Origin of the sequence: Helicobacter enhydrae, from assembly GCF_001693335.1 — a bacterium.
Taxonomy (GTDB): Bacteria; Campylobacterota; Campylobacteria; order Campylobacterales; family Helicobacteraceae; genus Helicobacter_G; species Helicobacter_G enhydrae.
This window is the reverse complement of the sequence record NZ_CP016503.1, coordinates 1,496,105-1,553,775: the sequence shown is the minus strand read 5'-3', so window position 1 is coordinate 1,553,775 and position 57,671 is coordinate 1,496,105. Positions and strand designations below refer to the sequence as shown.

At 41.9% G+C, this 57,671-nt stretch carries 51 protein-coding genes and 1 pseudogene (2 of these 52 running past the window's edge); 31 read left to right on the top strand and 21 right to left on the bottom strand.

The genetic code is table 11. The features are described from left to right. Positions 1 to 96: the final stretch of an RDD family protein gene (locus tag BBW65_RS07525; RefSeq protein ID WP_083986155.1), read on the top strand. It extends 399 nt beyond the left edge of the window; only the last 96 of its 495 coding nucleotides appear in the window; its start codon lies off the left edge, out of view; it ends in the stop codon at positions 94 to 96. Between the two features lie 60 nt (positions 97 to 156). Then, positions 157 to 837 (top strand): F0F1 ATP synthase subunit A, encoded by a 681-nt coding sequence (locus tag BBW65_RS07520; RefSeq protein ID WP_066341624.1) that lies wholly within the window; start codon positions 157 to 159, stop codon positions 835 to 837. Here the strand turns inward: BBW65_RS07520 and BBW65_RS07515 are convergent. From BBW65_RS07515 to recA, 5 genes are read right to left on the bottom strand one after another with little or no spacing between them, the layout of a single operon-like run. After that, positions 812 to 1,315: a shikimate kinase gene (locus tag BBW65_RS07515; protein WP_066341622.1), complete on the bottom strand. Its 504-nt coding sequence runs from the start codon at positions 1,313 to 1,315 to the stop codon at positions 812 to 814. The two genes, BBW65_RS07520 and BBW65_RS07515, sit on opposite strands and share 26 nt — an antisense overlap. Further along, on the bottom strand, positions 1,316 to 1,936 hold the full coding sequence (locus BBW65_RS07510) for an AMIN domain-containing protein (protein WP_066341620.1): 621 nt from the start codon (positions 1,934 to 1,936) through the stop codon (positions 1,316 to 1,318). After that, positions 1,933 to 2,229 carry a hypothetical protein gene (locus BBW65_RS07505; RefSeq protein ID WP_083986153.1) on the bottom strand — a complete coding sequence of 99 codons (297 nt, stop codon included), beginning with the start codon at positions 2,227 to 2,229 and terminating at the stop codon, positions 1,933 to 1,935. The genes BBW65_RS07510 and BBW65_RS07505 overlap by 4 nt, the downstream gene beginning before the upstream one ends. After that, complete coding sequence (eno, locus tag BBW65_RS07500) at positions 2,226 to 3,500, bottom strand: phosphopyruvate hydratase (RefSeq protein WP_066341618.1); 1,275 nt, start codon at positions 3,498 to 3,500, stop codon at positions 2,226 to 2,228. Before eno ends, BBW65_RS07505 begins: the two co-directional genes overlap by 4 nt. 2 nt (positions 3,501 to 3,502) lie before the next feature. After that, complete coding sequence (gene recA, locus BBW65_RS07495) at positions 3,503 to 4,540, bottom strand: recombinase RecA (protein ID WP_066341616.1); 1,038 nt, start codon at positions 4,538 to 4,540, stop codon at positions 3,503 to 3,505. 122 nt (positions 4,541 to 4,662) lie between these two features. Between recA and BBW65_RS07490 the strand changes: the two genes are divergently transcribed. From BBW65_RS07490 to BBW65_RS07475, 4 genes are all read left to right on the top strand, one after another. After that, positions 4,663 to 5,523, top strand: a complete 861-nt coding sequence (locus BBW65_RS07490) for a menaquinone biosynthesis family protein (protein ID WP_066341614.1) — start codon at positions 4,663 to 4,665, stop codon at positions 5,521 to 5,523. A gap of 178 nt (positions 5,524 to 5,701) precedes the next feature. Next, positions 5,702 to 6,493, top strand: coding sequence for a phosphatidate cytidylyltransferase (locus BBW65_RS07485; protein ID WP_066341612.1), 792 nt, complete (start codon positions 5,702 to 5,704; stop codon positions 6,491 to 6,493). Continuing rightward, positions 6,493 to 7,593, top strand: coding sequence for a 1-deoxy-D-xylulose-5-phosphate reductoisomerase (gene dxr / locus BBW65_RS07480; RefSeq protein WP_066341611.1), 1,101 nt, complete (start codon positions 6,493 to 6,495; stop codon positions 7,591 to 7,593). Before BBW65_RS07485 ends, dxr begins: the two co-directional genes overlap by 1 nt. Before the next feature lie 53 nt (positions 7,594 to 7,646). Continuing rightward, complete coding sequence (locus tag BBW65_RS07475) at positions 7,647 to 11,156, top strand: acyl-[ACP]--phospholipid O-acyltransferase (RefSeq protein ID WP_407645236.1); 3,510 nt, start codon at positions 7,647 to 7,649, stop codon at positions 11,154 to 11,156. A 1,209-nt stretch (positions 11,157 to 12,365) separates the two neighbouring features. On the opposite strand, the gene BBW65_RS07460 is transcribed toward BBW65_RS07475, so the two are convergent. The 8 genes from BBW65_RS07460 to BBW65_RS07425 all read right to left on the bottom strand — a co-directional run bounded on the left by BBW65_RS07460 (position 12,366) and on the right by BBW65_RS07425 (position 26,550). After that, the gene (locus BBW65_RS07460) at positions 12,366 to 17,318 is read right to left on the bottom strand and encodes an autotransporter outer membrane beta-barrel domain-containing protein (RefSeq protein ID WP_066341604.1); all 4,953 of its coding nucleotides are present in this window, start codon (positions 17,316 to 17,318) and stop codon (positions 12,366 to 12,368) included. Positions 17,319 to 17,475: 157 nt separating this feature from the next. Further along, positions 17,476 to 20,523, bottom strand: coding sequence for an efflux RND transporter permease subunit (locus BBW65_RS07455; RefSeq protein WP_066341602.1), 3,048 nt, complete (start codon positions 20,521 to 20,523; stop codon positions 17,476 to 17,478). Continuing rightward, the gene (locus tag BBW65_RS07450) at positions 20,523 to 21,281 is read right to left on the bottom strand and encodes an efflux RND transporter periplasmic adaptor subunit (protein ID WP_233702032.1); all 759 of its coding nucleotides are present in this window, start codon (positions 21,279 to 21,281) and stop codon (positions 20,523 to 20,525) included. Before BBW65_RS07450 ends, BBW65_RS07455 begins: the two co-directional genes overlap by 1 nt. 7 nt (positions 21,282 to 21,288) lie before the next feature. Continuing rightward, positions 21,289 to 22,617: a TolC family protein gene (locus tag BBW65_RS07445; protein WP_066341595.1), complete on the bottom strand. Its 1,329-nt coding sequence runs from the start codon at positions 22,615 to 22,617 to the stop codon at positions 21,289 to 21,291. Between the two features lie 115 nt (positions 22,618 to 22,732). Continuing rightward, positions 22,733 to 23,251 carry an inorganic diphosphatase gene (ppa, locus tag BBW65_RS07440; protein ID WP_066341593.1) on the bottom strand — a complete coding sequence of 173 codons (519 nt, stop codon included), beginning with the start codon at positions 23,249 to 23,251 and terminating at the stop codon, positions 22,733 to 22,735. Positions 23,252 to 23,261: 10 nt separating this feature from the next. Further along, a complete protein-coding gene (locus BBW65_RS07435; protein ID WP_066341592.1) occupies positions 23,262 to 23,834 on the bottom strand; it encodes an adenylate kinase in 573 nt (190 codons plus the stop codon). Then, positions 23,835 to 25,580, bottom strand: coding sequence for an aspartate--tRNA ligase (gene aspS, locus BBW65_RS07430; RefSeq protein ID WP_066341590.1), 1,746 nt, complete (start codon positions 25,578 to 25,580; stop codon positions 23,835 to 23,837). A gap of 28 nt (positions 25,581 to 25,608) precedes the next feature. Then, a complete protein-coding gene (locus tag BBW65_RS07425; protein ID WP_066341589.1) occupies positions 25,609 to 26,550 on the bottom strand; it encodes a chemotaxis protein in 942 nt (313 codons plus the stop codon). A 159-nt stretch (positions 26,551 to 26,709) separates the two neighbouring features. Here BBW65_RS07425 and ligA point away from each other — a divergent pair, with 159 nt between their 5' ends. The 3 genes and pseudogenes from ligA to BBW65_RS07410 form a co-directional block, all read left to right on the top strand. Beyond that, the gene (gene ligA / locus BBW65_RS07420; protein ID WP_066341588.1) at positions 26,710 to 28,662 is read left to right on the top strand and encodes an NAD-dependent DNA ligase LigA; all 1,953 of its coding nucleotides are present in this window, start codon (positions 26,710 to 26,712) and stop codon (positions 28,660 to 28,662) included. A gap of 128 nt (positions 28,663 to 28,790) precedes the next feature. Next, positions 28,791 to 29,828 carry a c-type cytochrome gene (locus BBW65_RS07415; protein ID WP_066341587.1) on the top strand — a complete coding sequence of 346 codons (1,038 nt, stop codon included), beginning with the start codon at positions 28,791 to 28,793 and terminating at the stop codon, positions 29,826 to 29,828. A gap of 454 nt (positions 29,829 to 30,282) precedes the next feature. Then, positions 30,283 to 31,263: pseudogene (locus BBW65_RS07410) on the top strand (c-type cytochrome); the annotation flags it as partial. A 6-nt stretch (positions 31,264 to 31,269) separates the two neighbouring features. Here the strand turns inward: BBW65_RS07410 and BBW65_RS07405 are convergent. The 3 genes from BBW65_RS07405 to BBW65_RS07395 are packed head-to-tail and all read right to left on the bottom strand — an operon-like array spanning position 31,270 to position 33,303. Continuing rightward, entirely contained in the window at positions 31,270 to 32,157 is an 888-nt protein-coding gene (locus BBW65_RS07405; RefSeq protein ID WP_083986151.1) for a bifunctional riboflavin kinase/FAD synthetase, read from the bottom strand. Beyond that, positions 32,117 to 32,824: a 23S rRNA (cytidine-2'-O)-methyltransferase TlyA gene (gene tlyA / locus BBW65_RS07400; protein WP_066341578.1), complete on the bottom strand. Its 708-nt coding sequence runs from the start codon at positions 32,822 to 32,824 to the stop codon at positions 32,117 to 32,119. Before tlyA ends, BBW65_RS07405 begins: the two co-directional genes overlap by 41 nt. Next, on the bottom strand, positions 32,821 to 33,303 hold the full coding sequence (locus tag BBW65_RS07395; RefSeq protein ID WP_066341576.1) for a hypothetical protein: 483 nt from the start codon (positions 33,301 to 33,303) through the stop codon (positions 32,821 to 32,823). Before BBW65_RS07395 ends, tlyA begins: the two co-directional genes overlap by 4 nt. Before the next feature lie 97 nt (positions 33,304 to 33,400). On the opposite strand from BBW65_RS07395, the gene BBW65_RS07390 reads away from it, so the two are divergent. Next, complete coding sequence (locus BBW65_RS07390; protein WP_066341574.1) at positions 33,401 to 34,279, top strand: aspartate carbamoyltransferase catalytic subunit; 879 nt, start codon at positions 33,401 to 33,403, stop codon at positions 34,277 to 34,279. Here the strand turns inward: BBW65_RS07390 and traF are convergent. Together traF and BBW65_RS07380 are read right to left on the bottom strand one after the other, a co-directional pair. Further along, entirely contained in the window at positions 34,269 to 35,405 is a 1,137-nt protein-coding gene (traF, locus tag BBW65_RS07385) for a conjugal transfer protein TraF (RefSeq protein WP_066341573.1), read from the bottom strand. The two genes, BBW65_RS07390 and traF, sit on opposite strands and share 11 nt — an antisense overlap. Further along, positions 35,398 to 36,720 (bottom strand): aminotransferase class V-fold PLP-dependent enzyme, encoded by a 1,323-nt coding sequence (locus BBW65_RS07380; RefSeq protein ID WP_233702030.1) that lies wholly within the window; start codon positions 36,718 to 36,720, stop codon positions 35,398 to 35,400. Before BBW65_RS07380 ends, traF begins: the two co-directional genes overlap by 8 nt. 233 nt (positions 36,721 to 36,953) lie before the next feature. On the opposite strand from BBW65_RS07380, the gene BBW65_RS07375 reads away from it, so the two are divergent. The 3 genes from BBW65_RS07375 to BBW65_RS07365 are packed head-to-tail and all read left to right on the top strand — an operon-like array spanning position 36,954 to position 39,111. Beyond that, positions 36,954 to 37,490 carry a 50S ribosomal protein L25/general stress protein Ctc gene (locus tag BBW65_RS07375; protein ID WP_066341566.1) on the top strand — a complete coding sequence of 179 codons (537 nt, stop codon included), beginning with the start codon at positions 36,954 to 36,956 and terminating at the stop codon, positions 37,488 to 37,490. After that, on the top strand, positions 37,490 to 38,047 hold the full coding sequence (gene pth, locus BBW65_RS07370) for an aminoacyl-tRNA hydrolase (RefSeq protein ID WP_066341563.1): 558 nt from the start codon (positions 37,490 to 37,492) through the stop codon (positions 38,045 to 38,047). The genes BBW65_RS07375 and pth overlap by 1 nt, the downstream gene beginning before the upstream one ends. Continuing rightward, the gene (locus BBW65_RS07365) at positions 38,044 to 39,111 is read left to right on the top strand and encodes an LptF/LptG family permease (protein WP_066341561.1); all 1,068 of its coding nucleotides are present in this window, start codon (positions 38,044 to 38,046) and stop codon (positions 39,109 to 39,111) included. Before pth ends, BBW65_RS07365 begins: the two co-directional genes overlap by 4 nt. Positions 39,112 to 39,126: 15 nt before the next feature. Here BBW65_RS07365 and BBW65_RS07360 read toward each other — a convergent pair whose 3' ends face one another. After that, positions 39,127 to 40,227 (bottom strand): Mrp/NBP35 family ATP-binding protein, encoded by a 1,101-nt coding sequence (locus BBW65_RS07360; RefSeq protein WP_066341559.1) that lies wholly within the window; start codon positions 40,225 to 40,227, stop codon positions 39,127 to 39,129. Positions 40,228 to 40,419: 192 nt separating this feature from the next. Between BBW65_RS07360 and BBW65_RS07355 the strand changes: the two genes are divergently transcribed. From BBW65_RS07355 to BBW65_RS07320, 9 genes are read left to right on the top strand one after another with little or no spacing between them, the layout of a single operon-like run. After that, a complete protein-coding gene (locus BBW65_RS07355; protein WP_199919426.1) occupies positions 40,420 to 41,565 on the top strand; it encodes a bifunctional 2-C-methyl-D-erythritol 4-phosphate cytidylyltransferase/2-C-methyl-D-erythritol 2,4-cyclodiphosphate synthase in 1,146 nt (381 codons plus the stop codon). Beyond that, positions 41,562 to 42,449 carry a response regulator gene (locus tag BBW65_RS07350; RefSeq protein ID WP_066341557.1) on the top strand — a complete coding sequence of 296 codons (888 nt, stop codon included), beginning with the start codon at positions 41,562 to 41,564 and terminating at the stop codon, positions 42,447 to 42,449. The genes BBW65_RS07355 and BBW65_RS07350 overlap by 4 nt, the downstream gene beginning before the upstream one ends. Continuing rightward, positions 42,427 to 43,608, top strand: coding sequence for a hypothetical protein (locus tag BBW65_RS07345; protein ID WP_066341555.1), 1,182 nt, complete (start codon positions 42,427 to 42,429; stop codon positions 43,606 to 43,608). Before BBW65_RS07350 ends, BBW65_RS07345 begins: the two co-directional genes overlap by 23 nt. Continuing rightward, complete coding sequence (locus BBW65_RS07340) at positions 43,598 to 44,071, top strand: phosphatidylglycerophosphatase A family protein (RefSeq protein WP_233702028.1); 474 nt, start codon at positions 43,598 to 43,600, stop codon at positions 44,069 to 44,071. The genes BBW65_RS07345 and BBW65_RS07340 overlap by 11 nt, the downstream gene beginning before the upstream one ends. Beyond that, positions 44,020 to 44,301, top strand: coding sequence for a hypothetical protein (locus BBW65_RS07940; protein ID WP_199919425.1), 282 nt, complete (start codon positions 44,020 to 44,022; stop codon positions 44,299 to 44,301). Before BBW65_RS07340 ends, BBW65_RS07940 begins: the two co-directional genes overlap by 52 nt. Positions 44,302 to 44,357: 56 nt before the next feature. After that, the gene (locus BBW65_RS07335; RefSeq protein ID WP_066341551.1) at positions 44,358 to 44,657 is read left to right on the top strand and encodes a DUF5666 domain-containing protein; all 300 of its coding nucleotides are present in this window, start codon (positions 44,358 to 44,360) and stop codon (positions 44,655 to 44,657) included. A 9-nt stretch (positions 44,658 to 44,666) separates the two neighbouring features. Then, positions 44,667 to 44,978 (top strand): DUF5666 domain-containing protein, encoded by a 312-nt coding sequence (locus BBW65_RS07330; protein WP_066341545.1) that lies wholly within the window; start codon positions 44,667 to 44,669, stop codon positions 44,976 to 44,978. An 8-nt stretch (positions 44,979 to 44,986) separates the two neighbouring features. Beyond that, positions 44,987 to 45,289, top strand: coding sequence for a DUF5666 domain-containing protein (locus BBW65_RS07325; protein ID WP_066341538.1), 303 nt, complete (start codon positions 44,987 to 44,989; stop codon positions 45,287 to 45,289). A 27-nt stretch (positions 45,290 to 45,316) separates the two neighbouring features. After that, the gene (locus tag BBW65_RS07320; RefSeq protein ID WP_066341535.1) at positions 45,317 to 45,778 is read left to right on the top strand and encodes a DUF5666 domain-containing protein; all 462 of its coding nucleotides are present in this window, start codon (positions 45,317 to 45,319) and stop codon (positions 45,776 to 45,778) included. A 79-nt stretch (positions 45,779 to 45,857) separates the two neighbouring features. On the opposite strand, the gene BBW65_RS07315 is transcribed toward BBW65_RS07320, so the two are convergent. After that, positions 45,858 to 46,583 (bottom strand): hypothetical protein, encoded by a 726-nt coding sequence (locus tag BBW65_RS07315; protein WP_066341534.1) that lies wholly within the window; start codon positions 46,581 to 46,583, stop codon positions 45,858 to 45,860. A gap of 62 nt (positions 46,584 to 46,645) precedes the next feature. After that, a complete protein-coding gene (gene lnt, locus BBW65_RS07310) occupies positions 46,646 to 47,905 on the bottom strand; it encodes an apolipoprotein N-acyltransferase (RefSeq protein WP_066341533.1) in 1,260 nt (419 codons plus the stop codon). 89 nt (positions 47,906 to 47,994) lie between these two features. On the opposite strand from lnt, the gene BBW65_RS07305 reads away from it, so the two are divergent. The 9 genes from BBW65_RS07305 to BBW65_RS07260 all read left to right on the top strand — a co-directional run. After that, positions 47,995 to 48,663 carry a CvpA family protein gene (locus BBW65_RS07305; protein ID WP_066341529.1) on the top strand — a complete coding sequence of 223 codons (669 nt, stop codon included), beginning with the start codon at positions 47,995 to 47,997 and terminating at the stop codon, positions 48,661 to 48,663. Next, positions 48,653 to 50,167 (top strand): lysine--tRNA ligase, encoded by a 1,515-nt coding sequence (gene lysS / locus BBW65_RS07300; protein WP_066341527.1) that lies wholly within the window; start codon positions 48,653 to 48,655, stop codon positions 50,165 to 50,167. The genes BBW65_RS07305 and lysS overlap by 11 nt, the downstream gene beginning before the upstream one ends. After that, on the top strand, positions 50,157 to 51,407 hold the full coding sequence (locus BBW65_RS07295; protein ID WP_066341525.1) for a serine hydroxymethyltransferase: 1,251 nt from the start codon (positions 50,157 to 50,159) through the stop codon (positions 51,405 to 51,407). Before lysS ends, BBW65_RS07295 begins: the two co-directional genes overlap by 11 nt. 10 nt (positions 51,408 to 51,417) lie before the next feature. After that, positions 51,418 to 52,179: an SPOR domain-containing protein gene (locus BBW65_RS07290; RefSeq protein ID WP_066341523.1), complete on the top strand. Its 762-nt coding sequence runs from the start codon at positions 51,418 to 51,420 to the stop codon at positions 52,177 to 52,179. A gap of 24 nt (positions 52,180 to 52,203) precedes the next feature. Beyond that, positions 52,204 to 53,340 (top strand): peptidoglycan DD-metalloendopeptidase family protein, encoded by a 1,137-nt coding sequence (locus BBW65_RS07285; RefSeq protein ID WP_066341521.1) that lies wholly within the window; start codon positions 52,204 to 52,206, stop codon positions 53,338 to 53,340. 1,053 nt (positions 53,341 to 54,393) lie between these two features. Beyond that, the gene (locus tag BBW65_RS07275) at positions 54,394 to 55,095 is read left to right on the top strand and encodes a plasminogen-binding N-terminal domain-containing protein (protein WP_066341518.1); all 702 of its coding nucleotides are present in this window, start codon (positions 54,394 to 54,396) and stop codon (positions 55,093 to 55,095) included. Further along, positions 55,092 to 56,462: an FAD-binding oxidoreductase gene (locus BBW65_RS07270; RefSeq protein ID WP_066341516.1), complete on the top strand. Its 1,371-nt coding sequence runs from the start codon at positions 55,092 to 55,094 to the stop codon at positions 56,460 to 56,462. Before BBW65_RS07275 ends, BBW65_RS07270 begins: the two co-directional genes overlap by 4 nt. 174 nt (positions 56,463 to 56,636) lie before the next feature. Further along, a complete protein-coding gene (locus tag BBW65_RS07265; protein ID WP_066341514.1) occupies positions 56,637 to 56,927 on the top strand; it encodes a c-type cytochrome in 291 nt (96 codons plus the stop codon). 36 nt (positions 56,928 to 56,963) lie between these two features. Next, on the top strand, positions 56,964 to 57,671 hold the 5' portion of the coding sequence (locus BBW65_RS07260) for an alanine racemase (RefSeq protein WP_066341512.1). Its footprint extends 312 nt past the window's final position; 708 of the gene's 1,020 nt are visible here — the first part of the coding sequence; the start codon lies at positions 56,964 to 56,966; its stop codon lies off the right edge, out of view.

Sequence of the window (57,671 nt, the reverse complement as noted above, 5' to 3'; positions counted from 1 at the left end):
TTTCCTTTTCTTAGAAATGATAGACAAACTTTTCACGACTGGCTCTGTCGCACACAAATCACCGACAAACCCCCTAATTTTCCCTCAAACCCATAGCACTTCGGCTAGATTTGAGATAAAATACATTATATTTATTTCAGTAACAAAAGGATATGTATGGAAGGACGCCTTTTCACTTTTGCAAGTTTGATTAGCACAAATCACAATTTTATCATTGCATTTCACACAATCTTGGTCGCAATCATTGTGTTGGTTTTTGCCAAACTTGCAACAAATCGATTGAATCTTGTCCCAACAGGACTACAAAATCTCTTTGAATTCGTGATTGAAGGGATCATCAGCATTGCAAGCGATGTGGTAAGCAGAGAAGTCGCAATCAAATACCTGCCACTCACAGGAACAATTGCTCTTTTTGTGTTTTTCTCCAATGTCATAGGGATTATTCCCGGTTTTGAATCACCCACTTCAAGCCTCAATTTCACTCTTGTTTTGGCTTTGGTGGTTTTTGTGTATTATCACTATGAGGGGATCAAAGCCAAAGGATTTGTGCATTATTTCGCACATTTTTTGGGACCCGTTCCACTCTTGGCTCCATTAATGCTCCCTGTTGAGATCATCTCTCATTTCTCACGCATTGTCTCGCTCTCTTTCCGTCTATTTGGGAACATCAAGGGTGATGATATGTTTTTGCTTGTGATGTTGATGTTGGCACCTTGGATTGCCCCACTTCCTGCATTTGCGATTTTGACATTGATGGCTTTTTTACAGGCGTTTGTTTTTATGATTCTCACTTATGTGTATATCGGAAGTGCTATTCGAGCAGAAGAGGATCTCTAATCCTCTCCTCTTTGAGTATCCAATCTTTTAATTTTTCAAATTTATTTCCCCCACTCAACACATAATCCGCACTTTCAAGATAGATCATCTCCCTTTGACTAAAAAGCTGATGTGCCTTTTGCACATCCCTAAACAACGGACGCGTATCATCGCCTTGTAATCTTTGGGCAATCACCTCAAAGCTCTCCTGCACGAAACACACCTTGCCATAAGTCCGCACGCTATGGAAAATGGGAGTCCCGCCTCCGCAATCTATCAGATGTGGCTTTTGCAATGTTTCAATCCCTCTAAGCACTTCAGCCTCTTGGGTGCGAAAAAACTCCTCTCCATAGCACTCAAAGATCTTGGCAATCGACATTCCTATCTTGTTTTGTATCTCATCATCAAGGCAATATATCGGGATCTGCAATGCCTCGCTCACCCTATTGCACAATGTGCTTTTGCCACTCCCCATAAATCCAATCAACAGATAATGCATTTACTGCAAAGTCACAATATAGCAATGCTTAGCGTCTTTGTCCTGCTGAATATCATAATCATATTGCCCATCCAAAGTCAGAATGACGCGGTAAAAAGTTTGGTGCGTATTAATCGTGATAGAAGAGAAAAAATGACTTTGTGTTTGAAACTCTTGTGTTAGCGTGTCTTTGCTTCGCGTAAAATCCAAGATGATTCTAAAAGGTTTGGGGAGAATGAAATTTTGTGTCAATTGATAAGGCGTGTGAATATGTATCTCTTTGTTTTTGATAACAAAACTGAAGTTTTTGTAATCATATTTTTGCTCTTTTTGCAAAATCTTGTCTTTGGCTGATCCATATAGTTGCGAGATACTGATAGGATAATGCCAATCAATCGTAGAATTTACAGGAATCTTTTGAATATCAATGCTCCCATCTAGTTTCTGATAGACAAACTGCACCTCTTTGAGGATCCTTGCGGTGCTTGGGAGCTGGACTTTAATGTCTTCCAAAAAATTTTTATTCTCGCCCTCTACACTTTGGGGAGTTGTTTTGGGAGTAATTTTCAACTCAAAAGGATCTTCGCGACCAAACAACCCACACACAATCATCAAAAACAAACACATTCTTATCATAGTCATTTCTTTTCCTCAAGATTTGGTTCCAATCCCTTAAGCTCAAAAATCACTTTTTGCAATTTCACATTTTGTGCCTGAAGCTGATTGACCTTTTGCTTCAAATACTGCTCTTGTTCCCGAAGTTCTTGCAAAATCTGACGCGAATAATTGCCATACAAAAGCTCCGTCGCATACCAACCAATCCAAAAAACCCCACACACAATAATCACAATACGCCAGCGTATGCGTATAAACCTAGATCTCCCACTTTGTTTTTGAAACGAAGCTTCTAGGGCTTCTTTTTCTTGTGATGTCATACAAAAATCTTCCCACCCAAATATTCACCACCGATTAGCTCACGCTCAATCTCTAGCAAACGATTGTATTTGGCGATACGCTCACTGCGTGCAGTGGCTCCTGTTTTGATTTGTGCAGTATTCAAACCCACTGCAAAATCTGCGATAAACACATCTTCACTCTCGCCACTTCTATGACTCATAATACATCGATAGTTATTTCTTTGTGCAAGTCTAATAGTCTGCATTGTTTGGCTGATCGTGCCGATTTGATTGGGCTTGATCAGAACCGCATTTGCCACCCCTTGATCGATCCCATCTTGCACAATTGTGTGATTGGTGACAAACAAATCATCTCCGACAAGTTGGATTTTGTCCCCAAGTCTATCTGTCATCTCTTTCCACCCTTTCCAATCATCCTCGCTCAAACCATCCTCTATCGAAACAATAGGATATTTTTGGCAAAGCATTTGATAATACTCGATCAGCTCACAAGAATCTAGCACCCGATTTTCCCCTCTAAGATGATACTTGCCCTCATCATCAATCAGCTCACTACTTGCAATATCAAGGGCGATGGCAATTTGCTCTTGTGGCTTATATCCTGCCAACTCAATAGATTTCAAAATAGCTTCAATCGGCTCTTGATTGTCTTTGAAATTTGGAGCAAACCCTCCTTCATCACCAATGGCTGTGCTTTGCCCCATATCTATCAATAGCTTCTTGAGGTGCTGGTAGATTTCAGCACTCGCACGCAAAGCTTCTGCAAAAGTTTCAAAGCCCAATGGCATAATCATATATTCTTGAAAATCCACATTGTTATCAGCGTGACTTCCGCCATTGATGATATTGAGCATTGGAGTGGGCAACACACTTGCGTTTGCACCACCCAAATAACGATATAGTGGCATTCCCAAACTCACAGCACTTGCCCTCGCGACAGCCATACTCACACCCAAAGTCGCATTAGCACCCAAAAACGCATAGTTGCTACTTCCATCAAGTGCTTTTAAAATCGCATCAATTTTGTTCTGCTCATAAGGGTTTTTGCCGATCAAAGCGTCTTTGATTGCGTGATTGACACTTCCACAAGCCTGTAATACACCTTTGCCCAAAAAGCGTCCCAAATCTTTATCCCTAAGCTCTAGAGCCTCTCTTTTGCCTGTGCTTGCTCCACTTGGGACAATCGCACTCCCCCTTGCCCCATCGCTAAGCACAACTTCTGCTTTTAGAGTTGGATTGCCACGACTATCTAAAACCTCAAAAGCCTCAACATTGATAATTGATGTCATTTTCACTCCTCGTTTGGTTCAGCAGGTAAAGGAAGTATTTCTTCCACCACTCCAATTTGCTCCTTGATTTTTGAAATGATTTCTTCGCTTATGTTTTCGTTTTCTTTCAAAAACACTTTTGCATTTTCTCTTCCTTGCCCAAGCTTGGTCGCACCATAGCTTAGCCAAGCTCCACTTTTGTCAATGATATCAAGCTTGATTCCATAATCGATGATCTCACCCTCTTTGCTAATCCCCTCGCCAAACATAATATCAAACTCCGCCTCTCTAAAAGGAGGGGCGACTTTGTTTTTGACAACTTTGGCTTTGGCACGATTACCGATTTGCTGTTCGTTCTGCTTGAGTGTGGCAATACGCCTAATATCAATCCTCACACTAGCATAAAACTTGAGAGCATTCCCACCTGTTGTGGTTTCAGGGCTTCCATACCCCATCATTCCGATTTTCATTCGAATCTGATTGATAAAAATAAGCGTAGCATTCATTTTGTGCAACACGCCTGTGATCTTTCTCAACGCGTGGCTCATTAACCTTGCTTGCAAACCGACATGCTGATCTCCCATATCTCCATCGATTTCAGCTTTGGGCGTGAGAGCTGCCACAGAGTCAATCACGACAAGATCCACCGCTCCACTGCGTGTCAATGTTTCCAAAATCTCCAACGCCTGTTCCCCGTGATCAGGTTGAGAAACCAAAAGGTTTTCAGTATCCACGCCCAAGCGTTTTGCATAATACACATCAAGTGCGTGTTCTGCGTCGATAAAAGCACAAATCCCGCCATTTCTTTGGCATTCTGCGATAATCTGCAAACTCAATGTTGTTTTACCACTTGACTCTGGACCATAGATCTCTATGATTCTGCCTTTGGGGATCCCGCCAATCCCCAAAGCCATATCAAGCCCCAAAGAACCTGTAGAAATACACTCGATTTTTTCCACTTGTTTATCACCCAAACGCACCAAAGCCCCTTTCCCAAAAGCTTTATCTACTTGCTTGAGTGCCAACTCGATTGCTTTTTTGCGTTGTTCATCTATTGCCATATCCATTCCTTAGATTAAATCTCGTTTTATATTTTAAGTTCAAATATTTTATCTTAAGTCCTCTGTTTTTATAAGTTTTTTGGTATAAAATCCTAGAAAAACAAACTTTTCTAAGGTTTTTTATGAATCGATACATTGTTGCACATAGCCCTGATGCTGATGATTTGTTTATGTATTATGCTATTGTCTTTGGGTGGGTCAATACGCCTTTTGATTTTCAAAACATCGCCCTTGATATTCAAACCCTCAACGAATACGCACTACAGAAGCGATACCCCATCACAGCGATTTCTTTTGGTGTCTATCCTTTCATCGCCCAAGATTATGCACTCCTCTCAACAGGCGTGAGTTTCGGTGAGGGCTATGGTCCAAAGCTCATCAAAAAAAAGGGCAAGATTCTCAAAAAACATTTCAAAGTCGCCCTAAGTGGTCAGCACACAAGCAATGCGTTGCTGTTTAGGCTGAAATACCCAAATGCAAAAATCATCTACAAAAACTTCTTGGATATTCAAAAAAGTGTTTTAGAGGGCGAGGTAGATGCTGGGGTATTAATCCATGAGGAAATTCTAAACTTCGATCCTTCTTTGGAAGTAGAAACACATTTGTGGGATATTTGGCTAGAACTTGCTCAAGCTGATTTGCCACTGCCACTTGGAGGAATGGCGATCTCACGCAATCTCCCACTCATCAAAGCACTCAAATGCGAGGAGATCCTCACAAAAGCTGTGCAAATTGCCACAAAATACAAAAAACTTCTCTCCTCAATGCTTCTAGAGAGATCTCTTGTGCGTGTTGATTCTCAAGACTTAGAAACCTATCTCAACCTATACGCCAACCAATCCTCTATCAAACTAAGCCCCATTCAATATCAAGCGATTGATAAACTCTTTGAGCTAGGATACAATGCCAACATCTACCCCCAAATCATTCAAGCACAAGATTGCATATTGCCACAAGAATATCTAGAGTTTCGTTACAACTAGAGGAGGTGTCAGATCCAAACGCCCATTTGGCACCCTCTCTCAATGAGTATTCTAGAATCTTTTTGCCAACAAGTCGGCACATCCGAAACCCCCAAACACAATGCACCCCTACAAATTTGGAAGCCTTGATATTTTTGTGATATGATTAGAGATTTTCACTACAAGCTTTGGAGTCACGATGAATTTTCAAAAAATTTTCAACCCACAAGAAATCAAGCGTTATTACACTGGTGTCGGATTGATACTGCTACTTGCAGTCATTCTTTATTATCACAACCCTATTTTGATATGGGCGACTTTGGGCGTGTTTTATCTCGTCGCATTCCACGAATCCCTACGCCTATTTTCTCTCAAACCTAGCCCTTTTGCTTATTTGAGTGCAGTGCTGATTTGGATTGTTGCATTTTTCTCTTCCAATCCCGTTCAATCCGGTCTTATGGGTGCAGCGTTTGTTGCAGGGATACTCGCTTACAAAACATCTTTTTCTCCCAAATATCTTTTTCCACTCCTCTACCCCACACTTCCTTTTTTGGTTTTGTTCTCTCTTTATACCCAAATGGGAACAATGGGGATTTTTTGTCTGCTTTGGCTTATTATCACCGTAGCTATCACAGATACAACTGCCTACTTCGGAGGGAAATTGATCGGACACACTCCGCTTAGCCCAACTTCACCCAACAAAACGCTAGAGGGCGTGGGTTCAGGATTGTTCTGTGGCATTTGTTTTGGGCTTTGGCTAGGTATCGGACCTAGCGGTGGATTTATCTCCTCTCTTGTGATCACTGCGTTTGTCGCGATCACCTCAATTATGGGAGATTTGTTTGAGAGCTATCTCAAGCGGATGGCAGGAGTCAAAGATAGTGGCAATCTTTTGCCCGGACACGGCGGGGTTTTGGACAGATTTGATGGAATCTTGTTTGGAGGAATTGCAATGTATTGCCTACTCTCCCTCCTTTTCCCATTCAGTTAATGATTCTCTTAGGAAGCACGGGTTCTATTGGTTGTAGTGCTATAGAAGTCGCACAACAGCTAAACATTCCCATACAAACCCTTGTAGCAGGGAAAAACATCGATCTCCTCAATCAGCAAATCAAGCAGTTACAACCACGCTTTGTCGCCATCGCAGACCAAAAAGACATCGACAAGCTCAATCCTTGTGGAGCCAAAGTGTTTTGGGGGCAAGAGGGGATGATTGAAGCAATCAGTGCATCAGATAGCTCCCTTGTGCTCAATGCACTTGTGGGGTTTGCGGGATTGGAGCCGACTTTACATGCGATCTCATTGGGGAAACGCGTTGCCCTTGCCAACAAAGAAAGTCTAGTGAGTGGGGGGTGGCTCATCGACACCCAAGCGATCATCCCTGTCGATAGTGAGCATTTTAGCCTGTGGCATTTGTGCCAAAACCACCCCTTCAAACAACTCTACATCACCGCAAGTGGCGGGGCGTTTCGCGACACGCCTATCCAACACATCCCCACCCAAAACGCCCAAAACGCCCTCAAGCACCCAAATTGGAAAATGGGGCAAAAAATCACTATCGATTCTGCAAGTATGGCAAACAAGCTTTTTGAACTGCTTGAGGGGGCGTATCTGTTTCACACTCCACACATCGACGCCCTGATCGAACGCCAATCCCTCATCCACGCAATGGTTGCATTTTGCGATGGCTCAATCAGTTTGCACCTTGCCAAACCTGATATGAAACTTGCACTCTCCTATGCTTTGGATCCCCTCCAAGCCGCGCAACGCTCTTTCATCCCCACGCTAGATTTGCAAGACTGCCCAAGCTTCCGATTTGAGACCATCGATCCGCAACGCTATCCACTCTGGCAACTCAAAACACATCTTCTAGCACAACCCAAACTCGGCATCATCCTCAATGCAAGCAATGAAGTCGCGGTAGATGGGTTTTTGCAAGGCAAATACAACTTTGGAAAAATGCTTGATTTGGTTTTGCTTGCTTTCAATCGCTTCGACACCCTCCCCTCTCTTGCCTCCATCCAAGAGATCAAAGAGTTTGATCAAGAGATTCGTCTCTATACGCGATCAGCGATTGCCACGCACACCTAACATCATCCATCGCGCATCTTTTCTGTTACAATGCAAAAACTCATCAACAAAGGATAGGAATGCAGGACTTACTCAAGATCAAAGGGTTTTTTTCTTTTTTGCTCATTGGATTTTTGAACACTTTGATCCATTATGGGCACATCGTTATTTTGGCAAACACCATCTACCAGCTCTTTGTGGGCGATAGCTATCTTCCTATCGCTCTTGGGATTCTTGCCATCCTTCCTTTTTTGCTCTTCTCTAGTCTATCAAGCTTTGTGACCGACACGCGCGCCAAAGCAAAAGTCATCATATATTCTTCTTTGGCTCTTTTGTGCCTAAGCATTCTCACCACGCTATGCTATTACAATGGCAGTTTTTGGTTGGCTTTTTGTTTGACTTTTCTTTTTGCGATTCAATCTGCATTTTTTCTACCTGCCAAATTGGGTTACATCAAAGAACTAGTGGGCAACACAAATCTCGGACAAGCCAATAGTTGCATCAATGCCGCAAACATTTTTGGGGTTTTTCTAGCGTTTTTGTTGTTTTCTGTGCTTTTTCATCTTTTGTTTGACAACACAGACAATCAGGCTCAAGCATTGCAATCCATTTCTGCAGTGGGGTTTTTGCTGATTGCATTGGCAAGTTTGGAAGTGCTTCTCACCTACGCTTTGCCCATTTTTCAAGCGATTGAGCAAACAAGCCATTTTGATCTTGGAGCCTATATGCAAGGCACGATGTTTAAAACGCGTCTAGCCAATATGATGAGCCAAAAAACGATTTGGGCTCCACTGATCAGCCTAGCGGTGTATTGCTTTGCCCTGCAGATTTATATTGTTTTTTCTACCAATTCTTTATCGTTTAGCCTTGAGGCAGTGAGCTCATTGCCTCTAAGCTTGATTGGCACGGGAATCTGTATCGGCTATTATGTTGTTTATAGTTTTTCAAGGCATTATCTTGAGTTGGGGTTGGTGCCATTTGGATTGCTTCTCACCGCACTCAGTAGTCTATTGTTCCTCATCTTTGATACCCAATCCCCGCTATGGCTCTATCTTTTGCTAGGCGTGGGCTTTGGGTTATTTGTTATACCCTTAACCGCATTGATCCAATTCCAAACCCACGCCAAACATCTTGGGAACACACTTGCCACTGCATTATTTTTCTGTGCATTGGCATTGTTTGCTTGTTTTGTGATGGCAATTGTGTTTTCTGTATTTCAAATCAATCCAATCTGGGCTTTTGGTATCGCTTGTGTTTTGATACTTTGGAATGGAGCTTATCTCCTTGTGCAAATGCCTTTTTTGTTGGTGCGATTATTGGTCACTCTAGCTTTCAATCAACGCTATCGCCTGATGGTTGAGGGCTTTGAGCATATCCCCACACAAGGTGGTGCACTTTTGCTAGGCAATCATTTATCATTTATCGATTGGGCGATTGTGCAAATGGCAATACCACGCAGAGTGTATTTCGCAATGGAGCATAATGTCTATTCCAAATGGTATATCAAATGGTTCCTAGATCGGTTTGGTATCATCGCCATCACCCCCTCACAAGAAGAATCTGTGGCAGCCAAAATCAATCAATATCTAGAAAACGGAGAGATTGTCTGCCTTTTCCCTGAAGGAAGCGTATCAAAGCACGGACATCTCAATGAGTTCAAAGAAAGCTATGAGACAATTTGTCAATCGCTCAATCCCGATCTAGCTTCGATCATCCCGTTTTATATTCGTGGGTTATGGGGGAGTAGCTTCTCAAGGTCTAGTGAGCAGTTTCAAGCACGCAATCATTCCTTTTTTTCCAAACGCAATATCACTATCGCTTTTGGAGAATCTGTATATCTCCACACCCCCAAAGAAAAGCTCAAAAGTATCATCTTTGATCTCTCCTTCCAAGCTTGGAGAAGTCATTGTAAGCGTATGCCAACACTTGGGCATTCTTGGATCAATACTGCCAAAGCCAATCTAGACAAAATCGCAATTGTAGATAGTATCAGCGGAGAATACAGCTATCGCAAACTTCTTGCCCTCACATTGCTTCTCGCACAACGCTTACGCACACACACAGACAAATCCCCCAAACCCTCAAGCACCGCATTTGCACCACGAAGCGAATGTATCGGGATACTACTCCCTGCTTCTTTTGCCTCCACGCTCTGCAATCTCGCGATCTTGTTGGCTTCAAAAGTGTCTGTCAATCTCAACTTCACATCAGGAGCCAAATCCGTTGCACTCGCGATTGAAGCCTCCTCTATCCGCAAAATATTCACCTCCAAAACATTTTTGGACAAACTAAGCGACAAAGGCATCATATTTGATTTTGGCGATGCCACACTCATCTATATGGAAGACTTAGCCCAAGAGTTCAAAAGCCAAAAACTCAAGATCTTGGGCTATCTACTTGCCGTGACCCTCACGCCTAGTGTGCTCCTCAAACGATATTTTTCACCAGAAAATGACATCGATTCTGTCGCTACAATTCTTTTCAGTAGTGGGAGTGAGGGGACACCCAAAGGCGTTATGCTCAACCATCTCAACATTATGAGCAACATCCATCAAATCTCTGATGTTTTGTGCGTTCAAGATGATGATGCGATCCTCTCTTCGCTCCCTCCATTCCACGCCTTTGGTTTGACCGTGACTACATTTCTACCCCTTTTGACAGGTATCCCAAGCATCACACACCCCGATCCGACAGACGCACTCGGTATCGCCAAAGCTATTGCCAAAAACGAAGTTACGATCATGTGTGGCACTTCAACATTTCTCAACATCTACACCCGTTCGCCCAAAGTAGAATCAGCGATGTTTGAGACCTTACGCGTCGTTGTTTCAGGAGCAGAAAAACTCAAAGAAGAAATACGCAAACATTTTGAGAGCAAATTCCATATTCCGATTTTGGAGGGCTATGGTGCGACAGAAACCACCCCTGTGGTGAGTGTCAATCTGCCCAACAAATTTGACGCACAAAGTTGGCACCTCCACACAGCAAGCAAACAAGGAAGCGTGGGTATGCCACTACCGGGCACTACGATTCGCATCGTCGATCCTCACACGCTTGAAGCCCTCAAACACGGAGAGGACGGACTGATCTTGGTGGGAGGGCATCAAGTGATGGTGGGCTATCTCAACGACCCACAAAAAACCGATGAAGTGATTGTGCAACTTGATGGAATCCGTTGGTATAAAACAGGGGACAAAGGGCACATCGATTGCGATGGTTTCCTCTACATCACAGATCGCTACTCACGCTTTGCAAAAATCGGTGGCGAGATGGTGAGTCTAGGCAGAATCGAAGAGGAAATCAGTGTATTGTTGGCACCCTATGAGCGGTTTGCCCAAACTAGAGTCCTTGCAATCGCACTTGATGATTCCAAAAAGGGCGAGGCTGTGGTTTTGTTGATACAAACGCAAGATGAGGCAACCTATCAAGAAGCGATACAACATATCAAAGCCTCCTCTATTCCCGCACTCTACAAGCCAAGTCAATATTTTCTTGTCGAGACGATCCCGCTGCTTGGATCGGGCAAAACAGATTTCAAAGGGGCAAAGGACATTGCCCTGCGTGCTAGAGAATCATCAAAATAACACAAAAGCAGTTTAGAGACTTGATCCTCTCGCTCGTTTGTAGCACACAGCTCACAAGGTTTATCAAACTTGCGTGTTTTTTGGAATCTTTTTTGTGGGGGGATGGGGGGATTGAAACTGCTTTTCTAAGGTGCTTTGGCAAAAGGGTGGTGTTGGGGTGATTCTAGAATCTATTGTGGTTTTATTTTTGGGATTGCTTTGGCAAAAGCATATTTTCTAGTTTCTCAAGCTTGGCTTGAGGTTTATTTCAAAGTTGGCTTGTGGGGGGTATGCTCTTTGGTGATTCTAGAATCGATTGGATTCTCTTTTTTGCTTGGTTTTGCAAAAGCATATTTTCTAGTTTTTCAAGCTTGGCTTGGAGTTTTTCTTAAGGGGGGCAAGGGGAACTTATAGCAAGCGTTCCCCTTATCCCCCTTAACAACCCCCATAACCCCAGCATTGCATTAGCAAGGCTCGTTCAAGATTACATTGACTTGGCATCCTTTGGGTTCTACAAAGGTTTGTTTGGTTAGCAGTTGTTTGTGCTTATATTGAAATAGTGAGGGTTTTGTGTTTTTTGGAGTTTTTGATAGTTTGCAAAGAGATTCTAAAAATCAAGATTCAAATCTAAAACACCAAAGAATCAAAACAAAGTCAAATTAATGTGGGTAACACACAAAAAGCGGGCAGGGGTTTGGGGGATTTTAAGGAGGATAAGGGGGGTGCCTCGCAATAAACCCCCTTGTCCCCCTTATAGAAAAAAGCAAAGTGGGATTTGGAAACCAGAAAGTGTGCTTCTGCGAAACCAATCTCAAACAAAGGAATCAATTTGCCAAATCTCCAAGTTTTGTTTTTGGGATTGGTTTAGAGGAACTCTACTCTTTGGCAATTTCAGAATCCTTTTTGGTTCTACAAGCTTGGTTTGGGAAGCGGTTTGCCGTGATTGTTTGAAATAGTGAGGTTTTGTGTTTTTTGGTTTTGTTTGGTGTTGGGGGGTTAAGTATTGAGTTTTGTAAAACACCCCTGCCTATCGGACAATAGGCAGGAAGGAGATTCTAAAGAATCTAAATGAAAACAACAGCACAATTTGTCTGTAGGAGCATTCTAAGGGGCATTTGACACCAAATGCCCCACCAAAGGCTCGATACTTCTTGCAAGGAATGATGATCTCCTATCTCCCCTTTAGCCCCTTTGCTTTTATAATTACCCCCTCCCCCCTTTAGTATCCCACTACTGATTAGTCGCCTTTGTCCCTGTGTCTTTGGCTTTGTTGGGGGTAGTAGGAACTATTTGAGCTTTTTCTGTTTCCTCTGTAGGAGTATTTCCTACTCTCAAAGGAGCAGTGGTTTGTGCTTTTGCATTCTCAATGCTTGTTTTTTCTCCAAAGCTATATCTAGCTCCTAGATTGAATTGGAGTTGTGTCCTTAGTTTGTCTCCAAAGCTTTTCTCTACATCCACATAGACTCTAGTGGATTGATTAAGCTCTAGATTGCTTCCTACATTTAAAACCACTCTACCATTGGAAGCAAACTCAGGATTGTAAGCTTTTGTTGTGCTTGTAGTGAGTTTATTAGATCCTCCTGTGACAAGATCATATTCATAGAATGTTCCAACATAAAGAGAGATGTTTTTGTCTTGTTCTACAATCTTTTTACCAAAACTAGCTCCTAGTCTAGTTCTAGCCAAAAACACACTCTCTTGGAGTGCTTTGAGTTGATTACCTTTACCACTTCTAGTTTTCATCTTGGTGGTGAAGTCAGATTGATTGAGATAACCTAAGCTTAACTCTAATTGTGGATCAATGAAATAATCTTGTTGTTCTCCTAGAATGAAACGATAACCCACTTCATTGGAGAGAGTGAATCCTAGATTGTTTGCAGTGTTGTTGTGATCACTACTATTGCTCAAAGAAAAATCAGAAGTGATATAGCTGAGTTTAGCAATTGTGTCATTATAAAGACCTACATTGCTCACATAAGAATTATAAAGAGCAATTTCATATCCACTTGATTGGATATTGGAGAGATAGATAGTATTGATACCACTCACATTGATTGCATTGCTAGCTTGAGTGGCTTTGTTGCTCTCACCCTTAGAGTGCATATAAGAGAATGCAAGTCCTATGTAGTTTTTGGCACCCTCTGTTTCTAGTGCATAATCATATCCTCCTTGAGCAGTCACATAGCTTGTGCGTGCTCCCAATCCAAAGTTAGATTCTTGGAGTCCTCCAAACACTCTAGCCCATACTCCTTGAGTGTAAGGATTGTCTCTAAGTTCTCCCATTCGTTTGTTAAGAGAATTGAGGTTTGCAATGTATAAATCATAATTGATAGAGAGAGCAGAAGTGAGAGCTTGTTGGGTGGTGTTATCCACTCCTAGACTGATTGCTTTGCCTAGGAAGTAGGTGGTGTAGGTATTGTTGCTAGCAGTGCTATCAACTTTGCCATTTGCCCCATTGACTTTGCCATTTGCATCTGTGGCTACTTTGACGAATTCGACTTGAATCTTTTCTCCACCATTGATTGTTTCAACAGAGGTGAGATTGACTAGGGGATCAGTTGTGCTAGTTGTGCCATTTTTGTTTTTGATTGTAGCAACGGCAATGTTGTCTAATGCTTCTGTGCCTTTGCCTTTTGTGTAGTGGATGCTTGAAGTTTGGCTAGGGTCGATAGCAACGGCAAGGTTGGCGGATTTGGCTTGAGAATTGTCTCCTACATTATGCACGATGATTCTATCGGAATAGGCGTGTCCGTAGGTGCCATCTGATTTTGTAGCCACTCCTCCGATTGTGCTTTTGGTGTCACCTTGAGTCGCTTGAGTATCCACAGAGACAACAAAGGTGAGGTTATTGGCAGTGAGTCCTGTGCCAGCAGTTGTTCCGCCACTTGTTCCAATCGTGAGGAGGTTGAAGTTGTGGGTTGTCCCTAGATTAGTCTCTGCATTGCTTGAGAGATTGAGGGTGGCAGATGTGGCATTGGCACTAAGCTTGAGGGTGTCTGTTTTGATTTTGCCATTTGGGGCTTGGAGATTGAGAGTGCTTCCATTTCCAATCTCTGTGGTTGTGATAGTAGCAGTCCCTTTTGTAAGATTGAGAGTGGATTCTGTGGCGTTGGCAGTAAGTGTAGTGATAGTGTTAGTCGCACCTTGGAGTGTAAGGGTGGCTTTGCCATTTGTTTGTCCTTGTTCTCCTGCTGTGCCTCCCAAAAGAATTTCAGTTTTTGGAGTAGCACCACTTCCGGCACTATTTGGGGTTGTTTGAATCTCTTTTTCAAAGATTCCACTATTGCCTTTTTCTCCTTGTCCTGCAGTGACTTGAATCTTTGTTGTTCCTGCATTATTTGTTGTAACTTTGTTTTTAAAAGTTCCATTTTGGCTATGGAAGTCGATTTCAAGTGTGCCTGCAGTGTGAACGATGTTTGTTTCTTGGTTATCAGTTGCATTTTTGATAGTCAAGCTTGAATCTTTACTATTGAAAGTAATGGTTGTGCTTCCGTGCCCTTGCGTTGTAACATTTCCTTTGATGATTGCATTAACAGATTGCTCTGGAGACTCTGTATCCCCCACTACAATGGAAGTCAAGCCCCCAACATCACCACTACTACCATCTTTTGCTGTGATGCCACCTGTGAGGGTGAGGATGGATTCACCAGCTTTATTAAAATTGAGATAAGTATGCCCTCCATTTGTGCTTTCAATGGCTTGAGTGATTGTGGCATTGGCATTATTGAGATTGAAAGTTGTGGTGGCTCCAGAGTTGGTGGTGGTGATTTTGGAATCATTTCCATCACTTGTTTTATCCACCTTTGCATTATTCACATTAAAGTTGAATTCTATATCCCCTGAAGTGTTTTCAATGTTTTTGATTTTGAGGGTGGTTCCTGCCACTGCGTCACGAGAGCTTGCAGAATCCTCTGCTAAAGTGCTGAAGTTAAAAATGGTTTGAGCAGAATCTGTGGCTTCATAACTACTACTTGCTTGAGTGGCTTTTTGATTCTTGATATTTCCTTGCACTTCTGCACTTTTGCCATTGGCAATATTGAAAGTTGTGGTGTTTGGCTGATCAAGTTTTTGTCCACCTTGAGTAATGATATTTCCCCGAATCGTTGCATTCTGATTGACATTAAAAATCAATCTAGCATTTTTATCCCCTGTATTTTGTCCTACGACGATATATCCTTCTCCGCTAGTAGCACCAGTGCTATTTTTAAGATCAAGTGTTCCATTATTGCCATTGAAATTGAAAATCACTCCATCTTTGGGTTTAGCTGCACTTGTTCCACCGACTTCTAATCCAACATTGCTAATTTGATTGCCATCAGATCCATTTGTGCCAGTGCCTTTGAAGGTAATGGTATTGCTAGTCCCATTGAGATTGAATTCTGTTTTTATAGCGTCCCAAGTGTGTTGCACTCTTTTCTCAAAATCGAGGGTGGCAGAATCTTCAAGATTGAGGATATTGGTTCCATCCCTTGCAGTGTAGAGAGAGTGATCCATATCATTTCGTGTGTGACCGATATCCTTCATTGTATGACCATCATAGGCAATTCCACTTCCACCGATTTTGTTGGAATTCTTACCATTTCCATTACTTCCACTGCCGATAGAAATGATATTGCTTCCCCCATTCTGTGAATAAACCCCTCCTTTGATGGTCAAATGATTGGCAAAGACAATATTGCGTTGAGAGCCACCTTTTGAAAAGATTCCATCTGTGACTTCTAAATTTTCTATGAAGATTCCATTTGTTCCACCACCTTCATCTGTAGTTGTGATTCTTTGAGCAGTGAGTTTGCCTTTGGCGGTATGTGCTTTTGCATAGCTAGAATCCGTGAGCTTGTTTTCATCGACATTTATTACCAAATCTTTTGCTTCACTACCGCCATTATTAAACTTCAAAAGCCCCTTGCCGATGTAGTTACGCCCTTGAGGTCCTCTGACTTCGATTTTTGTGATGTCAAGGGTGTTTGTGGTGCTATCTGTCCTATTTACATTTTCAAAATCAAGACTGATAACATTGCGACGATCACTTGCAACATAATGTTCTACCACTAGTTTATCAAGATAGAGAGTGGCTTGTTTTTGGAATAAAATGAAATTGTTAGCTTCCGAAGGGTGTCTCCAACCTCTTGTGTGTGCAATGATACTCATACGCTTATTATCTCCTCCATTTTCTCCGATTTGCCCATCGTTTCGGAAAAGGATTCTGTTGTAAGCACCATTGTGTGTATTGCTTAAAAACCCAGCTGAAGCTAGAATCTCTCTCTTGCTAGTTTTTCCTCCTGCTTTGATGCTTGCACCTGAATCTTTGAAGGTGATATTGACATTGGTGTCACCGCCTCTGTTTGCGACTGAACCCTTGTCTTTGCCTATCGCATTAAATCCATAAGACTGGATATCCCCCTCAATGCCTCCACTATCAAAAGTGAAGTTTTGCCCTCCTTTGGCTATCTTTGCCTCCACATTTCCTTTGAGTTTCGCTCCATTTTTGAAAGTAAAATTGGTTGCAACATCGTTAAAGTAAAAATTATAGCCATCAACAGAATGATATGAGATGTTGATATTGCCCACCATATCGCCATTGAAAGTAGCCTCCACTGCATTGCCCGATGAACCACCTGCTAAGACCTTGAGGTTGCCTTTGAGGGCAGTTCCTGATGTGTCTCCATTTGCAGGTGTCTTGCCTTCAAAATTAAGAATGGCTTTGCGAGAGCGACTTCCTTCCCAATATCCTCCAAAATCAATGGTGAGAGTGCCTTGTCCATTTCCTAATTGGAGTCCCTTATCACCCTTATTGATGAGTTTGATTTGAGCATCATTTCCACTTACAGAAAGTGTGGATGTGTTGTCTTGTGGTTGGGTTGGATTCCCTCTACCTCCGCTTTGTTTAAATTGAAAAGTAAGGTTGCTAATGGTTTGAGCAACAGAAGCAACATTCAATTGAAGCTGATTGAATTCGCTAGAAGCTGTTCCTGTCTTTCCAAATGTTATAGTGGATTGTGTGAAAGTGCCTGCTCCATTGGTTTTGTAACAGATCGCACTTGTGTTGCCACTTGGACAATTTGCATCTGTCGCACTTGCCACACTCACACTGAGAGCCAATGCCAACGAAGTGGCGATGAGGGGTTTATAAGCTCCACCCCGCACAAGATTTTTGTCTATACGATTGCGTTGTGTCGTTTTCATTTTGCCTCCTTTTAGATAAAAATCTAGGATTTGCAAAATATCCAAAATAGTTAAATAAAAATTTACCAAATATCCAAAATGAGAGATTGTGCAAGAAGCCTTATGATTTTGCTTGTTTTTACGAAGTGCTCCTGTGTATTATCCCCCCTCCCCCAACTCACAATACATCTGTGTCTTTGGGTTTGTAGAATCGATGTAGCCAAGTATCAAGTGGAGCCAAAATGCGATAAAACGCAGGAACCACAAGCAAAGAAAGAAGCATAGAAAACAAAAGCCCTCCGATGACTGAAATACCAAGAGGGGATTTCATCGATGAGCCACTTCCTGTCGCAATCGCTAGGGGTATCATTCCAAACACCATAGCAATCGTTGTCATCAGAATCGGACGCAAACGCAACTCTCCTGCAGTCATCAAAGACTCATCGATAGGCATCCCCCCATCGCGTTTCTCGTTTGCCACATCGATAAGCAAGGTAGCGTTTTTCCCCACCAATCCCATCAAAAGCATCAACCCCATAAAAGAGAACATACTCAAAGGCTGTCCCACAAGATACAATGCGATAAAAGCACCCGCAAAGCTTAAAGGCAAAGTGATCATAATGATAATAGGTTGCACCAAGCTCTCATACAATGCAGCCAAAATCAAATAAATCAAGACAAATGCCGTAATGATCGCGACGCTAAAGGCTTCAACGGTTTCTTGCATGTTTTCAGCATCTCCTTGAGTCCTCCAATTCACCCCCGGTTCTTTCCACTCGTTTTCGTATTTTTTGGTCGCATCAATCATCGCACTCAAACTCAAGTCTTGAGAGGGTTTGGCATACACGACGATATTTCTCTGTCTATCAAAACGCTCGATACTTGAAGGAGATTGGCTCTGGATTATTTCTACAAGTCCATCCAAAAACATCAATCCTTTGTCTTTGTTCTCGATCTGAATCTTTTTGAGATCATCGATTGAGACTCTTTGTGCATTTGGCACACGCACGGTGATGTCATATTCTTTGCCGTCTTCTTTGTAATATGCGACGGCAACCTCACCTGAAAAGGCTGAACTGATAGCATTTCCGATTGCTTGAGAGGTGATGCCATATTTATTGAGATAAGCACGATTGACTTTGATTTTGTATTCTGGCTGTTCTCCTGTCCAAGTCGTGTGTATGCCTTTGACTTTTGGATTTTTTGCCAAAAATGCGACTAGTTTTTCGGCACTTTTTTGCAGCGCTTCTTGCGTGTCACCCATCACACTCACTTGATAAGGAGAGTTATCCCCGCCACCGAAGTTGCTCACTTCGCTTGAGTTGATACGCATACCTTTGGCATAAGGGCTTTTCCTCAAATGACTCACTACTTCATCGGCGATCTCAAACTGACTGCGTTTCCTCTCTTTGTTGGATTTGAGATCTACATACATTCGTGCCTTGTAGAGTCTGTTGTTGGAAAATCCGATTTCAGCAGTAGAGAAACGCACATCTGTATCTTGATTGACTATCTCTTGTAGTGCCAATACTTTTGCTTTCATCTCCTCTAGGCTAATACCCGGATCTGTAGAAATGTAAATATTGAATTTGCTTCTATCCTCTTTGAGCATAAACTCCACGCCTGTTTTGCCGAGCAGAACTAGAGAACCGACAAACACCCCAACGATTGCCACCATCACCAAATAACGATACTTCAAAACAAACGCCAACATTTTGAGATAAATGCGGTCAAGCTTTGCAAAAAATGGCTGTGTCCAATGATAAAACTTAGAATGATCTGCACTCACCACGATAGCACTCACCATCGGAATCACGGTGATCACGACGATATAAGAAAGCCCAATTGCCAAAGCGATAGTCAAACCAAAGCTTTGGAAAAAGCGTCCCACGATCCCACTCATACTGCCCACAGGGATAAACACAGAGAGCAACATCGCAGAGATCGCCACCAAAGCAAACCCGATCTCATTCACGCCCTCATACGCTGCTTGGCGTTTGCCTATCCCTTTTTCAAGCTTTTTGTGGATATTTTCAATCACGACAATGGCATCATCGATGATGATCCCAATCGCCAAAGTGATGGCTAGAAGTGTGATCATATTGAGCGTGAAGCCCACGAAATGCACTAGGGCAAAAGTCCCAAGCACAGACACAGGGATACTGATTGCAGACACAAGGGTGATAGTCGCACTACGCAAAAACAAAAACACGATCAACACAGCCAAACACGCACCAAGTAACAAGTCAAATCGCACATCAGACACAGAATCTTTGATATATTCTGTCGTGTCATTGACGATGTTGATCTCATAATCTTTGCCAAGTGCTTTGATTGTAGGGATGAGCTTTTTCACAGAATCTGCGATTTGGATGTCGTTTTCTCCTGCGATTTTTTGGACATCCACAATAACCCCCGGGATACCATTGTAAGCCGCATAATTGGTGTCTTCGGACAATCCATCTACAATCTTTGCAATATCTTTGAGCATCACGCCTTCAGCCACACGGATATTGCCAATGTCCTCTACATTGCGTGAATTTGCGTCAGTGATGATTGACCATTCGTTGGTTTTGTCAATGATTTTGCCGCCATCGATTTCTACATTGCCATCTTTGAGGGCTTTGGCGATAGAGGAATAGGTGATTCCGTATTTATTGACCAAAGTAATATCGGGGAATACTTTGATTTCTCGCTCACGATAGCCTTTGAGATCCACCAAACCCACGCCTGATATTTTTTGCAAAAGTGGCTTCACTCTGTCATTGACATATCGCATCAACTCTGATTCAGGAACTTTGTCGCTACTCACAAAAAGCGTGATGACAGGTGTCCCGCTTGTGTCGGCTTTATCCACGGTTGGAGAATCTACACCACTATCAAACTTGACAGAGGAAACCTTGTCTCGCACATCATTCACGGCTTCATCGATGGGTTTTTCAAGCTTGAATTTCACGACCACCACGCTCACATTGCGTGTGCTAGTAGAAGTGACTTTATCCACCCCATCAATCCCCATCACTGCTTCTTCGATTTTGTCTGTTACTTTTGTCTCAATCGTCTCAGGACCTGCACCCACATAAGTTGTCATAATCCTAACGATTGGGAAATCAATATCTGGATAAAGTGCTACAGGCATTTTTTTGAGTGCCAAAACACCAAAAAATATAACGCCCAAAGCAAACATCAAAGTTGTGATTGGGCGACTAATGGCAAACTTATACATTATTTGGTCCTTATAAATCCATCACCAAAAGTTCCTGCAATCAACCCATCTACCAAAGCCTCTGCCTTGACTTTTCGCGTTTTTTCATCGGCTGTCGGATAGATTTTGCTGATGACTGCTGTCCTTGTTTGACCTCTCCACATAAACTCAAATGTATCCCCCTCTTTGACCAAGTCATAATACTTCACATCAAATTCCAAAATCATTTTGACATTTTTGCTAATCAAGCGGAACAAGATTGTATTGTTGGCACTGACACCATCTCCTAATTGTATTTCTCTAGAGGCGATAATGCCATCAAATGGGGCTTTGAGGATGGTTTTGTTGAGAAGTTCTTTTTGCAATGTCACATTGAAACGCGATTGCAAAAGTGAGCTTTCTAGATTCTTGTAATCAAAATAGTATTTATCTAGTGTATTTCTATCCACCGCCCCACGCGTTTTACTATAACGCTCGTATTGTTTTTTGGCAAAGAGATATTGCTGCTCGATTGCTTTGCTTTGAGCCTCCTGCACTTTTATATTTGCCTCTTTGTCTTTGTTGGAGAGCAAAAGCAGGACATCTCCCCTCTTGACTTCATCGCCCACTTCTGTAAGGATTTGTGCCACAATCCCTGAACTATCAAGCATTAGATTAGAATCTTGCAAGGCTTCTATATTGAAAATCGCATACACCTTCTCCCCCTGTGGAGCCTGTGTCGTTTCTGCAAACAAAGTCAATGCACACAAACAAATGCCAACAAACCATTTTTTCATCACTCTCTCCTCAATTGATATAAGCTGTTAAATCTTGACCACTATAAAAAATAAAATTTGCCTTTTGAAGCTCAAAATTGTTCAAACTATCGATATAAGTCGCTTCGGCATTGGATTTTTGACTCAGTGCATTGAGGTAATCAACATAGGTGACAAGCTGTGCATCGTAGCGTTTGCTCACATTTGCAAAAGTGATCAATGCAGACTTCAATCCCGCTTCTGCAGATTTCACTTTGATTTGTGCGATCTCCAAAGAGCGTTTGTAGAGTTTGACATCACGCTTTTGCTCTTCTTTTTTGTATGCCAATTCTTTCAAAGCCTGCATTTGGCTCAAGCCAATCGCCTCTTTGTGTTTATAGATTCCAAAAGTATCAAGAGCCATTTGCACTGAAATCCCTGCGATGTTTTGCATTTTGTCTTTGGGCTTGGGCATAGAAGAGTTGCCAAACACATCAACATAGCTAAAGGTATTATAGAGGTTGATGCGTGGAGCATAGCTCAACTGACTTCTTTGGTATCCAATGCTCTCTGCTTGTTCCTTGAGTGCGACAATATCGGCACGCTCGTTTTGTGTCTTGAGGTTAGGAAACTTCAGCACATCACGCTTGAGTTTGCCAATCTTGCCATTGACAAGCAAAGACAAATTGAGATAGTTTTGCTCCAAATCAAGCTGGGTTTGTGCAATCGTATAATCAGTCAGAGAGGCTTCGGCTTTGAGAGATTCCAGATCATCAATCGTTGTCAAGCCTGACTGATAAAGTTTAGCCAAGCGCGCTACATTGTTTGTGAGCAATTTTTTCTTTTGTGTGAGAGAAACCAAACGCGAATAATTTGTAAAATAAGCATAATACTGCTCCACGATACGCAAACGCAAAGTTTCTTCTATGTTTTTCTTTTGAGCCACACTTGCACGATATAGGGCTTTTTTCTCTCTGATTTTGTTGATCGTGCTAAACCCACTATAAATCTCATAGTTTGCCGTTACATTTGCCTGATGCCCACCATAATAGTTCCCTCCAGACACGCTTGGCGTTGTCTGATAATTGTAATCGTATTTCGCTACAAAAGTTGGTCCGAGCTCTAGATATGCCGACATTTCCTCGGCTTCAGCTTGAGCGATCCCATCATTTTTGGCTAACACTTGAAGGTTTTTTTGTGCCATACTGACTAAATCTTTTAGCCCCAAAGAATCATCTTGCTTTTTGGGCAACAACTGCTGAATGTCAAACTCTGGTGCAGTCATCTGTGTATTGATCCTTGGTCCCACATCTCTTGCACCAACAGCATCAATCACACAGCACATCAAAAATACAGGAATTATCAACGCTTTTGTATTCATCACTCCGCCAACTCTAATTTTGTAATTCGAAACTTTTTTAAAAATTTCTTTAAAAATTATCTTCTTGAAAATTAAAAGAACAATGATAACTTCCTTTTATTAACTATATATAAAATCACTTAAAATTTTCGATTGCCTTTTGTAAAATCTGCTCTGCTTCTTTTTTGCCTTGATATTCTTTGACTTTTACCCATTTGTTTGGCTCTAGTGCCTTGTAAGTCTCAAAAAAGTTTTTGATACGATCAAGTGTGATTTGAGGTAAATCCTCCAAACTCTGAATCTTTTCATAACGCGGATCAATCTTGCTCACAGGAACTGCCAAAAGCTTCTCATCTAGCCCACTCTCATCTTCCATCAAAAGCACCCCAATCAATCGACAAGCGATCACGCTCCCTGCTTGGAGGGGATATTCATTGAGCACAAGCACATCTGCAGGATCTCCATCTTCGCTCAATGTGTTTGGCACGAAACCATAGTTTGCAGGATAAAACATCGCACTATACATCACACGATCCACTACAACCGCACCACTCTCTTTGTCAATCTCATATTTGATATTGCTTCCATAAGGGATTTCAATCACTGCATTGATTTTGTTTGGATTTTCACCGATTTTGATTTTGCTGATATTCATTATTTTCTCCTTAAATTTTTGTTTTGATATATTGCTCTATATCACGCACGATTTCATCTATTGTGCGTTCGCCATCGACTTTGTGCAATAGATTCTGGGATTGATAGAAGTTCTCAATCTCTGCTAGTGGCTCAAGATAGACTCTCATTCTGTTTTGGAACACCTCTGCATTGTCATCATCTCCTCTTGCTCGACCTAGCACGCGATCACAAGCCACAGCTTCACTGACAACGACCTCAATCACACTAGCGATTTTGACATCATCACGATTTTTTAGCACCTTGTCCAACGCCTCCATCTGTTCCACGCTTCTAGGATACCCATCAATCAAAACATTTGACTTAGGTGCGTTTTCAATCGCTCCTACAATCGTATCCACCACGATTTCAAGTGGCACAAGATTTCCCTTGCTTGTAAATCCCTCAATCAAGCGACCTCGCTCACTTCCACTTGCCACTTCCGCACGCAACAAATCCCCTGTAGAATAGTGGATCATAGTTTCGGCATTGTTTTGAGCAATGATTTGAGCATCTGTGGTTTTGCCACTGCCCGGTGCTCCAATAATCAAAAAAATCTTTTTCATTTAACTCTCCTTTTTGTCTCTGATACGAATATGCAACTCTCGCATTTGCTCCAAACTTACAGCACTTGGTGCTTCTGTAAGGGGGCAAGTTGCTTTTTGAGTTTTGGGGAATGCAATCACATCGCGAATGCTTCGAGATTGCGTAAGAATCATCATCATACGATCCAATCCAAAAGCAATCCCCCCGTGTGGTGGGGCTCCAAAACTCAAAGCCTCAAGCAAAAACCCAAACTTATCTTGTGCTTCTTGCTCTGAAATCCCCAAAAGCTCAAAAACCCTGCTCTGTATCTCACTTTGGTGGATTCTGATACTTCCTCCACCAAGCTCTACGCCATTAAGCACCATATCATAGGCAACCGATTCGATCTCTTCGATATTTTCTTTGTCCAAATCTTTGGGCATTGTGAAAGGGTGGTGCAGAGCCTTGACTCTCCCCTCTTCTTTTTCAAACATTGGGAAATCCACGACCCACAAAAACTTCAAAGCCTCTGGATCGATCAAGCCCATATCTTGTGCGACCTTCAGACGCAAACGCCCCATATAATCCCAAATGACTTTTTTCTCCCCTGCCCCAAAAAAGACAATATCCCCCACTTCCAACCCCAAACGCTCCACAAGCTTGGCATAACTCGCCTCGCTCATAAATTTATACAAAGGACCTTTTGGCTCATCTTCTTTGATCTGAATGTATGCAAGACCTTTTGCCCCAAACTTACGGACAAAATCCTCTAGCTCTCCCAATGTTTTACGCGAAAAGAACTGATCCCCGCCTTTGACTTTCAAGGCTTTAAAGCGGTTAGAATGCGTATCCTTGCTGATTGAGGCAAAAATCTCATTGGAACAATCAGCAAACAAATCAATCACTTCCACCAAAGGCATATCAAATCTCAAATCTGGCTTATCAGATCCATAAAGCTCCATCGCTTGGCTATAGGGGATCCTCATAAACGGAGTTTGCACCTCTTTGCCACAAGTCCTAAATACTTCTTGAATGACTTGCTCCCCCACTCTCATCACATCTTCTTGAGTGCAGAAACTCATCTCAATATCCACTTGCGTAAATTCTGGCTGACGATCCGCTCTCAAATCCTCATCTCTGAAGCACTTAGCGATCTGAAAATACGAATCAAACCCGCTCATCATCAAAAGTTGCTTAAAAATTTGTGGGCTTTGTGGCAAAGCAAAAAACTCCCCTTGATGCACACGGCTAGGCACTAGATAGTCCCTCGCACCCTCTGGCGTTGCTTTGGTCAAAATCGGCGTTTCAACTTCCAAAAATCCCATCTTGTGTAATGTCTCGCGGATCGCCATACCCACACGACTGCGTGTCGAAAATATATGATAAGCCTTTGGTGCGCGTAAATCCAAATATCTATATTTGAGTCTCAATTCTTCGCTCACACTCTCATCACCGATAGCAATCGGAGGGGTGGCACTTTTGTTTTCAATCACAAGCTCATCCAACACCACTTCGATCTTGCCTGTCGCAAGTTTAGGATTCTCTAGTCCCTCCCCTCTTGCACGCACCTTGCCTTTCACCCTCAACACAAACTCATCTCGCACCTTACTCGCATCAGTATAGGCACTAGATTGCGGATCGCAGACAAGCTGCACTAATCCGCTTTTGTCCCTCAAATCGATAAAAACCACTCCCCCATGATCACGATAGGTATTGCACCACCCACATAATTTCACCTCCTGATCAATCAAATGTTCATTGATCTCTCCACATAAATAACTTCTCAAATGTATCTCCTCTTGTTTTTACTTTTTTTTACTTTTCTAAAAATTCATGCAAAAGTTTTTGAATCTGAATCGGATCAGATTTTGTGATAAATCCATCCGCCTTGAGCGCACTTGCCATTTGTTTGTTTGAATCACTGCTCATTGAAGAATTGACAATCACGGGCAGATGAGCACTCTCTGGGTTTTCTTTGATGGTTTTGAGCACTTCAAACCCCGAAATTTGTGGCATCTCCAAATCTGTAATCACCACCCCAATACTCTCCATCACGCCCGGGCTATAGAGGTATTGCAACAACGACCCACCATCGGAGAAAACGAAGTTTTTGAGCTTCATTTTGTCGATGATTGTTTTGAGGGTTTTGGCGGCAGATTTGGAATCTTCTGCGATCAAAACAACCTTGTCGCTATGGATTGGGATAATATTATTGAGCTGCGGGCTAAGCTCTCCGCTCAATGCAGGGAAAGCATCCACAGCCATTCTCTCAATATCTAGTATCTGCACCACCTCCCCCTCAAACTCTGTAGTAGCAATCACCTTGCTATTTTCTCCCACCTCATCAGCATAAATCTCATGCCAATTTTTATGGACAATACGCTTCAAACCACTCAATTTGATTCCAACCGTGCAGTTTGAAAAATTACAAATCGCTACTAGGATTTTTTTGTCTATATCGCTGATTGAGTAAGCTCTCAAATCCCTTCTTGGATCTTGTGGATTATAGTATAGCCATCTCCTCAGATCCACAAGAGGGATCGTTTCATCACGCACTTTCAAAAACCCAAGCACAATCCCATTTTCATCACCCAAATTTTTCGTCACTTCATCGCGATAATAAATAATCTCTCGAATCTTAAAGACATTGATGGCATACAACTGGGAGAGTTTTGCCCCTTCTTCAAGCATAAAACAGAGAAACTGAGCTTCATTATTGAGATGCAAGGAAGTGGTTTTGTCAATTTCAGAAATCACGCAAACTCCTAGTATTTTTATCTTAATGTGGGAAATTATATCTTAAAATCATCATCGAACTTTCATCAATTCCCCATCTCTAGCAAACTCGAATTTCCGCACAAATCACAAAAGAATGCTAGAATCCAAAAACAAATCCATTTCATCAAGGACGCAAAGATGGGCGATGTTTTTGATTATCCACTTCAAGTAAAAAAACTCCAAGAAATGGCTTATGCCTACTATGTGCTTGATGAGCCAATCGCAACAGATGAGGAGTATGATGTGCTCTATCATCAAGTCAAAGCATTTGAGGAGCAAAATCCCAGCTCCATTGACCCCACTTCACCCACCCAACGCGTCGGCGATACACCTCTGCAAGATTTTGAGAAAAATACGCACCTGCAGAGAATGTGGAGTTTGGATGATATTTTTAACCAAACAGAATTGCAAGAGTGGATCGAACGCATTCTCAAAAACTATCCCAATAGCTCTTTTGTGTGTTCTCCAAAATTTGATGGTGCCTCACTCAACCTATGCTATGAGCACGGCAAACTCATCTCTGCGACCACTAGAGGAGATGGGCATATAGGGGAGCTTGTCACACAAAATGCCAAAGCCATTCATTCTATCCCACTCTCTATCCCAATCCAAGAAAAAATCGAGATCCGCGGTGAAGTCGTGATGTCCAAAGACAATTTTCACGCTCTCAACACTCTAAGAATGCAAACCAATCAACCATTATTTGCCAACCCACGCAATGCTGCTGCAGGAACCTTGCGACAACTTGATAGCAAAATCGTCGCACAACGCAAACTGCTCTTTGTCCCGTGGGGATTTGGCTACACTGCCACAAAGCCATCGAGTTTTTATGACGCCCTCTCTCAAATATTCAAAAGTCAATTTTTCCACCCACCATTTATCAAGCGTTGCAAAACCATTGCAGAGATTCAAGAATGCTATGAGCTCATTCTCAAAAATCGCGATTCTTATCCAATGATGCTTGATGGGATGGTGATTGTCATCGATGAGATGACGACACAAGAATCGCTAGGCTTCACCATCAAATCTCCACGCTTTGCTTGTGCCTATAAATTTCCAGCGGTAGAAAAAAAATCACAAATCCAATCCATCACTCTCCAAGTAGGACGCACCGGGATCATCACTCCTGTCGCAGAGCTTACTCCTGTAGAAATTGAGGGGGCGATGATTTCAAGAGCCACTTTGCACAATTTCTCTGAAATTGCCAAAAAAGACATCAGAATCTATGACAATGTGCTAATTATCCGCAGTGGAGATGTGATACCCAAAATCATCAAACCACTTACCCAAACACGCAATGGCGATGAGTTGCCCATCACTCCACCTACACATTGCCCAATCTGCCAAAGTGAGCTATTGATTGAAGAAAAATTCATCAAATGCCAAAATCTCGCTTGTCCTGCCAGAATCCAAGAATCCCTCTCTCATTTTGTGTCCAAAAAAGCACTCAATATCGATGGACTAGGCGATAAAATCATCGCTCAGCTCTATAGCGAAGGGCTTATCCGCACCATACAAGATATTTATGCCATCACAAAAGAGGATTTGCTCAAACTCGAGGGGTGGAAAGAAAAAAAGGCTCAAAACACCATTGAGAGCATAGAAAATAGCAAAGGGATTGAGTTGTGGCGATTTATCAATGCTTTGGGGATTGAGCATATTGGTGAGGGGGCAAGCAAAAAACTTCAAAATGCCTTTGGGCTAGAAGTTTTCAACAAAAACAAAGAGGACTTTTTGGAGCTTGATGGATTTGGCGAAGAGATGGCACAATCCCTCGCCACATTCAACACGCTCAATCAAGACAAAATCAAAAACTTGCTTAGTATCATTAATCCCAAAGTTACCGATAGAAAAGAAAACAGCTCACATTGGCTCTTTGGCAAAAGTGTAGTGCTTACAGGCACAATGCAAAAAGAACGCAACGCGATCAAAGAACACATCGAATCATTTGGAGCAAAAGTCACTTCAAGTGTGAGCAAAAAAACAGATTATCTTGTCTATGGCGAAAATGCAGGAAGCAAGCTAACCAAAGCACAAGAACTTGGAGTGCAATGTCTAAATGAGGGAGAATTTTTCTCTTTATTTTCATAAGCTCTCAAATATGGTTACAACTATTCCCAATGTTAAACACAAAGCTAATGAGATTGACCCAACTTTATCAAAAAACTGATTTCCGCACTAAAATGTTCTTGTTTTAATCTCAAAACTAAGGATGAACAATGCTTCAACGATTGTCTCTACTAGCACTCTCTGCATTGGTAGTGCTCCAAGCGAGTCCGAAATACAAAGTCGGTGATGAATTGAATGACCAGCAAGGTGTAGAATATTTCAAAGAATATTCCAAACGCCCATTGCAAAAGTGGCCAGATTTTGAGCTTAGCATCAAAGATGTTCCCAAAGGCAAAGAAGGAGATCTCATCCGCTATGGAATCAAGCTCCTTTCACAAACAGAAAGCACTTTGGGACCCAAAGGCACACTCAAGATGACAAATGTCAATGTTAATTGTGTGGCTTGTCACATGGAGAGCAACGGCAATGGATTGCCCGGGACAAAAAAGAATGTGTTGCCTTTCATCAATTCACTCAACAACTACCCATTGCTTGACATTGAAACAATGAAAGTCATTTCTCTTCAAGACAGAATCAGAGGTATGGGACACACAGATTCGACGAAATTCCCAGATGATTCCAAAGAAATGAAAGCAATTATGGCTTATTTCAAATGGCTCAAAAAAGCTTACAAAATCAAAGATGGTGTGCGACTTGAAGGCAATTCTTTGATCACGATGAAGTTCCCCAATCGCCCAGCTGATCCAGTAAAAGGCAAAGAAGTCTATATGGCTCAATGTGCAAGTTGCCATGGCGAAAATGGCAAGGGAATCAAAAATGACAATTTTGAGCAAGGTGGCGGACATCTTTATCCATCACTTCTTATTTGGCCAGATGGTGGGCATATGGCAATGCTTCCAGTGATCGCTAGATTCTTGTATGCTTCAATGCCTGTTGGAGCAAGTGCAGAAAGCCCAGTCTTGACTCCTGAAGAAGCTCTTGATGTTGCAGCTTATCTCAACACCGGCTTTGTAAGACATCCTATCGAGACAACAGAGAATCGTGCAGGACTTGACACAGCTTACAACAAATCACCTTCTCTCAAACCTGAGTATTTTGCTTCACCGCAACAACAGCTTGATCCTAAGCAATACATCAAGGTTAAATATGGTCCTTGGAAAGATCCCAATCACTTCCCCGGACATTGATCCACAAAGCACCTCGATACGAGGTGCTTACTTCTTTGATTTGAGCTTCTTTCTCGCTTCAATTTCAAGCCACCTTTCATCAAATGCCCAAACCTCACTTGTCTCACATAGATTCAAACCCCTCGCCTTGTGTCCAAAAAGCACTCAATATCAATAAACTAGGTGATAAGCTCAACTCTATAGTAAAAGACGCTATGGGGATTTGTCAATGTTTGGGGCTGAGTGTATTGGCGAGGAAATAAACAAAAGCTTCAAAGCACATGTGATCTCAAACTCAAGGCAATAGCCCAAAAGGTTAAAAATATTCTTACAATATTTGGAAAGCAAAAAGACAAAGATTCAAAGTTTTATACTACAATACCCGTGCTTTTTAATTTCAACTCAAAAAGGATATACGATGATTGCTCGATTATCACTCGTTGCATTATTGGGTTTTGTCGCAATACAGGCAAAACCAAACTACAAAGTTGGTGATGTTTTGACTGACCAACAAGGCGTGGAGTATTTCAAAGAATATTCCAAAAGACCATTGCAAAAATGGCCAGAAATGAATTTGAGTATCAAAGATGTGCCCAAAGGCAAAGAAGGAGATCTCATCCGCTATGGAATCAAGCTCCTTTCACAAACAGAAAGCACTTTGGGACCCAAAGGTAAGCTCAAAATGACAAACAACAATGTGAATTGCACGGCTTGTCATATGGAAAACGACGGCAATGGACTCCCCGGGACCAAAAAATATGTTTTGCCATTTATCAATACGATCAATACCTACCCATTGCTTGACATTGAGACAATGAAAATCATTTCTGTTGAAGACAGGATTCGCGGTATGGGAGGCACAAATTCGCACAAGTTCCCCAATGATTCAAAAGAAATGAAAGCAATTCTTGCTTATTTCAAATGGCTCAAAAAAGCTTACAAAATCAAAGATGGTGTGCGTCTTGAAGGTAGCTTCTTGGCAAAAATGGATTTCCCAAATCGTCCTGCAGATCCTGTAAAAGGTAAGGAGATTTTTACAAATCAATGTGCAAGTTGCCACGGAGCAGATGGCAAAGGTATCAAAAACGACAACTATGAGCAAGGTGGGGGACATCTTTATCCATCACTTCTTATTTGGCCAGATGGTGGGCATATGGCAATGATTCCTGTTTTGGCAAGATTCTTGCATTCCGCAATGCCTTTTGGAGCAAGTGCTGATCAACCTATTCTTTCACCAGGCGAGGCTCTTGATGTCGCAGCATATCTCAATACAGGTTTTGTAAGATTGCCTATCTTGACCACAGAAAATCGTGCAGGACTTGACACAGCTTACAACAAATCACCTTCTCTCAAGCCTGAGTATTTTGCTTCACCACAACAACAGCTTGATCCTAAGCAATACATCAAGGTTAAATATGGTCCTTGGAAAAATCCAAACCACTTCCCGGGAGAATAATCAGATTTACTTCCCTTGGGGAAGTGTCTGATCACTCAAAATCTCTCCAGCTTCCTTTATATCTTCCAAAATTCTTGCTTTGAGCATAGAAAGATTTTCAAACCTTTGATTCTCCCGTATTTTTTGCACCAAAAAGATTTTGATGTCTTTGGGTTGGCAGGACAATACACGATCCAAAACATGCGTCTCGACTGCATACTCACCATCTGTGCTTATGCGATGTCCCAAAAAACTCACGCTTGGATACTTCACCCCCCCCCACTCACTCCAAGTCGCATACACTCCGCTTTGGGGCAATACATACTTCTCACATTTCAGATTCAGCGTTGGGACAAACTCCAATGCACCCCTACCCTGCCCAGAGATCACCTCACCCCCAATCATATATTCACGCCCAAGCAGGCGATTTGCTACTTCAATTTCGCCCATCTCAAGATTCTTAATAATCCTTTGTGAGTGGATCGGCACACCATCTTGCAACATCTGCTCAACCACTTCAACTTCAAAATATGCTTCAAGCTCATTGATAGAATGTGCCCTATCTTTGCCAAACCGAAAATCATACCCCACCACAATCTTTTGCAATGCAGGAAAAATCCTTTTGAGCAACTCCACAAAAGCATCACAATCCATATACTCAATCTGATTCAAAGGTAGGCAAATGGCATTTTGTGCTATGGCACAATCAAAAAAATCACACAAAAGCCCTTTGGGATTAGGTGTCAATAAACGCCTTTTTGTCTTTGGTGTGATAAACACAATCGTTCCTGCATTGCTTTGCAAAACGCGTTTAAAAATCTCAAGATGTGCCAAATGGAATCCGTCAAATTTGCCGATCCCAATACAATGCACACTAGGATTTGGAGAGATAGATGAAATATTCTTCATTGCCATTTTTACCTTCAATCAAACTTTTTTCACAAGCAAGGACGCCAAAGCCCTTATATCGCACTAGTTGCAAAAACTCCTCCAAAGCCTTTGATACAGCACTCAAGTCTTTGATCACTCCTTTTTTGTCCCTTTTGATATTTTTGCCCACCTCAAATTGTGGCTTGAAAAGCAATAAGCACTCTTTGGAAGTAAGACTAAAAATTTTATCAAGCAACAATCTCAAAGAGATAAAAGAAACATCGCACACCACAAAATCAAAACTCTCTGCGACAAAATCGCGAATATCTTGATTTTCACAGACGATGATTCTTGGATCGCCTCTCAATGTAGGGTGAAGTTGCGAACTTCCCACATCAACGCAAGTGATTTCCCTCGCTCCATATTCAAGCAACACCTCACTAAACCCCCCAGTGCTTGATCCAATATCTAGCACACGCTGACCCTCAAGCTCAATCGCATGGGTTTTCAAAAATCCATCCAATTTGTATCCAGCACGAGAAACCCATTGTTTATGCCTCACAACCTCCACACAATCCCCCTGTGCCACCAACAGAGAGTTTTTGTCGCAAGGCTTAGAATTCACCCAAACACAGCCCATCGCAATCAACTCTTGAGCTTTTTGGCGACTTGAGGCATGTCCATTATGAAGGAGATAACAATCGATTCTCAACGCTGATTAATCCGATAACTATAATCAAATTTCATTGCAAACTTATCCACCTCAACAAGCAAGGCAAGTTTTGGAATATCAGCTTGCCATACAGGGGCAAAACGCACGAGAAAAAGCTGATTCCATTGGCTGTGTTTTTGGAATTCTTGCAAATGGTTGGGATTTTTCACGATCTCTTTGACTTCCACAGGAGGCTGATCAAACAACAAAAACCTCAACGCTTTGGCAGAGACTTTTTCCTCCGAAGAGAGCTCCACCACAAAATACTCCCCGCCTTGATACACATCAGGCTTCAATTCATTCAAATAAATACAAAAGGCACTCATTATCGTGCGTCCATCCACGATAACATCGGCTTTGCGTGTCAATTGCATTTGCTTTTCTTTGGCAAACCCTTGAGAGAAACGCATATCACTCAAATTGCTACAACCCAAAACCCAAAAGATACAAAAACCCAACAAGACATATCTCAATTTCAATCATTCCTTAAATTTTTGAGCTGATTCTAACATCATTTCACCACAATCATTTTTTGCATTTTGATAGAATTGCGGCAGAACTTTATTGGGAGATAAAATGCGACATCTAATCCACATCAATGATTTAGACAATAAAGAAATTGAAAAGATTTTGGACACAGCCAAACAATACAAACAAGGCATTATCCACAAAAGTCTAGAAAACAAAAAAATCATCACAGCATTTTTTGAAAACTCCACACGCACTCTAAGTAGTTTTGAGATCGCAGGAAAGAATCTAGGTGCCTCAATCATTCGCCTAGATGTCGCCAAAAGCTCAACTTCCAAGGGCGAGACGCTAAGAGATACAGCAGCCAACCTCAACGCAATGCAACCCAATGCAATCATCATACGCCATAGTGATGCAGGTTCAGGATACTTTCTCATTCCAAAAGTCTCTTGCCCAATCATCAATGGAGGCGATGGTGCACATTCTCACCCCACTCAAGCGTTGCTTGATTTGATGACACTTTTGGAGCATTTTGGCACTTTGGCAAACAAAACAATCGGCATCATAGGAGACATCAAAAACTCAAGAGTTGCCAATAGCAACATCGCCCTACTCCCACGCTTTGGGGCAAAGCTTCTCCTCATTGCCCCCCCACATTTTATGCCTCCTATCAATCTTCCCAAAACCCACAATCTCAGAGAAGCCATCAAGCAATGCGATGCCATCATTAGCTTGAGAACGCAGACAGAGAGACATTCGCGTCAAGTCTATGGCAGTCTGCAAGATTATGCGAGTGATTTTTGTATCACAAGCGATTTGCTACAACAACATCAGACCATCATTCTCCATCCCGGACCCGTGCATCGCAATATCGATATTTCAGATTCTGTTTTGGAAGATGCAAGATGTAAAGTCTTGCAACAAGTAGAAAATGGGGTTTTTGTCAGAATGGCTGTGCTAGATTTTTTGATCAACGCTAGAAGCTGAAGCTCCCACCCACTTTCAATCCAAAATTTGTTGGAAAATATAAATCCCTGCCTCCGACTTTTGCAAAATTGATTCCAAGCTCTCCTATGATTTGTATCAAACCTAGCAAATTCCCACCAACGCTTATTTTGGAACCCCATACATCAAAAATATCCACACAAGCACCAACGCCAAAGCCACCATATCGATATTCACCCAAAAACCCTAGACTCACATATTGCGTCCTTGGCATTCCAAAAGACTGATCAGGCAACACATCTGCATCCAAGGCAAAAGTATAATTTTCCAAAAACTCATAGCTTGTGCCAACACGCACACTAGGGAGCATTTGGGCAGTAGAATCTGCCAACTTGAATCTAGGGAAATTGACATTTTTGGCAGTCAAACCCAAATGAAAATCCTTATAAGAATACAAAAAGCCAAGATCCACTCCAAAAGATTGTGCAAGTTTGCCATTCAAAAAATCAGGCGTTTCAAAAGCAAAACCCTCCAAGGCAGAAGCAATTTTTTGCTCAACAGATACCGCTGCACGCATATACTTCAACGCCACACCAAAATCAAATCTCCCCCCATCTGTCACAACTTCATAAGCATAGCCAAACGGAAGCTCAAGCAAAGAAACTCCAACTTGTTGCATCTCAAAAAGAGTATTGCTCACTTTGGCAAAATGCACACCACTCTCAGAGACAGCAAATGCCCCCATTGCAAAAACACCGATAGGGATTTTGTCCTCCATATACACCAAACGCCCATATTGGTCTTCTTGTGCTGTTTTTTGCACAACATTAATATCGCCCATCTGCACCACAAATCCCATCGGTACCTGCATTGACGCTTTGCCATTGCTGAGCTCATCAAGTGCCGCCTCTATCTCCTGCCCCCCACTCAAAGGTCCTAAGCTCAAAAATTTGTTGATATTGCTTTTTGTGATCCAAAAACCCGCACTATAGCCAAACTTACTTCGTGGATCGCTTGAGAGCAATGCAGGATTATAATAAAGCCCCCACGCACCACTACGCACCGCAACTCCCGTGCCTCCAATAGAGCTTGGTATGCCACCCATCGGTGCAAACCCCAATGCCCAAAGCACAAAAGGAGCAAATAAAATCAGAAAGATTCTAGCCACGCAAACTCTTAATCGCTTTTTTGAGAGATTCGACAAAATACTCAATATCAGCAAGGGTGTGCGTATAATGCACACTTACTCTAAGCCAATTAGGCTTGTCTTTGAGCTCATCGTTCAAACCAAACAAATCACAACCATAAGGACCTGCACAAGAACAACCAGAACGCACCTGTATGCCATACTTCACACTCAACTCTTCTGCCAATGTGTGAGGGTGGATACCCCCAACATTGAATGCAACAGCACCCAAACGCCTGACATCGAGGTTACCATAAATCGTAGTCGCAGGAATCTGCTTGAGCTCATAAATCAAACTTTGTGTCAAAATATGCTCACGCTGAGCAATCAATCCTAATCCCACTTCATTACGCAACGCAAAGGACAAACTAGCAATCAGAGTTTGGAGGACAGGGGGTGTGCCTGCTTCTTGGCGTTGCCCTATATCCTCCAAATAAGAATGAATCAAACGATTAGAGTTTTTGATCGTCCCTCCCCCTGCAAAAGTCGGAGGCAAATCAGTATCTACAAGCTTTTCTCTTATTGCCAAAATCCCACAACTTCCTATGCCACCCAAAAATTTGTGCGGAGAAACATAACAAGCATCAAATAAATGACTAGGGATATTCATATAAGGTGCGCTAGAAGCCATATCAAAAGCAATGATCCCACCTTTTTGACGCAAAATCTCTGAAACCTCTTCATAAGGCGTGATCAAGCCTGTGACATTGGAGGCAAGATTAAAAGACCCAATCAAAAGATTGTGAGCGTGAGCTACTTGGGTTTTGAGTGATTCTAAATCAAACAAACCTGCATTATTGAGGGGAATGCGAGTGGTTTGGCACAAGCCCTCGCGGAAGCTAATTTCATTGGAATGATGTTCATAAGGACCCACAAACACTTGTGGCAAATCCTGAAGCAAAGAGAGAGGGATCCTTTGTTTTGTTTTGGGTGGGATATAAATCCCCATAATCTCTTGAAACATTTTGATCGCTGCAGTCGCCCCACTCCCCACGCTCAAAATCACAAAGTCTTTTTCTAGCCCCAACGCCTCTCTAATCTTTTCTTTTGCCATTTGATACATTTGTGTCGTAATGATTGCATTGGTTGAAGCCAGAGAATGCGTATTTGCATAATAAGGCAAAAAACTCTTCAAGCGTTTGTTGATGATCTTTGAAGCAAGTCCTGAAGCCGTAAAATCAAAATACCGAATGCCTTTTCTTAGAAGCATCGATTGACGCAGTTGTAAAATCTTGTCTTCATCATCTTTTAAAAGCGGTTCAAAAAAAGTTTTATAAATTGCCTCCACTTGCCTCACTCCAAATCCCTATTTGTTCTCTAAACGCCCTAAAACAATAAGCTAAAATTGATTTGAAAATTTTAACACAAATCAATACCTTCACTTTTGGTTTTGCCACCAAATACAATCTATCAGCTTGAGTTTTCGCTCCATAAGCCATCGGGGCACCAACAAAAATACAAAAATAAACATAAACTAAGTTTTTTGAGTTTATAATTGCAGACTTAATTTCACTATTTAAAGGATATGTAATGTTAGAAGGACAAATTAGAGAGAGTATTTCAAAATCTAATGCAAAAGCATTAAAGAATGATGGTTATCTAATTGCCAACATTTATGGAAAAGGGCAACAAAACATCCATTGTGCTTTCAAACGCAATGATTTTATCAAAGCTGTCAAATCCAAAGAAACCCTCATCTTCCCTGTCAAAGTCGGTGGTCAAGAAATCAAAGTAGTCGTGCAAGAATATCAAAAAGATCCTGTAAGCAATGACTTGTTACATGTGGATTTGATGATGGCACAAGAGGGCGTTGTATCCAAATACAAAATCCCTGTCAAAACTCACGGAAGTGCAAAAGGTCTCAAAAACAAAGGCGTTTTGATGATTTCCAAGAAACGCATTCAAGTGCAATCTGCTCCTGAAAATCTTCCAAACTTTTATGATTTGGATGTAAGCGATCTTGATGTGGGCGATGCTATTCTCATCAGAGATTTGCCATCTCACCAAGGTGTAAAAATCATCGAAAAAGATTCTGTAGCTGTTGTGGGAGTCATCAAAGCTAAATAATGCAAAAACTCCTTATCGTTGGGCTGGGCAATCCCGGCTCACAATATGCCAACAATCGCCACAATATCGGATTTTTGGCTATAGATCGTTTGGCTCAAGAGCTCAATCTCACTTTTGAAGCTCACAAAAAACTCCACGCTCATCTTGCAATCACCCCAAATTATATTTTGTGCAAACCCCAAACCTTTATGAATACCTCTGGTGAAGCTGTGTTGGCTGTGCAACGATTCTATAAAACACAAGAGCTCTTTGTGATTTATGATGATTTGGATTTGCCCTATGGGAATCTACGCTTCAAAAAAGGAGGGGGAAATGGTGGGCACAATGGTTTGCGTTCGATTGATTTGATGTGTGGAAATGATTACTATCGTGCAAGATGTGGGATTGGAAGACCCATCGACAATCAAGCAATCATTCCGTATGTTTTGGGAGATTTTGAACAATATCCCACAGAACTGATCACTCATTGTGTCAAAGCCTCGATGGATTTTGTGTTGCACCAAGATCTAATGCGTTTGCAAAACTTCTTCCAAATCAAAACCAAGCCCAATCAATGAAAACTTTTGTGTTTATCTCAAAAAACTATCTAAGATATTTTTTGATTCTTTTGGTCGCACTTGAGGCGTTTTTCATCGGAGCAGATTCTATCAAGTATGCTGACAAATTCCCTGATTCGGCTAACTTGATTGTTTTGTTTTTCTTCAATGACGCACTTTATGCTCTCAACTACACACTCCCTCTCTCGCTATTGCTAGGTGGCATTTTGTTTCTCATCACTTTTTTGAAATCCAATCAATTTGGTGCAATGTTGGCACTTGGCTTTTCCAAAAGGCAAATACTTTTGGCTCCTTTTGTTTTGAGCCTCTTGATTTCTTGTATCTATATCGCACTCAATGCGACTTCGTTTGTCTATGCACAAGAACGCGTAGAAGCCATTATCGATCAAAATTCTCTCAACAATGCCCAAGAAGACATTTTGCTCAAACACAACCACAACTATATCTATTTCCAAAAAATATACCCCTCCCTCAATCAAGCCAAAAATATCAAAATCTTCACGCTTGACAATCAGCGTCTCAAATCATTCATTCAAGCGGAGACAGGGGTGTTTGATGGGAGATTTTGGATTCTCAAAAATGCAAAAATCGGTCAGATTAGTGCGACTTTTTCCTCACAAACCAATGCTTTGAGCTTCAAAAAAGTCGAGAGTATGAAAATACTAGAAAATTTCAAGCCAAAAGTTTTGGATACTTTTCTCAAAGACAAGCCCACGATTTCTATCATTGATGCCATCGATTCGCTCAAAATCCATTTGGAGCAAGGGCTTGATTCTACAAAAATCCGTGCCATTCTCTATAGTGCGATTCTCATACCCCTTTTTGTGCCACTCACTCTTGTTATCTTTGGCTATTTTATCCCCTCATTGCCGCGTTACATCAAGATATCTCTACTCTCTTTCAAACTCATTATGATTTCATTGGTCATCTGGGGGATTTTCTTTTCTGTTTCCAAATTTAGCATTGGTGGGATTATCTATCCGGAGTTTGGGATACTTCTTCCGATGATTGTTTTGTGCTCTGTGACACTCTATTGCTTCGCCAAGCTCAAGAATCAGATCTGATTCTTGAGTGGGGGATCAGTGTAAATGGGAGTGATCTTTTGTGGGTTGGATAGATGTGTTATCCACCCCTCCATTTGCTTCAACTTTGTCCAAAAATGCACTCAACAATCGTGCAGCGTTTAGATACTCTTGAGCACTCTTGCTTTGTGGATGGAAAAATGTGATCGGCTTACCACCATCTCCACCCTCACGCACTTGGATTTCAATCGGCACTTGTGCCAACACACGCGTAGCAAAGCTATCAGCCAATGCCTGAGTCGTCCCCTTGCCAAAAATATCATATTCCTTTTGGCAATCAGGGCAGATAAAGCCACTCATATTTTCGATGATTCCTGCGATTGGGATATTGAGCTTATTGAACATATCCAAACTTCTCGTGCTATCATCTAGACTCACGCTTTGTGGGGTGCTCACGGTGATACCAGCACTCACAGGCACACTTTGTGCCAAAGTCAGCTGTGCATCTCCAGTGCCAGGAGGCATATCAATCACTAGCACATCTAGCTCACTCCAAAGCACATCGCTTAGAAGTTGCTCCACTGCACGCATAATCATCGGACCACGCCAAATCAGACTTTGCCCCTCTTCATAAAGCACCCCCATACTCATCATCTCAATCCCATAGGCTTTGAGAGGGATAAGCTTCTTGAGCTTTTCATCCACTTGAGGTTTTTCACCATTTAGTCCGAGCATTCTTGGGATATTGGGTCCATAAATATCTGCATCCAGCAAACCGACTTTTTTGCCACTTTGTGCCAAAGCGATTGCTAGATTCACACTGCTTGTAGATTTGCCTACCCCTCCCTTGCCCGAACTCACCATCACGAAATGTTTGATTTGGGAGGCGATGTTTTTTTTGCTTGGTTTTGCCTCTTGGATTTTGGGGGTTTTGATCTCTACCTCAACTTCTCCAAAACCTACCTTTTGCATACATTCCACAATCTCTTTGCGTAAAGTTTGTGACACTTCATCTGCACTAGAGGGGATCTCCAAAAAAACCTTTAGCCTCCCTTGCTCGATGATTGTTTCTTTGACAAAACCAAAGCTCACGATGTCTTTTTCAAATTTTGGATATTTGATCTGCTTGAGTGCAGATAACACTTGTTCTTTTTCCATATTGTCCTTTCCCGATAAATTCAAAAAGTCTTATATCATAAACAGAGTTAATTTTTTCATTACCGACATTACCAATCGTAATCATTAGATGTTACATTATGTATCACGAAATACTTTTCCAAATGCATTACCAATGCACCAATTTACACAAATCAGACTAAAATTTTTACCAAACGGACATTAGGAGTTCATTTGGAAATCAACAAAGATATTACCATTATTCTACTTGCTTCAGGTAACTCTACGCGTTTCTCTCAAGAATCCCTCCCCAAGAAGCAATGGCTAAGAATCCAAGACAAGCCACTTTGGCAGTTTGTCTATGATTTGTTTCTGTCATTTGGGTTTGAGCAAATCATCCTTACAGCTTCAAATCAGCAAGAGTGCCAATATATGCAACTTTTGGGCTATCAGGCAATCCTTGGGGGAGAAACACGCACTCTATCATTGCTACAAGCTCTCCAAAAAGTAACAACGCCTTATGTATTGGTCAATGATGCTGCAAGATGGAATATCCCAAAAAACACGATCGACACTCTCATCCAAACCGCCAAACTGCACCCACATCTAGACTGCATCGCCCCATCGTTGAAACTTGCCGACACACTGCACGACACACGCGGAGCCTATCCTCCTAGAGAATATTTTGAGATGATCCAAACCCCCCAACTCTCCAAGACCAAAATCCTCATCGAAGCTTTGAATCAAGGAGAGTTTAGCGATGAAAGCAGTGCGATTTTTCACCACACACGCCAAGTGTGCTATGTGCCGGGCTCACCACTCTTGCACAAACTCACAACCCAAGAGGACCTACTATGGCTCCGAACTTTTGCCTCTCCGCCAAGCACAGAAACATTGATCGGCAATGGATTGGACATCCACGCTTTTGAAAATGGCAAACCCATGCGTCTATGCGGTATCGAGATCCCTAGCCCTTTTGGATTCAAAGCCCATAGCGATGGCGATGTGGCAATCCATGCGATCATTGATGCGATGCTTGGGGCAATAGGGGCAGGAGATATTGGAGAATGGTTCCCAGACACCGATGAACGCTTCAAGGGTGCTGATTCTATGCAACTTCTGAGACAAGTGTCCTCATTTTTACGCGACATTGGCTACACGATTTGCAATCTCGATCTCACACTTGTGGCACAAATCCCCAAAATCACGCCACACAAAGCCAAAATGAGAGAGCATCTCGCCCACCTCCTCAATCTGCCACAACCAAAAATCAGCCTCAAAGCCACAACCGCTGAAAAAATGGGCTTCATCGGGCGTGAAGAGGGGGTTTGTGCGATCTGCACAATCGGAGTTAAATTTTATGATTGGAGTCATCAATGAATGTCTTAATTGTCGAAAACGAAGCATATCTTGCACAAAGTATCACAAACAAGCTCAATAGTGCAGGATACAAATGTCACATTGTTTCCACTATCAATGAAGCAATGCAAAAAGAAAAAATGGAAGTGATTCTACTCTCCTCCAACGCAGGTGGTTCTTTGTGCGAAATGTTTATCCGCCAAAACCCTCAAGCGATCATCATTATGATGATTGACTATGTCAGCGAAGACACGGTGACAAAGCCTATCAAAAATGGTGCCAAAGACTACATCATCAAACCCTTTATGATTGATGAACTTTTACGCAAAATAGACCACCACAAAAACTATCAAATCCTATGCAACCAACTTATTTTCTATGAAGAGTATTTCTCGTTTTTGGAAAACGAGATGATCATCCCTACCGACCCTTGTAGCCACATGCCTTTTATCATCCGTAGCGACTCACAGCACCACGCCGATGTGTTTGCGATCAAATTTGCCAAAGAAAAAAAAGCTATTCTGCACTTTGCTTCACTCAAGTTCTATCAATGGAAAGAGATTTTGCCCAAAATCGAAAAAGGGCATATCCTATACATCACGCATTCTGAAGAACTCAAACGCAATGATTTCAAAGAGTTTCTCTCAAAAGTCAAAGACAAAAATGTCATCGTCTCTCTCATCGCCAATGATTCTGTGCATTTTCCAAATGTCATCACAATCCAGAGCAAAAATCCGATGAGCTCAATCGATGGCAATATTTTGCCTCTCAAAGAATACGAAAAATGTATCATCCAAAAATACGAGAACCGCTACTCTGATGTAGAGTTGGCTGACAAGCTTGGCATTAGCCGCAAAAATCTATGGGAAAAGAGAAAAAAATATGGAATCGAACGCAAAAAATAAACAAATCCACATCGACAAAGAAGCCTTGTGTATCCTTGAACTTGCTCAAGAAAACCTTTTGCAACCTGTAACGGGGTTGATGAGCCAAAAAGAAATGCTAGAAGTCGATCAAAGTGGCTTCTACAAAAACTGCTCTTTCCCCTCCTCTCTGATCCTTAGCCCCAGTGGCAAAAAAAACGAAGAAATCATCACCTCACTCCAACCCCAAGAAAATGTGGAGCTATGTATCCAAGACCAAAGTGTCGGGACATTGCAAGTGGAGGAGATTTTCCCTATCGACAAAGAATCGCGTATCAAGCAGATTATGGGAGGCAACCTCGGACACCCTGACATCGGAAGAGTGTATAAACGAATCGGAAATTATGCGGTATATGGCAAATATCAAGTCATCACTTCTGACATCACACGCAACAAAGCCATCATACGCGACAAAATCCAAGAACTAGGAGCACGCAAAATCAGTGGCATTTTTCTCAATGCCAATCCCATCCACAAAGTGCATGAGAAGATTCTGCAAGAAGCCCTGTTGCGTAATGATTTGCTCATCATCTTTCTTACACGCCCACACCACACCACTTGGCTTCTACCCTATGAACTGAGATACAAAAATGTGCAATGTGTTATTGACAACTTCCTGCCCTCTGCACGCGTGTTGCTACTGCCGATGGATTACACTTATCTACTCTCTGGCACCAATAGGATGATCCTCAATGCCATTATCTGCAAAAATTATGGATGCACGGAGTTCATCGCAAGTCTAGGAAGCTCAAACCTAAGCACTTTTTATGAGGGAGATCGCACACATACGATCCTAGATAGCATACAAGGAGTTGAGATCGCCAAACACTTGGTGAGCGAATACATCTATTGCGACACTTGCAACAATATCAAAAGCACCAAAATCTGCCCACACGGCACACACCACCACATCAGCTATGATTCAAGGGATTTTTTCGAACTCCTCAAGCTTGGAGTCATGCCACCGGAGGTATTTATACGCAAAGAGGTTTCAGCAAGTATTTTGGCACATCTGTTCCCATCACAAGCCAAAAAACTAGACAAACTCTATTATGATTTGATTTCATCAAAAGGTATCATCGAAGAGGGTTCAGATGAAAACTTCTATATCAATCTCTCAAGGCTTTATCGTGTCAAATAAAGTGCATCTATGGTTTCTCACCCTGTTTTATAGTGGCAAATCGCCCATTGCACCGGGCACTATCGGCTCTCTTGTCGCATTGCCACTTGGGTTGCCGATAATGTATTTCTCCCACAATACATTGTTTCTCCTCACGCTCATAATCGCCATCCTAGCAGTCAAACAAATCGATCTCTACGAATCCAATGGCGGACAACACGATGACAAAAGTATCGTGATTGATGAGCTTGTGGGTTTATGGTTGGCACTATGCCTCGTGCCTTTTGATGTGTGGAGCATCATCGGAGCGTTTGTGCTCTTCAGAATCTTTGACATTTACAAACCCTCTCTCATCGGCGTGATCGATCAAAAATGGCAAGGTGGGCTTGGCGTCGTCGCAGATGACGCTTTGGCTGGAATTTTATCAGGACTTTGCGTCGGTGGGGTGATGAAACTCGCCATTGTGCTGCACACTGCCCTCTGACCACATCCCCACCCTCACCACAAACTCAAACCAACAAATTTATAGAGGAATTTGGATTTTATAATAGAGAACATTGTGAAGTCTATGGCTATGATGAGAGTATCAAAGAGTTTGGCTTATCTTGTGTCATTGGGCTAACGCGTTCTTATGCCACAGACAATCCACTCACACAAGCTCAAGATATAAAGGGGAGTGAAAAAGATTGCCAAAAGTTTTCTTACACTTTATAAATGCCTTATTTTTCTTGCATATCATTGCACTTGTTATCAAATTACAAGGAGAACAAATGAAAAAATTCGCATTAATTGCAGGATTAAGCTTAAGTTGTGCTTTGGCATCAGACATTACAGGGATCATCACAGGGATTGACAATGGCAAAAAAACCATCACAATCAACAAAACAGCCATCAAAGTGGTGCCTTATACAAAAATCGAGCTTGATTCTTGTGGTATCGGCTGGGATAGTGCCAAAAAATTCTCAGATCTCAAAAAAGGGGATTTGGTAGAAGTAGATCTGATGAATGATGGCAATGGATTTGTCGCAGAAGAAATCGAAATCAAATGCCGCGAAAATCGCGCTTACTAAGGAGGTAATATGAAAAAACTTGGACTTTTGTTTCTCATCGCAGGTTCATTGTTTGCAGGAAATTACGGCGTCATCGAATCTATCGATGGCAACAACAAAACCATCAAGGTCAATAATACGACAATCAAGGTGTTGCCTTATACACAAATCAGGCAAAAAGGATGTGGGCAAGACTATCAAGGTTATCACGGACATCATGGTATCCCCAAAACTTTTGCAGATCTAGCAGTGGGACAAGCTGTCAAAATCGGATTTTTGGGTGCCGAAAACAACATGCTAGTCGCCAAAAAAATCAAAATCCAATGCAATCGTGCATACTAGGAAAAATGATGAAAAAGCTCATTGGATTCTCAATGCTTCTGTGTGCCTCTTTGGCATTTGCAGATGATTTTGAAGGGGTAATCGAGCAGATTGATGACACCAACAAAACAATCACTATCAATGGGGTCGCAATCAAAATCCTCCCTCAAACCAAAATCGAGGAGGACTCTTGCTGGATGCCTTGGGATATTTCCAAAAGATTTGCCGATCTCAAAGTCGGCGATATTGTCGAAGTCGATTTGATGCACCACAACAATATGGGTGCTGCCAAAAAAGTGGAGATCCAATGTGTGCGTAATCGTGCATACTAATCCCACAAAAAAGGATGGGCAATCAGTGTGGCAAATCATCTAATCAACATAAGAGCAGCACACCCTCTAGGCTTTGAGAGTCTAGAGGATAGCCCTTTGCACGACAACCCCTCCCCTATGCCCAAATTTTGCCCACCCTCCCCTCTTGACAATCATCGCCTTTTCTCTCTACACAAACTCATAGGAGGCACAATGCCACACATAGCCAAAATCACTCTATTTGCTCTTGTATTTTCACAGACGCTTCACGCCTCAGACATCAAAGGCTTGATACAATCTATCAATGATTCTGACAAAACAATCTCTGTCAATCACACAATCATCAAAGTAATCCCATACACGGAAATCGAACGCGAATCTTGCAGAGGCGATTGGGATATGCCACAACAATTCAAAGATATAAAAATCGGTGATTATGTCAAGATTGATATTTTTTATAATGAAAATCAAATAGTTGCCAAAGAAATCGAAATCAAATGTTTGGATTGACACTCTTTGGTGTCATCAAAACACCCTCAAGATACCATTGACACTCCCCCCTATCCACCCCACTCTACAAGCCATAGGTTTAGAAAATAATTGAGACATATCCACCAAACTGCATCAAATCGTATTTTTTGTTTTTGAACTCACGCACTTGGATCAGAGTGGCGTCATTTGTCGCACGCACATCGTTTTTCATCTCTCCAAACAATGCCTTAAATCCAATATTGAGAATATTGCTGATACGATACCCCATTCCTGCACCATAAACCACGCCGTGATAACGCATTTGCATCGTTGTTGCGTCTGATTTGTTGGGCAAATCAAATCCCTCTACAATATCATTGTAAGCATAGCCCACTAATCCGCGAATATAAAACCCATTGACATCAAGTCCGATACTCAATGGCACAATAGCCCCCCACCCCAACACTTCAGCAAAAGAATTATGGGTTGTCAAACCATTGGTTTGCCCTCTGGCTGCGACATAGATAGGAAACGCAAAATCCACTCCAAAAATCCCTCTCAATCCTCCTGCAGTCCCGATTGTAGCAATCGTGGCAGAATATCCAAAATCAACAGATATATATTCAGAACGCCCGATTTTCGTCCAAGAGCTACCCACAAAACCATCATTAAAAAACATCCATCTCTGCAAACTACCCGTTGCTTTTACCCCATTGATCACAGAGCCACTCTGCAAATTTTTCACGGCATTTGCCGAAGGTTTTTTGGGCTTTTTGGGAGCAGCTTGTAACGCTCCACCAACCAACACACAACACAAAAAGACTTTTGCTATATTTTTGATCATTAGCACTCCTTGAGATTTACAAAATAACTAAAAAATCTTATATCGGTTTTTAAAGGTTTTTTTCAAGGATATAGCACAAAACTCGGTGAGCCATTGCTAGAATGCAAAATCGTGCTTCCATACAATCTTGCATAATATTTCATCAGATTCTTTTGCAAAGCTGGTTCAATGCTATCAGGAAACCACGCATTGTTGCTGATGACTACAAGAAATTGGGGGGCGTCTTGATAAGCCGCAGAACTTGTGCCTTCATAACAAATGAGACTTTTGATTGGTGTGCCTTGATATTCAAAATATCCAAAAGTCTTGCCCACATCAAAAGGAGGGGCTTCAGTATCCAAAAACACCTTTCTCAACAATGAGGACAAAAAATCAGGCAATGGGATTTTTTCTCCAAATGGAGCGAGGACGACTTTGTCAAAAATCTGCACCTTTTTGTTTTGAAAAACATAAGTTGAGTTATAAACGCGATCATTGCGACTGCTCATCGCTCCCACGACAATCGTCGCCTCTTGGCTCAAATCCCTAATCAGCTCATAATAAGGGCTAAGCTTCAGCACAAATGGAAATGCAGTCTCAGGCAAAACAATCAAGGTTTTCTTTTGTCGCAAAGCATTGACAATCTGCAAAAAGTTTTCTTGTGCAAGAGCTTGAGCATTTTGCCTTTGCCATTTGATGTCTTGAGAAATGTGGGTAGAAACTGCGATTGCATTATCAAAAAGATGACTTTTATCCTTTGGCAACTCCAAAGCCAAGCACAAAGGCACTATCGCCACAAAACGCCAAAAATCGCGATTGCTTTTCCAAATCATCAACCCACAAACCACAAGCACCAACTGCCACTTATGCACACCCACAAAACTATAGGCAAACAAACTATCTGGCACAAACCAATCAAACTCAAATGGGTGGATATAGCTCAAAGACAAAAGAGCCACAGAACGCAAAATGATATGTTCAAACCACAAAGCACATCGCAAAATCACCATATAAACACTAGCCACAAACAAAGCAATAGGAATCACCAAATAAGAAAAACCAAAATACACAAACGAATACCCCACCCAATAAAACGACAGCAACCCCACCCAAAATCCAAAGCCCCAAGCACTGCGACTAGGCAAAGTCAAAAAGACATAGAAACTGATCAAGCCAAAACAAGTGTTCAAAAAATACAAAATATTTTGTGTCTGAAATGTGCCAAGCAATGGAGGCAAATGAAACTCAAACAGCCAAACCAAATACAATGGCAAAACAAAAACAAAGGCTAGATAAACTTCACCAATCCTCCGCGTGAGAAAATCCCCAAAAACTTCTTTCATAAAACAACCTAGTTCCAAACAATAAAACGCAATCTTATTGTAAAATTGCAAAACATCAAGCAGGAACATACATTTGGAGTTTTGAATCTATGGAAAATTTTGGTTATATTGATTTGATATTGCTAGGCATTAGCGTGTTTTATATGTATTATGGCTACAAAATAGGGGGGATTCAGAGTCTTTGCAATTTGATCGGCTGGCTTTTGGGTATTTTCATCGCCTCAACTTTTGCCCACGAAGCCGGTAACCTTTTTGCTCAACAAGTCTTTGATCTCCGCTCAACGACAGCCAATACTTTGGTAGGCTTCATCCTTTTGCTCATCGTTTCAATCCTTATCACCAAAGTGATCAGCTTGATTCTCAAGCACTTATTAAAGATCGTTCTACCCTCTGTTTTGGATCATATTTTGGGTGCGATCTTTGAGACATTAAAAGCCCTCACCCTGATCTCTGTCGCTTTGTTTTTTGCTTTTAATCTCAACTTTATGACCAAGGCAAAGGCACATTTTTATCAACATAGCAAAATCTTTCCTGCAATGGAACGCTTCGCCACACTTATCATCAACTCCAAACTCATCGCCCAAGCACCCGAGCATATTCAAAAAGCCCAAGAGACACTCAAAGAAGTGGGCAATCAGATAAAAGAGCAAGGGGAAGTAATCATTCAAGACAAGCAAGAGCAAAATACCCAAGAATCATTGCAAGAGCAAAGCAATCAAGCTACACCATCAACTAAGGAACAATCTGATGTTCAGTAATCAATACATCAAACAACGAATCCAAAAAGGCGAATCCCTAAGAGCATTGGGCAAAAATCCATACAGCAATACTTTGGAGCGTAGTATCAAAAACGCTATGTTTTTGGACAAATACAAACATCTCGCACAAACAGAAGCCCAACGCGATGAAAGCGTGGAGGAGAGTATTGTCGGGCGTGTCAAGCTAGAACGCTGGATGGGCAAAGCAAGTTTCATCAAGGTGGAAGATTCTAGTGGCGTTTTGCAAGTGTATTTTTCCAAAAATGAGCTAGATACACATTTTGAAATGCTCAAAAAACATCTAGAAGTTGGGGACATTGTTTATGCAAGTGGCTTTCCATTTCTAACCAAAACAGGAGAGCTAAGCCTACACGCCACAAAAATAGAGATACTCACCAAATCCATCGTCCCATTGCCCGAAAAATTTCACGGCTTAAGCGATGTGGAATTGCGTTATCGCCAAAGATACCTAGATCTCATCGTCAATCCCGATGTGCGTCAAACTTTTGTAATGCGTAGTCTGATCATTTCTCATATCCGCAAATTTTTTGAAAGCAAAGGATTTTTGGAAGTTGAAACCCCGATGCTCCACCCTATTCCAGGTGGTGCCAACGCGCGTCCATTTGTCACCTATCACAACGCCCTAGACATAGAGCGATACCTCAGAATCGCCCCTGAACTCTATCTCAAAAGGCTTATCGTTGGTGGCTTTGAAGCTATTTTTGAAATCAATCGCAACTTCAGAAACGAAGGGATGGACCATAGCCACAATCCCGAATTTAGTATGATTGAGTTTTATTGGGCTTACAAAACCTATCAAGACCTCATTACCCTCACCCAAGAACTTCTCTCCTACCTTATTGATGCCTTAGATCTCCCCACGCAGATTCCACACGGCGATGATGTGATTGATTTCTCTCAAGTCAGCATCCTCACCTACAAACAAGCATTGATTGAGATCGGGCAGATTGATGCTTCTATCGTGCAAGATCCGACCAAACTTCGAGATTTTTTAGTTGCACACCATCTACCTGTGACCCCACAAATGTCCTATGGACATCTCCAAAGCGAAGCATTTGATGCGTTTGTAGAGCATAAACTCATCAATCCCACTTTTATCACAGAATATCCCATTGAGATCAGCCCTCTTGCACGACGCAATGACATAGATACCACTCTAGCAGATCGCTTTGAATTGTTTATCGGTGGCAAAGAAATCGGCAATGGGTTTAGTGAGCTCAACGATCCACTCGATCAATACGAGCGATTCAAAGAACAAGTCAAAGCCAGAGATGCAGGAGATGAAGAGGCACAATATATGGACGAAGATTATGTGTGGGCACTTGCTCACGGAATGCCACCAACGGCTGGACAAGGCATCGGTATCGATCGCCTAGTAATGCTTCTTACCAACAACAAAAGTATCAAAGATGTGATCTTGTTTCCTGCGATGAAGCCAAGCAAAATGCAATTTAAACCTATGGAGGATAGCGATGAACTTTGAAATGCAAAAAGATGACTTAGAGATTTTCAATCTCATCAATCAAGAATTTGAACGACAAAACACACATCTAGAGCTGATTGCGAGCGAAAACTTCACCTTCCCAAGCGTTCTTGAAGCAATGGGTAGCATTCTCACCAACAAATATGCAGAGGGCTATCCACACAAACGCTACTATGGTGGCTGTGAGTTTGTAGATCAAATCGAAGAGATAGCAATCGAGCGTGCAAAAAAACTCTTCAACGCCTCATTTGCCAATGTCCAACCCCATTCTGGCAGCCAAGCCAACAACGCCGTTTTTAATGCCTTGCTCAAACCCTATGACAAAATTTTGGGTATGGATCTAAGCCACGGCGGACATCTCACACATGGTGCCAAAGTAAGCTCAAGCGGCAAAACCTACCAAAGCTTTTCGTATGGTGTGAATCTAGATGGGTGCATCGATTATGATGAAGTGTATAAAATCGCCTGCACGATCAAACCTCAACTCATTATTTGTGGCTTCAGTGCTTATACCAAGCTGCTAGATTTCAAACGATTCAAAGAGATCGCAGAAGAAGTGGGGGCTATATTGATGGGAGATATTGCCCATGTTGCGGGGCTTGTCGTCGCTGATGAATATCCACATCCACTCCCATTTTGCGATGTTGTCACAACCACCACACACAAAACACTACGAGGACCACGAGGTGGAGTTATCCTCACCAATGACGAAGAGATTGCCAACAAAATCAATCGTGCGATTTTTCCCGGAACTCAAGGAGGACCATTGATGAATCTCATCGCAGGAAAAGCCGTGGGATTCAAAGAAAACCTCAAACCCCAATGGAAACAATACGCCCAACAAATCAAGCTCAATATCAATGCAATGGCTGAGACATTGATACACAATGGCTTCAAGCTTGTGGGCAATGGGACAGAAAATCATCTGATTTTGATGGATTTTTTGCAAAAAGAATATAGTGGCAAAGACGCCGATTTGGCTCTTGGCAATGCAGGGATCACCGTGAATAAAAACACGGTTCCCGGGGAGACACGATCGCCATTTGTCACAAGCGGTATTCGACTTGGCTCTCCGGCACTCACAGCAAGAGGAATGCAAGAAAACGACTTCAAATGGATCGCTCAAAAAATCACTGAAGTCTTAAATGATATTCAAAATCACAACTTGCAAGAAAAAGTTCGTTGTGAGGTTAAGGAATATATGCAACAATTTAAAATCTATACGCAACCCATTTATTAAGGAGTAGGAAATGGACCACAACTTGGATGATATTTTGATGGAAGAAACAACCAATCCAACACCAAAGAAATCAAAGAAAACACTGGCTATTTTAGTTGCCTCAGTTTCTTTGATTGTGATTCTTTTGATTGTTATTTTTTTCTTTACCAAAAAAGAAACGGCACTCAATGAAGAGTTAGCTAAACTCGATCAACAAAAGCTTGAGAATTTTGTCGATCAATCAATGCAATCAATGGGGCAAAAAGAAGAAGATGATTTTGAGAAAATGATTGCCGATGTCAAAATCAAACACGAAGCAAGTCAAAAGAAACAAAACGAGACATTGGAAGCAGAGATAGCAGGTGAGACTGCTCCTAGCAAACCCAATGCACCCATCCAAGAAGCACCCATTGCTTCCAAAGAACCAAAGACTGAAGCACCTAAACCAAAAACTGAAGTCCCCAAAACAGAAATAGCTCTAGCCCCCAAAACAGAGGTGGCACACAAAAAAGAACCTAAAAAAACCAAGCCACCAAAAGAAATCACCAAACCGCAGATCAAGCAGATCCCAAAAGGTTTTTATTATCAAGTCGGAGTCTTTTCAGGCACACCCAACGCCAACTTCACCAAAAAGATTGCTGCCTTTATGCATAGAGTGCAACAAGCCAATAGCAATGGCAAAGTGGTCAAAAAATATCTGATCGGACCTTACGCCTCCAAAGCAAAGGCATTGGATGATGCACAAAAGATTGCGGATTCTTTTGGCAAATACATTATCATCGAGATCAAATAGGTTATCCAATCTCTACTGTTATAAATGAGACATCTTATCCTCATTTTTTGCTTCTATCTTTTCTCCTATGGTGCCATAGGGGAAAATCGCGTTTGGCAAAATGGTTATACTTTTCTCAAATTTCTTGAAGACAACAAAATCCCGCTAAGACTTTATTACAATCTACCTGCAGAAGATCAAGAGTTGAGTGCAGAGATTTATGCTGGAGTGGAATATCAAGTTTTAAAAAATGAAAACAATGAGCTTTTACAGGCTCTGATTCCCATTGGAGATGATGTCCAAATCCATATCTATCGCCAAAACTTTCAATACAAATTTGCATTGATTCCTATCAAGTATTTTCAAAAAAACAAACAAATCTTTTTGAAAATCCAAAAATCCCCCCATCAAGACATTTTTGAACGCTCCAATGATCTTGGGTTGGCAAATGAAGTGCTCAACATCTACAAAAACAGCATTAATTTCAAAAAAGAAGTGATGAAAGACGACAAGCTAGGAATCATCTACACTAGAAAATACCGCTTTGGCTATCCGTTTGCTTCACCGATGATTCAATCTGCAGTCATAGAAACCAACAAAGCACCCAACTACCTCATCTCCTACAACAATGGACGCTATTACAATCTCCAAGCAAAAGAGGTCACGGGGTTTCTTTTCCAAATGCCTCTTGATTATGTCCATATCACTTCAAATTTTACACACGCTAGGAAACACCCTGTCTTGAAGCAAATCATACGCCCTCATTATGGGATCGATTTGCGTGCCAAAATCGGAACCCCCATCAAATCTGCTGGAAGTGGCAAAATCATCAGTGCAGGAAATAAGGGTGGATATGGAAAAGCCGTTGAGATTTTGCATGAGGGGGGATTTAAGACACTCTATGCACATTTGAGCAAAATCGATCCAAGAATCAAAGTCGGAAACTATGTCAAGCAAGGGCAAGTGATCGGCAGAAGTGGCAATACAGGCATTAGCTCTGGACCTCATCTACATTTTGGGCTATACAAAAACGGGCGTCCCATCAATCCATTGGGCAGTATCAAAACCACACGCAGTCAGCTCAAAGGCAAAGAGAAAGAGAAGTTTTTGCAACAAGCCAAAGACTACAAACAACGCATTGATGAAGGTTTCGCACAATTGCTTCAGACACAAGGGACTTGACTGCCCAAAGCATCGCCTCTCAATGCCAAACCCACAAAATTTTGGCACTTCTCTCTAAGTGGGTTTGTAGAATCTTGTTGCAAAATGTTGTTTGCCAATGCTTTGGGGATCAATGCGATTTTTTCTAGAGATTACTTTGAGAAGTTATGCTCTTTGGTGATTTTTGCTATTAAATCTTGGCTTTTGCCACAGCACACTTTTGAGGGATTCTGGAATCTCTTAGTTTTTCTTTTTGGGGTTTGTTTTGCCAAAGCACACTTTCTAATCACCAAATCCCACTTTGCTTTTTTCTATAAGGGGGACAAGGGGGTTTATTGCGAGGCACCCCCCTTATCCCCCTTAAAATCCCCCAAACCCCTGCCCGCTTTTTGTGTGTTACCCACATTACTTTGACTTTGTTTTGATTCTTTGGTGTTTTAGATTTGATCTTGATTCTTAGAATCTTTTTGAAAGCATTTTTGATTCTTGATTCTTGAGAATCTTGTTTTGAATCTAGAATCTTGATTTTTAGAATCTCTTTGCAAACTCTCAAAAAACTCTAATCAATTATCAACCCTCACTATTTCAATATAAGCACAAACAACTGCTGACCAAACCAACCTTGTAGAACCAAAAAAGATTCCAAGTCAATGTAATGTTGAACGAGCCTTGCTAATGCAATGCTGGGGTTATGGGGGTTGTTAAGGGGGATAAGGGGAACGCTTGCTATAAGTTCCCCTTGCCCCCCTTAAGAGAGATCCTAGAGGATTCTAGAATTGTATAAAGGGTGGTTTGCTTAAGCCAAGATTCAAAAAGAAAGCTCCAAGAGATTCTAAAATCATCCAAAAACACATTTCCTCAAAGCAACTTTAATAAAGAAAGAATCTAAGCCAAGCTTGAATCACCCCAAAGCCGTGCTTCCCCCAAGCCAATCTTGAGAAAGCAGAAGGTTTGCTTTTGCCAAAGCAAACCTAAGCAATACTTTGCGGTCTTTCAAGCAGTTTGAATCACATTCAAACACATTCTTATAATTCTTTTGATAACATTGCAAAAACCACTTTATTAAGGAACGATATGAAATCTCTTTGGGTGTTGCCTATACTTTTGCTCTCTGTTTTTGCCATCGGAACCAAACCCATCAAACTAGAGATCACACAAGTTGATGAAAAAAATCACACCATCACATTAAAAAAATCTGATGAGATTTTGGTGGGAGAGAGTGGGATCGTGATCCACGATATCGGTGCCACCATCATTTCCAACACAATCTATGTCACCAAGATAGATACCGATAGCATCCAAGCCGATTATGTGCCTTTCACTCTTTTGGAGCAAAAATACCTACCCACGCCAGTTGTCAAGCCAAAAGTCGGCGATTCTGTCGTGTTGCGTAGTTTTTATTCAAGAGGCTTCATCGTAGCACCCAATCAGCAGGTTTATGAGCAAATCAAAAACCTATACTCCAATATACATTTTGTCAATTCTGATCTAATGATTGCCGATGTTGGAGATCAAGGCATTGTCAATGCGAGCAAAAAGGCATTCCAACAAGTATGCAAAACCTATAGCGTTGGGCTACTTGCAGTCTATAACTCCAGCGGATTGCATCTACTAGACTGCCAAAGCTTCCAAATCTTGCAAACCCAAGCACTCTCCAACCCATCGCCTGAAGCGAAGCAATACCCATTCTTCGCACGCGTTGAAGCCAAAAGCTTTTGGGATTTTCTCAAAAGAAAAAAAGACTATTATGCGATTTATGACGCTCTCATCAAATGAAGCTCCTTCCATCACATATCGATACTTTTAGGCAAATTGTCGGGGCGGAAAATGTCTGTGCTGATTCACTGCATTTGTATGCCTACAGCTTTGATAGCACGAGGTTAGTCCAACAGCCCGATTGCGTCATTTTCCCACAAAATCAAGAGCAAATCAGCCAAATCCTCATCTATTGCAATCAGCACCATATCCCAGTCACACCGCGGGGAGCGGGGAGCGGAATGAGCGGTGGAGCAATCAATGATGGTGTGATCCTTGCTTTGCAAAAACATCTCAATCGCATTCTAGAGATTGACACTCAAAACCTCACCGTCACATTGCAACCGGGGGTCATCAACGCCCACCTCAATGAGGCTTTAGGGCAATACGGATTGTTTTTCCCCCCTGATCCTGCAAGCCAAAACTTCAGCACCATAGGAGGAAATCTTGCACAAAATGCAGGGGGAATGAATGCAGTCAAATACGGAGTGAGCAAAGACTATGTTTTGAGTTTGCAAGTTGTCATCGGCAATGGCGACATCCTAACAATCGGGCACAACACCCTCAAAGATGTTGCCGGTTACAATCTCACACAGCTTTTTTGTGGGAGTGCGGGGACACTAGGCATCATCACACAAGCCACGCTCAAGCTCAAACCCATACTCCCCCACTCCAGATCGATCCTTATTGGCTTCTCTAGCTTCCACACCCTCTCCCAAACATCCACCCAAATCCTAGCCTCCGCCATCACCCCTGAGGCAATGGAGTTTTTGGATTCTCTGATTATCCAAGCCCTCAACACCCAATACCACATTTACCCTCAAAACGCACAAGCCATCCTGATCATCAAGCTCAGTGCGACATTTCAAGAAGAGCTTGAGCTTCAGACCCACCAAATCCAAACCATTTTCAAAACCCAACATCCACTTTTTGTGCAAATCGCCTCAACTCCTGCAGAGGAGGAGCAAATCTGGTTTGGACGCAAAAATGCCTCACAAGCAACCAATCTCTATGGTGTCAAAAAACTCAATGAAGACATCACGATCCCTAAGAATCAAGTTGCAAACTTTTTGCAAGAAGTGTATAAAATCGGGGAGTGCTATGGCTTCAAAATCCCCTGCTTTGGTCATATTGGTGATGGCAATATCCACACCAACATAATGCTCGCCAATCAGACAGATTTGGAAAAAGGCAAACAGGCTGTCCAAGAGGTGTTTGCCCTCGCTCTCAAGCTTGGCGGCACCTTGAGTGGAGAACACGGGATTGGGCTGACCAAATCTGCTTTTATGCCCCTAGCCTTCTCTCAAACCCATCTTGAGATTTTCAAACAAATCAAAAAAATCTTTGATCCCAACTCTATCCTCAACCCCAACAAAATGCTTCCTTGATTTTTATATCCTGCAACTCAAACACCCCGATTTCAAAAATCATAGCAACTAGTTTCCCAAACCAATCTTGTAGAACCCAAAAGCAATGCACCCTACTTATGTAGGAGTGTTACAAAAATGCGATAAAATGCTCGAATGCCTTTTTGGCATCAGATTAACTTCAGAGGAGGAGAAATGAAAAAAATCGTTGCTCTATGTGCATTGGGTTTGGCTTCTATGCTTTTTGCTGAGGCTCCAGCAGTTTTCAAAAAATGCGTAGCTTGTCATGGTGCTGATGGGAAAAAAGTAGGTGTAGCTCCAAAAGCTATTGCAGGGTTACCAAAAGAGGAAGTTATTAAATTCCTAAATGGTTACAAAAACAAAACAATCAAAACTCCAAAAGCAGCAATCATGTATGCTCAAGCGAAAAACTTGTCAGATGCAGACATTGCCGCTCTAGCTGATTATCTTTCAGCACTCAAGTAAATTTCTTTGGTGGTTTCCACCAAAGAAAGGGACACAATGGCTCAACTCCTTATTTCAAAACATCGTTTCAAACACAATCTTGATCTCATTTCTCGACATATTGGCACACAAGACAATATCGCAATCGTTCTCAAAGACAATGCTTATGGTCACGGGATCAAAGAAATCGCCTCGATTGCAAAAGAATATGGTATCAAGAATGCGTTTGTCAAAAATGATTGGGAAGCACGACAAATCCAAGGGGACTTTGAGCATATCACGGTGCTTTATGGTGATGTTGGCGATGATATGCCACCACACATCTATCAAACCATACATTCCCTTGAATCATTGCACACCATCCACCCACAACGCAAAGTCGAACTCAAATGTAACACGGGGATGAATCGCAATGGATTGGAGCTAGAGGAACTAGAACAAGCCTTTGTGCTTGCACATAAAAGGCAGATTGAGATTATTGGGGTTTTTTCTCACAATGGCTATGGTGATGAGGGCGATGAAAATATGCTCGAGCAATACCAAAAAGCCCAAGAACTCAAATCTCAAACGATCGCCATCACCCAAAAACTAGGATTGAAACTCCCAAGATTCCACAACCTCAACTCCTCTAGTGCGATGCAACTCCCTCCTGATGGGGATATTGTGCGTATAGGCATCGCACTCTATGGCTATCTATGCACCAAAGCAGATTTTGGATTTCAGCCCATCGCATCATTGTGGGCAAAAAGAATCTCCACACGCCAA

Excerpts from the sequence above, each read along its gene's own strand:
- BBW65_RS07520 (WP_066341624.1), top strand. The coding sequence starts at position 157 with ATGGAAGGACGCCTTTTCACTTTTGCAAGTTTGATTAGCACAAATCAC.
- BBW65_RS07515 (WP_066341622.1), bottom strand. The coding sequence starts at position 1,315 with ATGCATTATCTGTTGATTGGATTTATGGGGAGTGGCAAAAGCACATTG.
- BBW65_RS07510 (WP_066341620.1), bottom strand. The coding sequence starts at position 1,936 with ATGACTATGATAAGAATGTGTTTGTTTTTGATGATTGTGTGTGGGTTG.
- BBW65_RS07505 (WP_083986153.1), bottom strand. The coding sequence starts at position 2,229 with ATGACATCACAAGAAAAAGAAGCCCTAGAAGCTTCGTTTCAAAAACAA.
- eno (WP_066341618.1), bottom strand. The coding sequence starts at position 3,500 with ATGACATCAATTATCAATGTTGAGGCTTTTGAGGTTTTAGATAGTCGT.
- recA (WP_066341616.1), bottom strand. The coding sequence starts at position 4,540 with ATGGCAATAGATGAACAACGCAAAAAAGCAATCGAGTTGGCACTCAAG.
- BBW65_RS07490 (WP_066341614.1), top strand. The coding sequence starts at position 4,663 with ATGAATCGATACATTGTTGCACATAGCCCTGATGCTGATGATTTGTTT.
- BBW65_RS07485 (WP_066341612.1), top strand. The coding sequence starts at position 5,702 with ATGAATTTTCAAAAAATTTTCAACCCACAAGAAATCAAGCGTTATTAC.
- dxr (WP_066341611.1), top strand. The coding sequence starts at position 6,493 with ATGATTCTCTTAGGAAGCACGGGTTCTATTGGTTGTAGTGCTATAGAA.
- BBW65_RS07460 (WP_066341604.1), bottom strand. The coding sequence starts at position 17,318 with ATGAAAACGACACAACGCAATCGTATAGACAAAAATCTTGTGCGGGGT.
- BBW65_RS07455 (WP_066341602.1), bottom strand. The coding sequence starts at position 20,523 with ATGTATAAGTTTGCCATTAGTCGCCCAATCACAACTTTGATGTTTGCT.
- BBW65_RS07445 (WP_066341595.1), bottom strand. The coding sequence starts at position 22,617 with ATGAATACAAAAGCGTTGATAATTCCTGTATTTTTGATGTGCTGTGTG.
- ppa (WP_066341593.1), bottom strand. The coding sequence starts at position 23,251 with ATGAATATCAGCAAAATCAAAATCGGTGAAAATCCAAACAAAATCAAT.
- BBW65_RS07435 (WP_066341592.1), bottom strand. The coding sequence starts at position 23,834 with ATGAAAAAGATTTTTTTGATTATTGGAGCACCGGGCAGTGGCAAAACC.
- ligA (WP_066341588.1), top strand. The coding sequence starts at position 26,710 with ATGGGCGATGTTTTTGATTATCCACTTCAAGTAAAAAAACTCCAAGAA.
- BBW65_RS07415 (WP_066341587.1), top strand. The coding sequence starts at position 28,791 with ATGCTTCAACGATTGTCTCTACTAGCACTCTCTGCATTGGTAGTGCTC.
- BBW65_RS07405 (WP_083986151.1), bottom strand. The coding sequence starts at position 32,157 with ATGGCAATGAAGAATATTTCATCTATCTCTCCAAATCCTAGTGTGCAT.
- BBW65_RS07390 (WP_066341574.1), top strand. The coding sequence starts at position 33,401 with ATGCGACATCTAATCCACATCAATGATTTAGACAATAAAGAAATTGAA.
- BBW65_RS07375 (WP_066341566.1), top strand. The coding sequence starts at position 36,954 with ATGTTAGAAGGACAAATTAGAGAGAGTATTTCAAAATCTAATGCAAAA.
- pth (WP_066341563.1), top strand. The coding sequence starts at position 37,490 with ATGCAAAAACTCCTTATCGTTGGGCTGGGCAATCCCGGCTCACAATAT.
- BBW65_RS07365 (WP_066341561.1), top strand. The coding sequence starts at position 38,044 with ATGAAAACTTTTGTGTTTATCTCAAAAAACTATCTAAGATATTTTTTG.
- BBW65_RS07360 (WP_066341559.1), bottom strand. The coding sequence starts at position 40,227 with ATGGAAAAAGAACAAGTGTTATCTGCACTCAAGCAGATCAAATATCCA.
- BBW65_RS07350 (WP_066341557.1), top strand. The coding sequence starts at position 41,562 with ATGAATGTCTTAATTGTCGAAAACGAAGCATATCTTGCACAAAGTATC.
- BBW65_RS07345 (WP_066341555.1), top strand. The coding sequence starts at position 42,427 with ATGGAATCGAACGCAAAAAATAAACAAATCCACATCGACAAAGAAGCC.
- BBW65_RS07335 (WP_066341551.1), top strand. The coding sequence starts at position 44,358 with ATGAAAAAATTCGCATTAATTGCAGGATTAAGCTTAAGTTGTGCTTTG.
- BBW65_RS07330 (WP_066341545.1), top strand. The coding sequence starts at position 44,667 with ATGAAAAAACTTGGACTTTTGTTTCTCATCGCAGGTTCATTGTTTGCA.
- BBW65_RS07325 (WP_066341538.1), top strand. The coding sequence starts at position 44,987 with ATGAAAAAGCTCATTGGATTCTCAATGCTTCTGTGTGCCTCTTTGGCA.
- BBW65_RS07315 (WP_066341534.1), bottom strand. The coding sequence starts at position 46,583 with ATGATCAAAAATATAGCAAAAGTCTTTTTGTGTTGTGTGTTGGTTGGT.
- lnt (WP_066341533.1), bottom strand. The coding sequence starts at position 47,905 with ATGAAAGAAGTTTTTGGGGATTTTCTCACGCGGAGGATTGGTGAAGTT.
- BBW65_RS07305 (WP_066341529.1), top strand. The coding sequence starts at position 47,995 with ATGGAAAATTTTGGTTATATTGATTTGATATTGCTAGGCATTAGCGTG.
- lysS (WP_066341527.1), top strand. The coding sequence starts at position 48,653 with ATGTTCAGTAATCAATACATCAAACAACGAATCCAAAAAGGCGAATCC.
- BBW65_RS07295 (WP_066341525.1), top strand. The coding sequence starts at position 50,157 with ATGAACTTTGAAATGCAAAAAGATGACTTAGAGATTTTCAATCTCATC.
- BBW65_RS07290 (WP_066341523.1), top strand. The coding sequence starts at position 51,418 with ATGGACCACAACTTGGATGATATTTTGATGGAAGAAACAACCAATCCA.
- BBW65_RS07285 (WP_066341521.1), top strand. The coding sequence starts at position 52,204 with ATGAGACATCTTATCCTCATTTTTTGCTTCTATCTTTTCTCCTATGGT.
- BBW65_RS07275 (WP_066341518.1), top strand. The coding sequence starts at position 54,394 with ATGAAATCTCTTTGGGTGTTGCCTATACTTTTGCTCTCTGTTTTTGCC.
- BBW65_RS07270 (WP_066341516.1), top strand. The coding sequence starts at position 55,092 with ATGAAGCTCCTTCCATCACATATCGATACTTTTAGGCAAATTGTCGGG.
- BBW65_RS07265 (WP_066341514.1), top strand. The coding sequence starts at position 56,637 with ATGAAAAAAATCGTTGCTCTATGTGCATTGGGTTTGGCTTCTATGCTT.